This window comes from Citrobacter sp. RHBSTW-00859 (genome assembly GCF_013729795.1).
GTDB lineage: Bacteria > Pseudomonadota > Gammaproteobacteria > Enterobacterales > Enterobacteriaceae > Citrobacter > Citrobacter braakii.
In genome coordinates this window covers 288,232-345,902 of record NZ_CP056284.1, presented here as the reverse complement: position 1 = coordinate 345,902, position 57,671 = coordinate 288,232, and the positions used below count along the sequence as shown (strand labels likewise).

50 protein-coding genes and 2 pseudogenes (2 of these 52 only partly in view) are annotated in these 57,671 nt (G+C 53.1%); 20 read left to right on the top strand and 32 right to left on the bottom strand.

What is annotated here, in order from left to right; translation table 11 throughout:
* The 3 genes from feoB to HV302_RS01640 form a co-directional block, all read left to right on the top strand.
* Positions 1 to 877, top strand: partial view of a Fe(2+) transporter permease subunit FeoB gene (feoB, locus tag HV302_RS01650; protein WP_016157644.1) — the 3' portion only. 1,442 nt of this gene lie to the left of the window's left edge; the window shows 877 of its 2,319 coding nt (coding positions 1,443-2,319); the start codon falls outside the window, past its left edge; its stop codon occupies positions 875 to 877.
* A gap of 11 nt (positions 878 to 888) precedes the next feature.
* The gene (feoC, locus tag HV302_RS01645) at positions 889 to 1,125 is read left to right on the top strand and encodes a [Fe-S]-dependent transcriptional repressor FeoC (protein WP_003023516.1); all 237 of its coding nucleotides are present in this window, start codon (positions 889 to 891) and stop codon (positions 1,123 to 1,125) included.
* A gap of 236 nt (positions 1,126 to 1,361) precedes the next feature.
* Positions 1,362 to 2,312 carry an Rpn family recombination-promoting nuclease/putative transposase gene (locus tag HV302_RS01640; protein ID WP_103283370.1) on the top strand — a complete coding sequence of 317 codons (951 nt, stop codon included), beginning with the start codon at positions 1,362 to 1,364 and terminating at the stop codon, positions 2,310 to 2,312.
* A gap of 44 nt (positions 2,313 to 2,356) precedes the next feature.
* On the opposite strand, the gene bioH is transcribed toward HV302_RS01640, so the two are convergent.
* Complete coding sequence (gene bioH / locus HV302_RS01635) at positions 2,357 to 3,127, bottom strand: pimeloyl-ACP methyl ester esterase BioH (protein ID WP_016154806.1); 771 nt, start codon at positions 3,125 to 3,127, stop codon at positions 2,357 to 2,359.
* 37 nt (positions 3,128 to 3,164) lie between these two features.
* On the opposite strand from bioH, the gene gntX reads away from it, so the two are divergent.
* The 3 genes from gntX to gntT all read left to right on the top strand — a co-directional run bounded on the left by gntX (position 3,165) and on the right by gntT (position 6,178).
* Positions 3,165 to 3,848 (top strand): DNA utilization protein GntX, encoded by a 684-nt coding sequence (gene gntX / locus HV302_RS01630; protein ID WP_016154807.1) that lies wholly within the window; start codon positions 3,165 to 3,167, stop codon positions 3,846 to 3,848.
* A gap of 58 nt (positions 3,849 to 3,906) precedes the next feature.
* The gene (gene nfuA, locus HV302_RS01625) at positions 3,907 to 4,482 is read left to right on the top strand and encodes a Fe-S biogenesis protein NfuA (RefSeq protein WP_003023509.1); all 576 of its coding nucleotides are present in this window, start codon (positions 3,907 to 3,909) and stop codon (positions 4,480 to 4,482) included.
* Between the two features lie 379 nt (positions 4,483 to 4,861).
* On the top strand, positions 4,862 to 6,178 hold the full coding sequence (gntT, locus tag HV302_RS01620; protein WP_003023507.1) for a gluconate transporter: 1,317 nt from the start codon (positions 4,862 to 4,864) through the stop codon (positions 6,176 to 6,178).
* Between the two features lie 80 nt (positions 6,179 to 6,258).
* Here gntT and malQ read toward each other — a convergent pair whose 3' ends face one another.
* A complete protein-coding gene (gene malQ / locus HV302_RS01615; protein ID WP_181626840.1) occupies positions 6,259 to 8,346 on the bottom strand; it encodes a 4-alpha-glucanotransferase in 2,088 nt (695 codons plus the stop codon).
* A 9-nt stretch (positions 8,347 to 8,355) separates the two neighbouring features.
* Entirely contained in the window at positions 8,356 to 10,749 is a 2,394-nt protein-coding gene (gene malP, locus HV302_RS01610) for a maltodextrin phosphorylase (protein ID WP_181626839.1), read from the bottom strand.
* A 629-nt stretch (positions 10,750 to 11,378) separates the two neighbouring features.
* Between malP and malT the strand changes: the two genes are divergently transcribed.
* A complete protein-coding gene (malT, locus tag HV302_RS01605; RefSeq protein ID WP_181626838.1) occupies positions 11,379 to 14,084 on the top strand; it encodes an HTH-type transcriptional regulator MalT in 2,706 nt (901 codons plus the stop codon).
* A gap of 41 nt (positions 14,085 to 14,125) precedes the next feature.
* On the opposite strand, the gene HV302_RS01600 is transcribed toward malT, so the two are convergent.
* The 3 genes from HV302_RS01600 to glpE form a co-directional block, all read right to left on the bottom strand.
* Positions 14,126 to 14,884 (bottom strand): DeoR/GlpR family transcriptional regulator, encoded by a 759-nt coding sequence (locus tag HV302_RS01600; RefSeq protein WP_003023499.1) that lies wholly within the window; start codon positions 14,882 to 14,884, stop codon positions 14,126 to 14,128.
* Positions 14,885 to 14,899: 15 nt separating this feature from the next.
* Positions 14,900 to 15,730 (bottom strand): rhomboid family intramembrane serine protease GlpG, encoded by an 831-nt coding sequence (gene glpG, locus HV302_RS01595; protein WP_049040645.1) that lies wholly within the window; start codon positions 15,728 to 15,730, stop codon positions 14,900 to 14,902.
* A 170-nt stretch (positions 15,731 to 15,900) separates the two neighbouring features.
* Complete coding sequence (gene glpE / locus HV302_RS01590) at positions 15,901 to 16,227, bottom strand: thiosulfate sulfurtransferase GlpE (protein ID WP_016157651.1); 327 nt, start codon at positions 16,225 to 16,227, stop codon at positions 15,901 to 15,903.
* A 198-nt stretch (positions 16,228 to 16,425) separates the two neighbouring features.
* Here glpE and glpD point away from each other — a divergent pair, with 198 nt between their 5' ends.
* Entirely contained in the window at positions 16,426 to 17,934 is a 1,509-nt protein-coding gene (gene glpD / locus HV302_RS01585) for a glycerol-3-phosphate dehydrogenase (protein ID WP_047415950.1), read from the top strand.
* A 108-nt stretch (positions 17,935 to 18,042) separates the two neighbouring features.
* Here the strand turns inward: glpD and glgP are convergent, their stop codons facing one another.
* The 6 genes from glgP to asd form a co-directional block, all read right to left on the bottom strand.
* On the bottom strand, positions 18,043 to 20,490 hold the full coding sequence (gene glgP / locus HV302_RS01580) for a glycogen phosphorylase (protein WP_016154813.1): 2,448 nt from the start codon (positions 20,488 to 20,490) through the stop codon (positions 18,043 to 18,045).
* 19 nt (positions 20,491 to 20,509) lie between these two features.
* Positions 20,510 to 21,943 carry a glycogen synthase GlgA gene (gene glgA / locus HV302_RS01575; RefSeq protein ID WP_016154814.1) on the bottom strand — a complete coding sequence of 478 codons (1,434 nt, stop codon included), beginning with the start codon at positions 21,941 to 21,943 and terminating at the stop codon, positions 20,510 to 20,512.
* Complete coding sequence (glgC, locus tag HV302_RS01570) at positions 21,943 to 23,238, bottom strand: glucose-1-phosphate adenylyltransferase (protein WP_016154815.1); 1,296 nt, start codon at positions 23,236 to 23,238, stop codon at positions 21,943 to 21,945. The genes glgA and glgC overlap by 1 nt, the downstream gene beginning before the upstream one ends.
* A 13-nt stretch (positions 23,239 to 23,251) precedes the next feature.
* On the bottom strand, positions 23,252 to 25,228 hold the full coding sequence (gene glgX / locus HV302_RS01565; RefSeq protein WP_019078135.1) for a glycogen debranching protein GlgX: 1,977 nt from the start codon (positions 25,226 to 25,228) through the stop codon (positions 23,252 to 23,254).
* Positions 25,228 to 27,411, bottom strand: a complete 2,184-nt coding sequence (gene glgB, locus HV302_RS01560) for a 1,4-alpha-glucan branching enzyme (protein ID WP_016154817.1) — start codon at positions 27,409 to 27,411, stop codon at positions 25,228 to 25,230. Before glgB ends, glgX begins: the two co-directional genes overlap by 1 nt.
* A 364-nt stretch (positions 27,412 to 27,775) precedes the next feature.
* Positions 27,776 to 28,882, bottom strand: a complete 1,107-nt coding sequence (gene asd, locus HV302_RS01555) for an aspartate-semialdehyde dehydrogenase (RefSeq protein WP_016154818.1) — start codon at positions 28,880 to 28,882, stop codon at positions 27,776 to 27,778.
* A 190-nt stretch (positions 28,883 to 29,072) separates the two neighbouring features.
* Between asd and yhgN the strand changes: the two genes are divergently transcribed.
* Entirely contained in the window at positions 29,073 to 29,666 is a 594-nt protein-coding gene (yhgN, locus tag HV302_RS01550) for an NAAT family transporter YhgN (protein WP_003023480.1), read from the top strand.
* Positions 29,667 to 29,984: 318 nt separating this feature from the next.
* Here the strand turns inward: yhgN and gntU are convergent, their stop codons facing one another.
* From gntU to HV302_RS01525, 5 genes are all read right to left on the bottom strand, one after another.
* Positions 29,985 to 31,325 carry a gluconate transporter gene (gene gntU, locus HV302_RS01545; RefSeq protein ID WP_016154820.1) on the bottom strand — a complete coding sequence of 447 codons (1,341 nt, stop codon included), beginning with the start codon at positions 31,323 to 31,325 and terminating at the stop codon, positions 29,985 to 29,987.
* On the bottom strand, positions 31,325 to 31,855 hold the full coding sequence (gene gntK, locus HV302_RS01540) for a gluconokinase (protein WP_003023475.1): 531 nt from the start codon (positions 31,853 to 31,855) through the stop codon (positions 31,325 to 31,327). The genes gntU and gntK overlap by 1 nt, the downstream gene beginning before the upstream one ends.
* Before the next feature lie 141 nt (positions 31,856 to 31,996).
* Positions 31,997 to 32,992, bottom strand: coding sequence for a gluconate operon transcriptional repressor GntR (gene gntR, locus HV302_RS01535; protein WP_016157654.1), 996 nt, complete (start codon positions 32,990 to 32,992; stop codon positions 31,997 to 31,999).
* Between the two features lie 223 nt (positions 32,993 to 33,215).
* The gene (gene yhhW, locus HV302_RS01530; protein ID WP_181626837.1) at positions 33,216 to 33,911 is read right to left on the bottom strand and encodes a quercetin 2,3-dioxygenase; all 696 of its coding nucleotides are present in this window, start codon (positions 33,909 to 33,911) and stop codon (positions 33,216 to 33,218) included.
* A 123-nt stretch (positions 33,912 to 34,034) separates the two neighbouring features.
* Entirely contained in the window at positions 34,035 to 35,072 is a 1,038-nt protein-coding gene (locus tag HV302_RS01525) for an oxidoreductase (RefSeq protein ID WP_181626836.1), read from the bottom strand.
* A 456-nt stretch (positions 35,073 to 35,528) separates the two neighbouring features.
* Between HV302_RS01525 and yhhY the strand changes: the two genes are divergently transcribed.
* The 3 genes and pseudogenes from yhhY to HV302_RS28115 form a co-directional block, all read left to right on the top strand.
* Entirely contained in the window at positions 35,529 to 36,017 is a 489-nt protein-coding gene (yhhY, locus tag HV302_RS01520) for an N-acetyltransferase (protein ID WP_016154824.1), read from the top strand.
* Between the two features lie 46 nt (positions 36,018 to 36,063).
* Positions 36,064 to 36,945 (top strand): annotated as a pseudogene (locus tag HV302_RS01515) (hypothetical protein); the annotation flags it as partial.
* Positions 36,940 to 37,051, top strand: a pseudogene (locus HV302_RS28115) (hypothetical protein); the annotation flags it as partial. The pseudogenes HV302_RS01515 and HV302_RS28115, both read left to right, overlap by 6 nt.
* Positions 37,052 to 37,133: 82 nt before the next feature.
* Here the strand turns inward: HV302_RS28115 and ggt are convergent.
* Entirely contained in the window at positions 37,134 to 38,879 is a 1,746-nt protein-coding gene (gene ggt / locus HV302_RS01510; RefSeq protein ID WP_046274514.1) for a gamma-glutamyltransferase, read from the bottom strand.
* A gap of 118 nt (positions 38,880 to 38,997) precedes the next feature.
* Between ggt and HV302_RS01505 the strand changes: the two genes are divergently transcribed.
* A complete protein-coding gene (locus HV302_RS01505) occupies positions 38,998 to 39,438 on the top strand; it encodes a DUF2756 family protein (RefSeq protein ID WP_016157658.1) in 441 nt (146 codons plus the stop codon).
* Here the strand turns inward: HV302_RS01505 and ugpQ are convergent.
* The 11 genes from ugpQ to livK all read right to left on the bottom strand — a co-directional run bounded on the left by ugpQ (position 39,435) and on the right by livK (position 49,904).
* A complete protein-coding gene (gene ugpQ / locus HV302_RS01500) occupies positions 39,435 to 40,178 on the bottom strand; it encodes a glycerophosphodiester phosphodiesterase (protein WP_019078127.1) in 744 nt (247 codons plus the stop codon). The genes HV302_RS01505 and ugpQ overlap by 4 nt on opposite strands.
* Entirely contained in the window at positions 40,175 to 41,245 is a 1,071-nt protein-coding gene (locus tag HV302_RS01495; RefSeq protein WP_016154829.1) for a sn-glycerol-3-phosphate import ATP-binding protein UgpC, read from the bottom strand. The genes ugpQ and HV302_RS01495 overlap by 4 nt, the downstream gene beginning before the upstream one ends.
* 2 nt (positions 41,246 to 41,247) lie before the next feature.
* Positions 41,248 to 42,093, bottom strand: a complete 846-nt coding sequence (gene ugpE, locus HV302_RS01490) for a sn-glycerol-3-phosphate ABC transporter permease UgpE (protein ID WP_047358180.1) — start codon at positions 42,091 to 42,093, stop codon at positions 41,248 to 41,250.
* Positions 42,090 to 42,977, bottom strand: coding sequence for a sn-glycerol-3-phosphate ABC transporter permease UgpA (gene ugpA / locus HV302_RS01485; protein ID WP_181626835.1), 888 nt, complete (start codon positions 42,975 to 42,977; stop codon positions 42,090 to 42,092). Before ugpA ends, ugpE begins: the two co-directional genes overlap by 4 nt.
* Positions 42,978 to 43,089: 112 nt before the next feature.
* Positions 43,090 to 44,406, bottom strand: coding sequence for a sn-glycerol-3-phosphate ABC transporter substrate-binding protein UgpB (ugpB, locus tag HV302_RS01480; RefSeq protein ID WP_181626834.1), 1,317 nt, complete (start codon positions 44,404 to 44,406; stop codon positions 43,090 to 43,092).
* A gap of 248 nt (positions 44,407 to 44,654) precedes the next feature.
* Complete coding sequence (locus HV302_RS01475) at positions 44,655 to 44,936, bottom strand: hypothetical protein (RefSeq protein WP_095715580.1); 282 nt, start codon at positions 44,934 to 44,936, stop codon at positions 44,655 to 44,657.
* Between the two features lie 101 nt (positions 44,937 to 45,037).
* Positions 45,038 to 45,751 carry a high-affinity branched-chain amino acid ABC transporter ATP-binding protein LivF gene (gene livF / locus HV302_RS01470; RefSeq protein ID WP_085951092.1) on the bottom strand — a complete coding sequence of 238 codons (714 nt, stop codon included), beginning with the start codon at positions 45,749 to 45,751 and terminating at the stop codon, positions 45,038 to 45,040.
* Positions 45,752 to 45,768: 17 nt separating this feature from the next.
* Positions 45,769 to 46,536 (bottom strand): high-affinity branched-chain amino acid ABC transporter ATP-binding protein LivG, encoded by a 768-nt coding sequence (gene livG / locus HV302_RS01465; RefSeq protein WP_181626833.1) that lies wholly within the window; start codon positions 46,534 to 46,536, stop codon positions 45,769 to 45,771.
* Complete coding sequence (livM, locus tag HV302_RS01460; protein WP_016154835.1) at positions 46,533 to 47,810, bottom strand: branched chain amino acid ABC transporter permease LivM; 1,278 nt, start codon at positions 47,808 to 47,810, stop codon at positions 46,533 to 46,535. The genes livG and livM overlap by 4 nt, the downstream gene beginning before the upstream one ends.
* Positions 47,807 to 48,733, bottom strand: a complete 927-nt coding sequence (gene livH, locus HV302_RS01455) for a high-affinity branched-chain amino acid ABC transporter permease LivH (RefSeq protein ID WP_003023435.1) — start codon at positions 48,731 to 48,733, stop codon at positions 47,807 to 47,809. The genes livM and livH overlap by 4 nt, the downstream gene beginning before the upstream one ends.
* Before the next feature lie 61 nt (positions 48,734 to 48,794).
* On the bottom strand, positions 48,795 to 49,904 hold the full coding sequence (livK, locus tag HV302_RS01450; RefSeq protein WP_053389196.1) for a high-affinity branched-chain amino acid ABC transporter substrate-binding protein LivK: 1,110 nt from the start codon (positions 49,902 to 49,904) through the stop codon (positions 48,795 to 48,797).
* A gap of 424 nt (positions 49,905 to 50,328) precedes the next feature.
* Between livK and panM the strand changes: the two genes are divergently transcribed.
* Positions 50,329 to 50,712 carry an aspartate 1-decarboxylase autocleavage activator PanM gene (gene panM / locus HV302_RS01445; RefSeq protein ID WP_016154837.1) on the top strand — a complete coding sequence of 128 codons (384 nt, stop codon included), beginning with the start codon at positions 50,329 to 50,331 and terminating at the stop codon, positions 50,710 to 50,712.
* A gap of 157 nt (positions 50,713 to 50,869) precedes the next feature.
* On the opposite strand, the gene livJ is transcribed toward panM, so the two are convergent.
* The gene (livJ, locus tag HV302_RS01440; protein ID WP_101700395.1) at positions 50,870 to 51,973 is read right to left on the bottom strand and encodes a branched chain amino acid ABC transporter substrate-binding protein LivJ; all 1,104 of its coding nucleotides are present in this window, start codon (positions 51,971 to 51,973) and stop codon (positions 50,870 to 50,872) included.
* A 529-nt stretch (positions 51,974 to 52,502) separates the two neighbouring features.
* Between livJ and HV302_RS01435 the strand changes: the two genes are divergently transcribed.
* The 6 genes from HV302_RS01435 to HV302_RS01410 all read left to right on the top strand — a co-directional run bounded on the left by HV302_RS01435 (position 52,503) and on the right by HV302_RS01410 (position 56,203).
* On the top strand, positions 52,503 to 52,808 hold the full coding sequence (locus HV302_RS01435) for a PTS sugar transporter subunit IIA (RefSeq protein ID WP_181626832.1): 306 nt from the start codon (positions 52,503 to 52,505) through the stop codon (positions 52,806 to 52,808).
* Positions 52,809 to 52,841: 33 nt separating this feature from the next.
* Positions 52,842 to 53,539, top strand: a protein-coding gene (locus tag HV302_RS01430; protein ID WP_223429336.1) for an IS1 family transposase whose coding sequence is annotated in 2 segments (ribosomal slippage) — positions 52,842 to 53,091 and positions 53,091 to 53,539 — 699 coding nt in all. Because the reading frame shifts where the segments join, the coding sequence is not laid out codon by codon here.
* 76 nt (positions 53,540 to 53,615) lie between these two features.
* Positions 53,616 to 54,536 carry a phosphoglycerate dehydrogenase gene (locus tag HV302_RS01425; protein ID WP_181626831.1) on the top strand — a complete coding sequence of 307 codons (921 nt, stop codon included), beginning with the start codon at positions 53,616 to 53,618 and terminating at the stop codon, positions 54,534 to 54,536.
* Positions 54,536 to 55,123 carry a dihydrodipicolinate synthase family protein gene (locus HV302_RS01420; RefSeq protein WP_326928746.1) on the top strand — a complete coding sequence of 196 codons (588 nt, stop codon included), beginning with the start codon at positions 54,536 to 54,538 and terminating at the stop codon, positions 55,121 to 55,123. The genes HV302_RS01425 and HV302_RS01420 overlap by 1 nt, the downstream gene beginning before the upstream one ends.
* A gap of 50 nt (positions 55,124 to 55,173) precedes the next feature.
* Positions 55,174 to 55,871 (top strand): IS1 family transposase gene (locus tag HV302_RS01415; RefSeq protein ID WP_223429336.1). Its coding sequence is split into 2 segments (ribosomal slippage): positions 55,174 to 55,423 and positions 55,423 to 55,871, totalling 699 coding nucleotides; the frame shifts between segments, so codons are not numbered across the junction.
* Between the two features lie 20 nt (positions 55,872 to 55,891).
* The gene (locus HV302_RS01410) at positions 55,892 to 56,203 is read left to right on the top strand and encodes a dihydrodipicolinate synthase family protein (RefSeq protein WP_326928745.1); all 312 of its coding nucleotides are present in this window, start codon (positions 55,892 to 55,894) and stop codon (positions 56,201 to 56,203) included.
* A gap of 230 nt (positions 56,204 to 56,433) precedes the next feature.
* Here the strand turns inward: HV302_RS01410 and rpoH are convergent, their stop codons facing one another.
* Both rpoH and ftsX read right to left on the bottom strand, forming a co-directional pair.
* Positions 56,434 to 57,288: an RNA polymerase sigma factor RpoH gene (gene rpoH / locus HV302_RS01405; protein WP_003023425.1), complete on the bottom strand. Its 855-nt coding sequence runs from the start codon at positions 57,286 to 57,288 to the stop codon at positions 56,434 to 56,436.
* 255 nt (positions 57,289 to 57,543) lie between these two features.
* Positions 57,544 to 57,671, bottom strand: the final stretch of a protein-coding gene (ftsX, locus tag HV302_RS01400) for a permease-like cell division protein FtsX (protein ID WP_016154839.1). It continues 931 nt past the right edge of the window; 128 of the gene's 1,059 nt are visible here — the last part of the coding sequence; the start codon falls outside the window, past its right edge — the gene reads right to left on this strand; its stop codon occupies positions 57,544 to 57,546.

The window sequence follows — 57,671 nt, the reverse complement described above, 5'->3', positions numbered from 1 at the left end:
AGCAACGCCGTTCGTGATGGAGCTACCGGTGTACCACGTGCCGCACATTAAGAGTCTGATTATTCAGACCTGGCAACGCCTGAAAGGCTTCGTTCTGCGTGCGGGTAAAGTCATCATCATCGTCAGCATTTTCCTCAGCGCGTTTAACAGTTTCTCGCTGAGCGGAAAAATCGTCGACAACATCAACGACTCTGCTCTGGCTTCCGTCAGCCGCGTAATCACGCCGGTCTTCAAGCCGATTGGCGTTCACGAAGATAACTGGCAGGCAACCGTAGGTCTGTTCACCGGCGCGATGGCGAAAGAAGTGGTTGTCGGTACGCTGAACACGCTCTATACCGCAGAAAACATTCAGGAAGAAGAGTTCAACCCGGCAGATTTCCACCTCGGTGACGAGCTGCTCGGCGCGGTAGATGAGACCTGGCAAAGCCTGAAAGACACCTTCAGCCTGAGCGTACTGGCTAACCCTATTGAAGCCAGCAAGGGCGACGGTGAAATGGCTACGGGTGCAATGGGCGTGATGGGCGAAAAATTTGGCAGCGCTGCCGCCGCTTACAGCTACCTGATTTTCGTGCTGCTGTATGTGCCGTGTATTTCGGTAATGGGCGCTATTGCACGTGAATCCAGCCGTGGCTGGATGAGCTTCTCGATTCTGTGGGGCCTGAACATCGCCTACTCTCTGTCGACGCTGTTTTATCAGGCGGTCAGCTACAAAGAGCACCCGACCTACAGCCTGGTGTGCATTTTAGCTGTCATCCTGTTTAACATTGTGTTGCTGGGCCTGCTGCGTCGAGCTCGCAGTCGCGTGGATCTCGCACTGCTGGCGACCAACAGGACGGCAAGCTCCTGCTGTTCCAGCACCACTGGCGACTGCCACTAAGGTTATCGACAATGGCATCGCTTATTCAGGTTCGTGATTTATTGGCTTTGCGGGGACGCATGGAGGCAACTCAGATTAGCCACACGCTGCACACCCCGCAGCCCATGATTGACGCCATGCTGAATCAGTTAGAAAAGATGGGCAAAGCGGTGCGGATTCAGGAAGATGCCGACGGGTGTCTTTCCGGAAGCTGCAAGAGTTGTCCGGAAGGTAAAGCCTGCCTGCGCGAGTGGTGGGCTTTGCGCTAGTTCGATGCCGGATGGCGCTACGCTTCCGGTCTAAAAATGACTGCAAACGTCCTGGCCGGATAAAGCGTTTATGCTGATATCCGGCTTTTTGCGTAATGGATTCCACAAAGATGTCTTTGTTTCAGCAAAGCAGATCTATCCTCCAGCCTGTCGCGCATCGTTATCAACTCGTGGATGATTACTGGCGACCAGGGAAGTAGAGTCTCGTCATCTTGTTTCTCAGGTGACGGATCGCCATGAATACTGACACGACTGCTACGCCGCATGACGCGATTTTTAAAACGTTCTTAAACCACCCTGCTACCGCACGCGACTTTCTTCGGCTCCATCTTCCAGCCTCTTTGCAAAAACTGTGCGATCTGAAAACGCTACAACTGGAATCGGGCAGCTTTATTGAGGACGATTTGCGCGCGTACTATTCCGATGTGCTGTGGTCATTAAAAACCCGCGAAGGCGATGGCTATATTTACACCATCATTGAGCATCAGAGTACCGCCGATGCCCATATGGCATTTCGGCTGATGCGTTATGCCATTGCGGTCATGCATCGTCATTTGGCTGCAGGTCACAAAAAACTCCCGCTAGTGATACCCATGCTTTTTTATCATGGCGCGGCAAGCCCATACCCCTACTCACTCTGCTGGCTGGACGAATTTGACGACCCAAAGGCCGCCAGACAACTTTATACCGCAGCGTTTCCACTGATCGATATCACCGTTGTTCCCGATGACGAGATCATGCAGCATCGCCGGATGGCACTGTTGGAACTCATCCAAAAACATATTCGTAAACGCGATTTGATGGGACTGGTAGAAAAACTGGCCATCCTGATTATTAAAGGACACGCTAATGACAGCCAGTTGAAAGCCTTGTTTAATTATCTAATGCAGGTCGGGGACACCGCACATTTTACCGAGTTTCTTCATGAGGTCGCCGAACGTTTACCCCAACATAAGGAAAAGTTGATGACTATCGCCGAAAGATTACGACAAGAAGGGCATCTTAATGGTCTTCAGGAAGGTCATATGAAAGGGTTACAAGAGGGGTTACAAACGGGCTTGCAACAAGGTAAACGAGAGGAAGCTTTACGTATTGCATCAACCCTGCAGGCTGATGGTATCGACCCGCTGACCATCTTCAGAATTACCGGACTGACCGCTGAGGATCTGGCTACGCGCAGCCATTAATCTCAAGCCCGGTAAGCGTGGCTCTACCGGGCAACACAACAGATTTATAGGCGTTTTTTTAACGCCACCAGCGCTGCGCAGAACTCTGCAGGATGCGAGATAAACGGTGCATGCGCCGCTTTAGCAAATATCAACGACTCGCTATGCGGCCACAGGGCATCGAGCATTGGGACCACTTTGCGCGGAACCAGTCCATCGAGATAGCCGTACAACCGCAGAAAAGGCATGTCCACAGCGCACAGAGGCTCACGCAGATCGACCGTTTTCAGGATCTCCAGTCCGCCATTGAGCACCTCGACATTCGGCATGGGTAACGCCAGAACTGTTTTCTTCAGTGCCCGTGCATCCTGACGCGCGGTGTCCGTGCCCATCGTCTGCAACGCCAGAAAACGTTCCACCGTACGCTGGAAATCTTCGCTCAACTGCTGCTGGAAACCTGCCAGCACTTCTGGCTTGATTCCCGGCCACTCGTCGCGCGCGCTAAAGCAAGGGGAAGACGCCACGGTCACCAGCGCCTGAACACGTTCAGGATGGGTTAACGCCACCTGGCTTGCGACCAGCCCGCCCAGACTCCAGCCGAGCCAGATGGCTTTCTCCGGTGCCTGTTTTACTACCCGCTCAGCCATCTCTTCCAGCGACATTGCGCCGAACCCCTGGCTGCGACCAAATCCCGGTAAGTCGACAAGATGCAGCGTGAAATGCGAACTCAATTCCTCGCTTATGCAATGCCACACTTGCGCATTCAGTCCCCATCCGTGCAGCAGCACAAGATGGCAATTTCCCGAACCCTGGGTCTGCCACCAGATGTCATTCATCAGTTATTGTTCTCTTTTAGCCTGAAAGGATGCTTCTATGCTAACAGTACCGGGATTGTGCTGGCTATGCCGAATGCCCCTGACGTTAGGGCATTGGGGGATCTGTTCAGTCTGCACACGGGCAACGCATCAGCACGTCAGCCGGTGCCCTCAATGTGGACTCCCTGCCGCGCATACCGTCGTTCCCTGCGGGCGCTGTCTGCAAAAACCACCGCCGTGGCAGCGACTGGTTACCGTCAGCGACTATGCTCCGCCATTGAGCGGGCTTATCCACCAGCTCAAGTTTTCCCGACGTGGCGAAATGGCCCCCGCTCTTTCACGCTTGTTGTTGCTGGAGGTATTACAGGCCCGGCGCGTCAGCGGTCTTCCTCTGCCGGACAGGCTCGTCAGCGTCCCGCTCTGGCAACGCCGGCACTGGCGCAGAGGGTTTAATCAGAGCGACTTACTGTGTCGTCCCCTGGCACGCTGGCTAGGCTGCGACTGGGACAGCCGGGCCATCACGCGGGTTCGGGCAACCGCCACACAGCACCATCTCAGCGCCCGATTACGTAAACGTAACCTGAAAAACGCCTTTCGCCTTGAATTGCCAGTGCAGGGACTCCATATGGTCATTGTGGATGATGTCGTCACTACCGGAAGTACCGTCGCGGAAATCGCGCAGCTGCTTTTACGCAACGGCGCGGCGACTGTCCAGGTATGGTGCCTGTGTCGAACCTTGTAGAGCCTCGATGATGGGCGTATTATAACCAAGTAAAATAGTCAACTATTAGGCCATTACTATGATCCATATTTCCGATGCTGCACAAGCGCACTTTGCCAAACTGCTGGCAAATCAGGAAGAAGGGACACAAATCCGCGTATTTGTGATTAATCCCGGCACGCCTAACGCTGAATGCGGCGTTTCTTATTGTCCGCCGGACGCCGTGGAAGCAACCGACACCGCCATTAAATTTGACCTGCTAACCGCATATGTTGATGAACTGAGCGCACCGTATCTGGAAGATGCAGAAATCGATTTCGTTACCGACCAGTTAGGCTCCCAACTGACCCTGAAAGCACCAAACGCCAAAATGCGTAAAGTTGCCGATGATGCGCCGCTGATGGAACGCGTGGAGTACATGCTGCAATCGCAGATCAACCCACAGCTGGCAGGTCACGGTGGTCGCGTCTCTCTGATGGAAATCACCGATGAAGGCTACGCTATTCTGCAGTTTGGCGGCGGATGTAACGGCTGTTCAATGGTGGATGTAACGCTGAAAGAAGGTATCGAGAAGCAGCTGCTGGCTGAATTCCCTGAACTGAAAGGCGTTCGCGATTTAACCGAACACCAGCGCGGCGAGCACTCTTACTACTAACGCCTCAACCTGTAGAGTTTCCGTAGGCCCGTTAAGACGCATCCGCGCCGCCATCGGGCATTGATGCCGGATGGCAGCGTAATCGCGTTATCCGGCCTACAACCTTGCATTTCTCCGCATATTTCCTGCAACAATCCCCCTCATAATTTGACCAGCCTCTCATAATTTAAATTTTGCCTGCCCAGGTGATTTTCAAGCGCCGCATGTTACCCGTATCATTCGCATCAGCACCTAACACACACATAACAGCCAGCTAAACTGATTAGTTTTGAAGGCAACCAGCATTGGTGCTGAGAATGCTCTGTTCCCGGTCGGGACAATCGGAATTTGTCATCTAAACACTGACGTTACCCATAACAAAGTAAAGGCCAGGTAAATCATGCCATTAGTCATCGTTGCTATCGGTGTAATCTTGTTACTCCTCCTGATGATCCGTTTCAAAATGAACGGTTTCATCGCTCTCGTCCTGGTGGCGCTTGCTGTCGGATTGATGCAAGGGATGCCACTGGATAAAGTCATCGGTTCGATTAAAGCCGGCGTCGGCGGAACCCTTGGCAGCCTCGCCCTGATTATGGGTTTTGGCGCCATGCTGGGCAAAATGCTGGCGGACTGCGGCGGCGCACAGCGCATCGCAACCACCCTGATTGCTAAATTCGGCAAAAAACATATTCAGTGGGCGGTGGTATTAACCGGCTTCACCGTCGGTTTTGCCCTGTTCTACGAAGTCGGCTTCGTGCTGATGCTGCCGCTGGTGTTCACCATCGCCGCTGCTGCCAACATCCCGCTGCTGTATGTTGGCGTGCCGATGGCTGCTGCGCTGTCCGTAACTCACGGCTTCCTGCCGCCGCACCCAGGTCCGACCGCTATTGCCACCATTTTCCACGCAGATATGGGTAAAACCCTGCTGTTTGGTACGATTCTGGCAATCCCGACCGTTATTCTCGCCGGTCCGGTGTACGCTCGCTTCCTGAAAGGTATCGATAAGCCAATCCCGGAAGGTCTGTACAGCGCGAAAACGTTTACCGAAGAAGAGATGCCTGGCTTTGGCGTCAGCGTCTGGACCTCCCTGGTACCGGTTATCCTGATGGCGATGCGCGCCGTGGCGGAGATGATTCTGCCAAAAGGCCACGCTTTCCTGACGGTGGCAGAATTCCTGGGTGACCCGGTCATGGCAACGCTTATCGCGGTGCTGATTGCGATGTTCACTTTTGGTCTGAACCGTGGACGTTCGATGGATCAGATCAACGACACGCTGGTGTCCTCCATCAAAATCATCGCGATGATGCTGTTGATCATTGGTGGTGGCGGTGCCTTCAAACAGGTCCTGGTGGATAGCGGCGTGGATAAGTACATCGCGTCAATGATGCACGGTTCAAACGTTTCTCCGCTGCTGATGGCATGGTCTATCGCTGCGGTACTGCGTATCGCACTGGGCTCCGCAACCGTTGCAGCGATCACCGCTGGTGGGATTGTGGCACCGCTGATTGCAACGACCGGCGTAAGCCCTGAACTAATGGTTATTGCGGTTGGTTCCGGTTCCGTCATTTTCTCCCACGTGAACGATCCAGGCTTCTGGTTGTTCAAGGAGTACTTCAACTTGACCATCGGTGAAACCATCAAGTCATGGTCAATGCTGGAAACCATTATCTCCGTCTGCGGTCTGGTAGGGTGTCTGCTGCTGGGTATGGTGGTCTGATAAAACTGTGCCGGGTGGCGCTTCGCTTACCCGGCCTACCTGCTATCACCCTAAAAAAGCCGGGGAAATCCCCGGCTTTTTTACTTCTTCTTCGCGGCCGCTTTTCGGCGCTTATCCAAATCCTTAATCAGCTTGTTCACACCGTCATCGGCAAACATCTGCTCCAGCGTGGCGGTGAGCTTACGCCGCCAGTTTTTGTACTGGTCGCTGGTCCCGGGAATATTGACGGGCTCAGCCATATCCAGCCAGTCTTCCGGTTGCAGGCCCAACAGCGCACTGTTGCTGTCAGCGATGTAGCGTTGCATGCCGCGATTAAGAATCGGCGTCATCGACATCAGTGACGCCTTGTGACCAGCACGTTTTGGCAGGCACCCGTATTTGTGCAGTGCGTCCAGCAGCCCCTGTTTCGCCAGTTCTCTGTCCTGATACAGCCCACGCAGCACGACTTCATCCGGGTACAGACCCAGCGCCTTACCCAGCGTCAGATCGCCGCTATCCCAATAACCTTTAAGCGTAGGAAGGTCATGCGTCGCCGCGACTGCCATTGATTGTTCCGGGTACGCTTTCGGCGCGCGGAAGTTTTTCTCATGGTCATTCTCAAAATAAAGCACTTTGTAGGAGTACACGCCGCTGTCACGCAGCTTGCTGACAATCTCTACCGGCACAGTCCCCAGATCTTCACCAATTACCATGCAGTTATGACGTTTACTTTCCAGCGCCAGAATTGAAAGCAGATCGTCGACCGGATAATGCACGTAGGCGCCGTGATCGGCAGTTTCGCCGTAAGGGATCCACCACAGACGCAGCATCGACATAACATGGTCGATACGCAACGCACCGCAGTTCTGCATATTGGCACGCAGCAGTTCGATAAACGGTTCGTAAGCGCGTGCTGTGATGATATGCGGATCCATCGGCGGCAATCCCCAGTTTTGCCCGAGCGGACCGAGAATATCCGGCGGTGCGCCAACCGAGGCTTTCAGGCAATACAACTCGCGGTCGCACCAGGTTTCCGCCCCGCCTTCGGCCACGCCGACAGCCAGATCGCGATATAATCCAATCGGCATCGCAAAGCCCTGGCTGGTTTTCCAGCAGTCAGCAAACTGGGTATACGCCAGCCACTGCAACCACAGGTAGAAATCCACTTCATCACGATGCTCTTCGCAAAAGCGTTTTACCTCTGGCGAATCCACCGACTGGAAAGCTTGCGGCCACACCGGCCAGCCCCAGCGCAGTGCGTCCTCTTTCACCTGATGTGCATGCAGCGCGTCAAAGGCCGCCTGCCAGTACAGGCTATCCCCTTCCTGAATCACAAACTGACGAAATGCCGCCATCTGCTCATCGTCACGTGCAGAGAAGCTTTTCCACGCCATACGCAGCGCTGTCATCTTCAATGCGGTAACGGCAGAATAATCAACCCACTCGGTATCACGCGCGCGTTGCAGAGCTTGCTGAGTCGCGGGTTTCTGCCACCAGGCCTGCGCCTCTTTACTCAGGCGGAAATCGTCTACTGCGTTCACATCTATATAAATAACGTTCAACCAGCGGCGTGACGACGGGCTGTACGGACTGGCACTCTCCGGGTTCGCCGGATACAGCGCGTGAATCGGATTCAGGCCGATAAACGCGCCACCGCGTTGCGCCACCTCCACCAGCATGGCACGGAGATCGCCAAAGTCGCCAATCCCCCAGTTTTTTTCTGAACGCAGGGTATAGAGCTGAACGCATGCGCCCCACAGCTTCTGTCCGGCTAACAGAGCCTGCGGCTCATAGCAGCGTTTCGGCGCGACGATGATGCGGCAATGGGTACGCAACTCCCCCTGGGTGAGGGTAAGCGTATGATACCCTTCCGGCAGCTTCGCCGGAAGGTTGAACGATTTACCGCCGACGGCATGCCCTTTGTGCTGCACGCCCTCTTCGGTGGTCAGCAGCCAGGTAAACTCTCCGCGTCCCTCAACTGCCAGCGGCATTTTCTTACCAGCGGTATAAACCATGACATTCGGCACCGGGGTCACCGCCACCTGAGCGGTGGCGGTGGAGCGATGCATAGCGTCAAGCAAACGCCGCTTGGTTTCGACGCCAATAGACTGCGGTTTACCGTGGGCATTAATGTAATTGGGGCTGATCCCCGCCGCCAACGCGGCATTATCCAGACGTTTGCTTTCCATCGCGATTCCTTAACGTTTCGCCTGCCAGATACGAGTCTGATAATCGCGGATGGAGCGATCCGAACTGAACATGCCGCAACGCGCGGTATTCAGAATCGCCGCCCGGGTCCAGGCTTCCTGGTCACGGTACAACACGTCAACCTGCTTCTGGGCTTCAACGTAGGCCGCGAAGTCCGCCATTACCAGATACGGGTCACCGCCCTGCTTGCCGATACTGTGCAGCATCTGGTCGAAGGCATGTTTATCGCCGTCGCTGTACTTCCCGCTTTCCAGCTCTTTCAGAACAGCATCCAGCACTTTATCTTTCTTACGCCATTTCACCGGGTCGTAACCTTTGGCCTTGAGCGCCTTCACCTCTTCCACGGTATGACCAAAGATAAAGATATTCTCGTCACCTACCTTCTCGGCGATTTCGACGTTTGCGCCATCCAGCGTACCGACGGTTAACGCACCGTTCAGCGCCAGCTTCATGTTACCGGTGCCGGAAGCCTCTTTCCCTGCGGTGGAGATTTGCTCAGAGATATCCGCCGCTGGGATCAACATTTCCGCCGCCGAGACACAATAATCCGGCAGGAATACGACCTTCAGCTTGTCGCCCACTTGCGGGTCGTTATTGATGGTTTCTGCAACCTTGTTAATGGCGAAGATGATATTTTTCGCCAGGTAGTAACCCGGAGCGGCTTTCGCGCCAAACAGGAATACGCGCGGCACGCGATCGGCCTGCGGGTTCTCACGGATTTCTTTGTATAACGCCAGAATATGCAGCAGGTTGAGGTGCTGACGCTTGTACTCATGCAGGCGTTTAATCTGAATATCAAAGAGAGCGTTAGTCGTTATCTCAATACCGGTACGCGCTTTAATAAACTTCACCAGACGCGCTTTGTTCGCCAGCTTGATGTCACGATACTGCTGACGAAACTTCGCGTCGTCGGCGTATTTTTCCAGGTTAATCAACTGATCGAGGTCGTTGGCCCACTCTTTTTTCAGCGATTTATCCAGCAGCGCGGCAAGTGCCGGGTTGCACTGCTTAATCCAGCGACGCGGAGTAATCCCGTTAGTGACGTTATGGAATTTGTTCGGCCAGAGCTGATGATATTCCGGGAACAGATCCTTCACCACCAAATCGGAGTGCAGCGCCGCCACGCCGTTAACCGCAAAGCCGCTGACCACGCACATGTTGGCCATACGCACCTGTTTGTTGTGCACCACCGCCAGCTTCGCCCAAACTTCAGCATCACCCGGCCAGGTTTTATCGACCAGCTTCTTAAAGCGGTCGTTAATCTCTTTGATGATTTGCATATGGCGCGGCAGTAGTGCTTTCACCAGCTTCTCGTCCCAGCACTCCAGCGCCTCTGGCATCAAAGTGTGGTTGGTATAAGCAAAGGTCTTACTGGTAATAGCCCACGCATCGTCCCAGCTCATCTGGTGCTCATCAATCAGTACACGCAGTAGCTCAGGGATGGCGATGGTCGGGTGAGTATCGTTGAGCTGAATCACCTCAAAATCAGCCAGCTCATGCAGTTTACGCCCTGCCAGATGATGGCGGCGCAGAATGTCAGCTACGGAGCAAGCGCACTGGAAGTATTGCTGCATCAGGCGCAGCTTTTTACCCGCGGTGTGGTTGTCGTTCGGGTACAGCACTTTGGTCAGTTTTTCAGCGTCGATGCCCTGCTGCTCTGCGCGCAGGAAATCGCCGTCATTAAATTTGGTCAGGTTAAACGGATGCGCGTGGCTGGCCTGCCACAGACGCAGCGGTTGCGCCACGCCGTTACGGTAGCCGAGAACCGGTAGATCCCAGGCCTGGCCGGTGATAACAACCCCCGGCTCCCAGTGCCCTTCTTTGGTGACCTTGCCGCCAATCCCTACTTGCACATCCAGTGCCTCGTTGTGACGGAACCACGGATAGCTGCCGCGATGCCAGTCATCCGGGGCTTCCATCTGCTGCCCATCGGCAAACGACTGACGGAACAGGCCGTACTGGTAGTTGAGACCATAGCCCGTCGCCGATTGACCGACTGTCGCCATCGAATCAAGGAAGCAGGCCGCCAGGCGCCCCAATCCACCATTACCCAGCGCCGGGTCGATCTCTTCTTCCAGCAGGTCGGTCAGGTTAACGTCATGCGCTTTCAGCTCATCGCTCACCGCCTGATACCAGCCGAGATTGAGTAAGTTGTTGCCGGTCAGACGGCCAATCAAAAACTCCATCGAGATGTAGTTAACATGGCGCTGATTTTTTGCCGGCTTCGCCGCAGGCTGGGCGCTGAGTAACTCAGCCAACGCCCCACTCACTGCCTGCCACCACTGGCGCGACGTCATTTCTTGAGCCGACAGTAAACCGAAGCGCTGCCACTGACGCGTCAGGGCAGCCTGAAATTGATCTTTGTTGAAAGTAGGCTGTGACATAGGGGTTCCAGATCCTTAGGTAATAAAACAACGTTATCGCTAGTTTGCCAGGCTCGTTGTTGACCTTCCTCATCCTGGCACGGATTAGGCAGGGAGGAGGAGCGGGGATGAGCATAAAAGTGTGATCGCTGCCACTTAAAGAGGGTGTTATCGCCCGTAAATTCGCGTAAGTCCGGCATAACGCCCCTGTAATGCCCAACGGACGACGCATTAATAACAAGAGATAAATCGACAATATCAAATAGAGGGGTGACGATGGGAAACAATCTGTAAACAGAGAAATAGTTTCTAACCTGAAATATCCAAGGTGGATAAGATAATTCACATAAAACTTTTAAGTCGGCCACAAAATTCGACTCTTTACATTAAGCAACTGAGTAACCTTATAAAAAGAGAGGTATTTTTCGGCTCAGCCAAAATACCGACGGATCCAGTCGCCACGCCTGTTGTGACTCTTTAAAGCAATTAATGTAATAGATGTATAGATTTGTGACATAGTGCAAAATCAGACACACAAAAAGTCCGCTTAGCTTGCATAAAACACTAATCTGGCCGACCTTATATCTATTAATTACGAAGCGCAAAAAAAATCATTTTCCCCCATTTTCACACAGTGAAGTGACTAACTTATGTTGATTCCGTCTAAATTAAGTCGTCCGGTTCGACTCGACCATACGGTGGTTCGTGAGCGCCTGTTGGCTAAACTTTCCGGCGCGAACAATTTCAGGCTTGCCCTGATAACAAGTCCTGCTGGTTATGGAAAAACAACGTTGGTTTCACAATGGGCAGCGGAGAAGAACGACTTAGGCTGGTACTCTCTGGATGAAGGCGATAATCAACAAGAGCGCTTTGCCAGCTATCTGATCGCCGCTATCCAACAGGCAACCGGTGGACACTGCACCACCAGCGAAGCGATGGTGCAAAAGCGCCAATACGCCAGCCTGACGTCACTGTTTGCGCAGCTATTTATTGAACTGGCCGAGTGGCACCGCCCGCTCTACCTGGTAGTGGATGATTATCATCTCATCTCCAATCCGGCAATTCACGAAGCGATGCGTTTCTTCCTGCGTCATCAGCCTGAGAACCTCACGCTGGTCGTGCTGTCGCGCAACCTGCCGCAGTTGGGTATTGCCAACCTGCGAGTACGCGATCAGTTGCTGGAGATAGGCAGCCAACAGCTGGCGTTTAACCACCAGGAAGCCAAACAATTTTTCGATAGACGTTTGTCCTCGCCTATCGAAGCGGCAGAAAGCAGCCGGATGTGCGATGACGTTGCTGGCTGGGCCACGGCGTTACAGCTGATTGCCCTCTCCGCCCGCCAGAACAACCATTCTGCGCATCAGTCCGCACGCCGCCTCGCCGGGATCAACGCCAGCCATCTGTCCGATTATCTGGTTGATGAAGTGCTGGACAGCGTCGACCTCGGCACCCGTCATTTCCTGCTGAAAAGCGCCATTCTGCGCTCAATGAACGACGCACTGATCGTCCGGGTCACCGGGGAAGAAAACGGCCAGATGCGGCTGGAGGAGATTGAACGCCAGGGATTATTCTTGCAGCGGATGGATGACGTCGGTGAGTGGTTCAGCTATCACCCGCTGTTTGGCAGCTTTTTACGCCAGCGCTGTCAGTGGGAACTGGCAAGCGAACTGCCCGAAATACACCGCGCCGCCGCTGAAAGCTGGATGGCGCAAGGTTTCCCCAGCGAAGCTATCCACCACGCGCTGGCGGCAGGCGACGCCCATATGCTACGCGATATCCTGCTTAACCATGCGTGGGGACTGTTTAACCACAGCAAACTGACATTACTGGAAGAGTCGCTGAAAGCTCTGCCGTGGGAAAGTCTGCTGGAAAATCCGCGTCTGGTTCTGCTGCAAGCCTGGCTGATGCAAAGCCAGCACCGCTACGGCGAGGTTAATACCCTGCTGGCACGCGCTGAGCAGGAAATGAAAGGCGACATGGAACCGACGCTGCACGCCGAATTTAACGCCCTGCGTGCGCAGGTCGCGATTAACGACGGCAATCCTGACGAAGCCGAGCGCCTGGCAAAGCTGGCGCTGGATGAGTTACCCATCGCCTGGTTCTATAGCCGTATCGTCGCCACCTCGGTACACGGTGAAGTCCTGCACTGTAAGGGCGATCTCACGCGTTCTCTGGCGTTGATGCAGCAAACCGAGCAAATGGCGCGCCACCATGACGTCTGGCATTACGCGCTGTGGAGTTTAATTCAGCAAAGTGAAATTTTGTTTGCCCAGGGCTTTTTACAGGCCGCCTGGGAGACTCAGGAAAAAGCGTTTCAGTTGATCAAAGAGCAGCATCTGGAACAGTTGCCGATGCACGAGTTCCTGGTGCGTATTCGCGCGCAGCTGCTGTGGGCATGGGCGCGCCTGGACGAATCGGAAGCGTCTGCCCGCGCGGGTATTGAACTGCTTTCCACATTCCAGCCGCAGCAACAGCTACAGTGCCTGGCGCTGCTGATTCAATGTTCGCTGGCCCGGGGGGATCTGGATAATGCGCGTAGCCTGCTTAACCGCCTGGAAAACCTGCTGGGTAACGGTCACTATCACAGTGACTGGATCTCGAACGCCGATAAGGTACGGGTGATTTACTGGCAAATGGTGGGCGACAAAAATTCGGCCGCCAACTGGCTGCGCCACACGCCGAAACCGGAATTCGCCAATAACCACTTCCTGCAAAGCCAGTGGCGCAACATCGCCCGCGCGCAGATCCTGCTGGGCGAGTTTGAACCGGCTGAGATTGTGCTGGAAGAGTTGAATGAAAATGCGCGCAATCTGCGCCTGATGAGCGATCTGAACCGTAACCTGCTGCTGCTTAATCAGCTCTACTGGCAGGCAGGACGCAAAAATGACGCACAGCGCGTGTTACTCGACGCGCTGCAGCTGGCGAACCGCACCGGATTTATCAGTCACTTTGTCATTGAAGGTGAGGCCATGGCGCAGCAACTGCGTCAGCTGATTCAGCTCAATACCTTACCGGAACTCGATCAGCACCGCGCCCAGCGTATTTTGCGTGAGATTAACCAGCATCACCGCCATAAATTCGCCCACTTCGATGAAGGATTCGTTGAGCGTCTGCTTACTCACCCGGAAGTACCGGAGCTTATCCGCACCAGCCCGCTGACCCAGCGCGAATGGCAGGTTCTGGGACTGATTTATTCGGGCTACAGCAACGAGCAGATCGCCGGAGAATTGGCCGTCGCGGCAACGACCATCAAGACGCACATCCGCAATTTGTATCAAAAGCTCGGCGTCGCACACCGCCAGGATGCGGTGCAACATGCGCAGAAACTGCTGAAAATGATGGGGTATGGGGTTTAGTTAATGCCTGATACGCTACGCTTATCAGGCCTGGAATTAACTTAGCACAGCTCTAACTGAATATGATGGTCCGCAATAACCTGCATCACGCCAGCTGGCGGCAGCGTGTCGGTATACACCGCATCCACCATGCTGATACTGCCCATATTCACCATCGCGTTACGCCCAAACTTCGAGTGATCCACCACCAGCATCACATGCCGTGAATTCTCAATAATCGCGCGCTTGGTGCGAACTTCGTGATAATCAAACTCCAGCAGGGAGCCATCGCTATCGATACCGCTAATCCCTAAGATGCCGAAGTCCAGGCGGAACTGAGAAATAAAGTCGAGGGTCGCTTCGCCCATAATACCGCCGTCGCGGCTACGTAGTTCGCCACCGGCGAGTATGATGCGGAAATCCTCTTTCGCCATCAGCGTATTCGCCACATTGAGGTTGTTGGTCACAATGCGTAAATTGCTGTGATTGAGCAGCGCGTGAGCCACCGCTTCCGGCGTGGTGCCGATATCAATGAACAACGTAGAACCGTTCGGGATCTGCGTGGCAACTTTGCGGGCAATGCGCTCTTTTTCCGCCGTCTGTGTCGCTTTACGGTCATGCCACGGGGTGTTGACCGAGCTGGAGGGCAGCGCCGCGCCACCGTGATGGCGCAAAATCATGTTCTGATCGGCCAGATCGTTAAGATCGCGGCGAATCGTCTGCGGGCTGACGGAGAAATGCTCCACCAGCTCCTCAGTACTGACGTATCCCTGTTTCTTTACCAGCTCGATGATCGCGTCATGTCGTTGTGTTTGCTTCATTATTGTTCCCTGAAATTACGTTCGTTTTCGTACATTCATAGTATCGGCAAACGCCATTGCCAGACCCACGGCCAGCCCGGCGATATGTGCGCCGTTCGCCATCGACATGCCGAACACATCAAACCAGCCGGCAACAATCCAGATCAAAGCAAAGATAATCAAACCACGCTGCAGGAAAATACCACTTTGTGGATCGCGCTCGCCACGCAACCACACATAACCCATCAGCGCATATACCACGCCAGACAGCCCACCAAACCACGGGCCGCTAAATTTCTGCTGAACGTAGCCGCTTAGCAGGGCGCTGATCACGGTAATTACAATCAGTTTTCCGCTGCCCAGACGCTTTTCTACCGCACCACCGAGATACCACCACCACAGCAGGTTGAACAGAATATGCATCAGCGAGAAGTGCATAAAAGCGTGGGTGAAATAACGCCAGAATTCAAATTTCAGCGAAGGGTCAAACGGCCATGCCAGCCAGAGCATCACGGTCTGGTCGCCCAGCATGTTCATCGCGATAAACACCAGCACACACGCGGCCATCACCACCCAGGTTACCGGGCCTGCGCGTTCGCGCAATGTGGCCAGGAACGGATAACGCTGGTAGCGCAGACCGCTGTCGGTATGACCCGACTGCCAGCTTGCCGCGAGGTAACGCGGATCGCCTGGATTCTCCAGAAATCGCGCCAGCTCAGCATGCACGCGCTCAGCCTGGGACTCATCCGCCAGCCAGACATCCGTTTGCTGATGTTGTTGAATCGTCAGGATAACGCCCTGTGTCGCCATATAATCAACAAATGCCTGCGCCACGCGGGGGTTAGCAAAAGAGGTAATCATCAACATGGTTGCTGTCGCTTATTCCACACAAAAGAGGACAGTATATATACCCTTCTTACTTCGAGCTGCATCTTTGTTGGCTTTCCTCACTCACTCCGGTCACATACTGTTCGTACGCGCCCGGAGATTTGCTGCGTCGCCGTCGCGATGCAACTCGAATTAATTTGGGTATAGTCTTACGAACCGTATGCCACTTCTGCCGGAAAATGTCGATGCCAGGCGTCGAAGCCGCCGTCAACACTGTAAACCGCGTCATAGCCCTGCTGAAGAAGATATTGCGCCGCGCCTTTACTGCTGTTGCCGTGATAACACATTACTAACACGGCGGTGTCGAAATCATGCTCGCGCATAAATGACCCCAGCGTGTCGTTCGTCAGATGAAACGCCTGTGGGGCGTGACCCATCGCATAGCTTTGCGGGTCGCGGATATCCACTAACACCGCGGTCCCCTGGTGCAGCTTCTGATGCGCTTCTTCGACATTAATACATTCAAACTGATCCATTGCTCTCTCTTCTTTATATTGCAGGTGACGCTTTTCAGACATGTTACTTCTTAGTGTACGTCCCGACGGCAGTTAAACGCCATAATGTTATATGTATCACTGTAAATTGTTTATCCGATGTTACCAATGGCGCGATTCTTTGCTATTATGCTCGATAACGAACATTAATGAGCTATAACGAAAGTGCGAGAGGCCAGCATGGAAACCAAAGATCTGATTGTGATAGGTGGAGGCATCAACGGTGCCGGTATCGCGGCAGATGCCGCTGGACGCGGTTTATCCGTGCTGATGCTGGAAGCGCAGGATTTAGCCTGCGCCACCTCTTCCGCTAGCTCCAAACTCATCCACGGTGGCCTGCGCTACCTGGAACACTACGAATTTCGCCTGGTGAGCGAAGCGCTGGCCGAACGTGAGGTGTTGTTGAAAATGGCACCGCATATCGCCTTCCCGATGCGCTTTCGTCTGCCCCATCGCCCGCACCTGCGTCCAGCGTGGATGATCCGCATTGGTCTGTTTATGTACGATCATCTGGGCAAACGCACCAGTTTGCCGAGTTCGACCGGTTTGCGTTTTGGCGCAGATTCCGTAATGAAACCTGAGATTGTGCGCGGTTTCGAATATTCTGACTGCTGGGTAGACGATGCGAGACTGGTTTTGGCAAACGCCCAAATGGTCGTACGCAAAGGCGGAGAGGTGTTAACCCGCACTCGCGCTACCTCCGCTCGCCGTGAAAACGGTTTGTGGATTGTTGAAGCTGAAGATATCGATACCGGTAAAAAGCACACCTGGCAGGCGCGTGGTCTGGTCAATGCCACCGGCCCATGGGTGAAAGAGTTCTTCGACGACGGCATGCATCTGCCATCGCCGTACGGTATTCGTCTGATTAAAGGCAGCCACATCGTAGTGCCGCGCGTCCATACCCAGAAGCAAGCTTATATTCTGCAAAACGAAGATAAACGTATTGTGTTTGTCATCCCATGGATGGACGAATTCTCGATCATCGGGACGACTGACGTCGAATACAAAGGCGATCCGAAAGCGGTAAAAATTGATGAGAGTGAAATCAATTACCTGCTGAAGGTCTACAACGCGCACTTTAAGAAACAGCTGGGCCGTGACGATATCGTCTGGACCTACTCGGGCGTACGTCCGCTGTGCGATGACGAGTCCGACTCGCCGCAGGCTATCACCCGTGATTACACGCTGGATATCCACGATGAAAACGGCAAAGCGCCGCTGCTGTCGGTCTTTGGCGGTAAGCTGACGACCTACCGTAAGCTGGCCGAACACGCGATGGAAAAACTAGCGTCGTACTATCAGGGAATCGGTCCGGCGTGGACAAAAGAGTGCATTCTGCCAGGCGGTGACATCGGCGGCGATCGTGAAGATTACGCGGCCAAACTGCGCCGTCGCTACCCGTTCCTGACCGAGTCGCTGGCGCGCCATTATTCGCGCACCTACGGCAGTAACACCGAATGGATTATCGGGGAAGCCACCTCGCTTGCCGAGTTAGGTGAAGACTTCGGCCATGAGTTCTATGAGGCCGAGCTGAAATATCTGGTCGATCACGAATGGGTGCGCCGTGCGGAAGATGCGCTGTGGCGTCGCACGAAAGAAGGTATGTGGCTGAACGCTGAACAGCAGTCGCGCATGACCCAGTGGCTGGTGGAGTACATTGAGAAACAGCAGCTGTCGCTGGCGTCTTAAGACACTCGATATAAAACTGTAGGCCCGGTAAGCGTCAGCGCTACCGGGCCTTTTGCCGGATGGCGGCTAACGCCTTATCCATCCGGCCTACAGATCGTCCTGCCCTTGTTACAACCGCACCGAGTCGATATGCCAGATGTTTTCGGCGTACTCTTTGATCGTCCTGTCCGACGAGAAGTAGCCCATGTTGGCGATATTAATCATCGACTTGGTGGTCCACTCTTCCGGGTGGCGATACAGTTCGTCAACCTTATCCTGGCAGTCAACGTAGCTGCGATAATCCGCCAGAACCTGATAGTGGTCGCCAAAGTTGATCAGCGAGTCAACCAGGTCACGATAGCGCCCCGGCTCTTCAGGACTGAATACGCCGCTGCCGATCTGCGTCAGCACCTGGTGCAGCTCTTCGTCTTTCTCGTAATACTCACGCGGCTTGTAGCCCTGGCTGCGTAAGGCTTCGACCTCTTCCGCCGTATTACCAAAGATAAAGATATTTTCTGCGCCCACATGCTCCAGCATCTCGACGTTGGCACCGTCCAGCGTCCCAATGGTCAGCGCGCCGTTGAGGGCAAACTTCATATTACTGGTACCAGAGGCTTCGGTCCCGGCCAGCGAAATCTGCTCAGACAGGTCGGCAGCAGGAATAATCACTTGCGCCAGGCTGACGCTGTAGTTAGGAATAAACACCACTTTCAGCTTGTCACCAATTTGCGGATCGTTGTTGATCACTTTCGCGACGTCGTTGATCAGGTGAATGATGTGCTTCGCCATGTAATAGGCCGAAGCCGCTTTACCGGCGAAGATATTCACGCGCGGCACCCACTCGGCATCAGGATCGGCCTTAATGCGGTTGTAGCGGGTGATCACATGCAGCACGTTCATCAACTGGCGTTTGTACTCGTGAATACGCTTGATCTGCACATCAAACAGCGATTTCGGGTTCACCACCACGTTAAGCTGCTGGGCAATGAGCGTTGCCAGACGCTTTTTATTCTCCAGCTTCGCACGGCGCACCGCCTGATTTACCAGCGGGTAATCGCAGTGCTGTTCAAGCTCGCTTAGCTGGCTGAGATCGGTTCGCCAGGTGCGGCCAATGTTCTCATCCAGCACCTCAGAGAGCGATGGGTTAGCCAGTGCCAGCCAGCGGCGTGGCGTCACGCCATTGGTGACGTTACAGAAGCGAGTCGGGAAAATCTTCGCAAAGTCAGCAAACAGCGACTGCACCATCAGGTTGGAGTGCAGCTCAGAAACGCCGTTAACCTTGTGGCTCACCACCACTGCGAGCCATGCCATACGCACCCGGCGGCCATTGGATTCATCGATAATCGACGTCCGTCCCAGCAGACTGGTATCGTTCGGATACTGTTCCTGCAACGTCTTCAGGAAGTAGTCGTTAATCTCAAAGATGATTTGCAGATGGCGCGGCAGAATTTTGCCCAGCATATCGACAGGCCAGGTCTCCAGCGCTTCGCTCATCAAGGTGTGGTTGGTATACGAGAAGACCTGGCAGCAGACCTCAAACGCATTATCCCAACTGAATTTGTGCTCATCGATCAGCAGACGCATCAGCTCAGGAATCGACAGTACCGGATGGGTGTCGTTGAGGTGAATGGCGATCTTATCCGCCAGGTTGTCGTAGGTTTTGTGCAGCTGATAATGACGGTTCAGAATGTCCTGCACCGTGGAGGAGACCAGGAAATACTCCTGGCGCAAACGCAGCTCGCGTCCGGAATAGGTGGAGTCATCCGGATACAGCACGCGGGAGACGTTCTCGGAGTGGTTTTTATCTTCCACCGCCGCAAAGTAGTCGCCCTGGTTAAATTTACCGAGGTTGATTTCGCTACTGGCCTGGGCATTCCACAAGCGCAGCGTATTGGTGGCGTCTGTGTCATAACCGGGAATAATTTGGTCGTAGGCTACCGCGAGGATCTCTTCAGTTTCTATCCAGCGCGTTTTCTTGCCTTCCTGCTGAATACGCCCGCCAAAGCGCACTTTGTAGCGCGTATTGTGGCGTTTGAATTCCCACGGGTTACCGTATTCCAGCCAGTAGTCCGGTGACTCTTTCTGTCGGCCATCAACAATGTTCTGTTTGAACATGCCGTAGTCATAACGAATACCGTAGCCGCGTCCCGGCAGACCCAACGTTGCCAGTGAGTCCAGGAAGCAGGCCGCCAGGCGCCCGAGGCCACCGTTGCCAAGACCAGGGTCGTTTTCTTCATCGATCAGATCTTCAAGATCCAACCCCATACCTTCCAGCGCATTTTTGACATCGTCATAAATACCCAACGATAACAGTGCATTGGAAAGTGTGCGGCCAATCAGAAACTCCATTGACAGATAATAAACCTGTCGAGTTTCCTGGGATAATTGCGCACGGTTAGAACGCAGCCAGCGCTCCACGAGACGATCGCGCACCGCGAACAACGTGGCGTTCAGCCACTCATGTTTATTGGCAATAACCGGGTCTTTACCAATCGTGAACATCAGCTTGTAGGCGATAGAATGCTTAAGTGCCTCTACGCTGAGTGTGGGCGATGCATAAGTAAATGGAGCATTCATATAGGTGATTCCTGGATATCTATTTCAAACGATAGTAAAGCTCACGGTATGACTTCGCCGCGACTTGCCAGCTAAAATCCATGGTCATGGCCTGACGTTGTACAAACCGCCACAGCGAAGGCCGGGACCACAATACGAAAGCACGCCGAATCGCGCGTAGCAGCGACCAGGCATTACTATCTTCAAATACAAACCCACTGGCGATACCATCCGCCAGGTTTTCCAGCGAACTGTCAGAGACCGTATCAGCCAGCCCACCGGTGCGCCGCACCAGCGGCAGCGTGCCGTACTTCAGTCCATACAACTGCGTTAAGCCACACGGCTCAAAACGGCTGGGAACCAATATAACGTCGGCCCCACCCATGATGCGGTGCGAGAAGGCTTCGTGATAGCCAATCTGTACGCCCACCTGTCCAGGATGTTCCGCCGCCGCGGCGAGGAAACCTTCCTGTAAAACCGGATCGCCCGCACCAAGCAATGCCAGCTGTCCACCCTGCTCTAACAACCCCGGTAGCGCTTCCAGCACCAGATCCAGCCCTTTCTGACTGGTCAGGCGGCTGACTACGGCAAATAGCGGCACTTTGTCGTTAACCTTAAGTCCCATCGCGATCTGTAGCTGACGCTTGTTCTCCGCCTTCTCTTCCAGCGTTTCACGCGTATACCGCGACGCCAGCAGTAGATCGGTTTCCGGGCTCCAGATTTTTTCATCAACGCCGTTCAGCACACCGGAAAGACGTCCTTCACGATGACGCTGCTGCAACAGACCTTCCATGCCGTAGGCAAACTGCGGCTCGGTAATTTCCCGCGCGTAGGTCGGACTGACCGCCGTAATGTGGTCGGCGTAGTACAACCCGGCCTTCAGGAAAGAAATCTGCCCGTTAAACTCCAGTCCGTGCACGTTAAAGAACGACCATGGCAATTGGATGTCATCCATATGCTTTGCATAAAACATGCCTTGATACGCCAGGTTGTGCACAGTGAACACCGATTTCGCCGGATGGCCGCGCGCCGCCAGATACGCCGGGGCCAGACCGGCATGCCAGTCGTGCGCATGCACCACATCCGGGCGCCAGAATGGGTCAAAGCCACAGGCCATTTCACTGCCGACCCAACCCAGCAGCGCAAAACGCAGCACGTTATCGGTATATGCAAACAGGTTAGTGTCGTGATACGGGCTACCGGGACGGTCATAGAGATGCGGCGCGTCAATCAGGTAAATGCCCACACCGTTGAAATGCCCGAACAACAGCGTAATACGTCCGGCGAAGGTATCGCGACGCGTCACTACCTGCGCATCGGGAATGCCGCGACGGATATCAGGAAACGCCGGGAGCAGCACGCGGGCATCCACACCGTCCGCGATTTGCGCTGCGGGTAACGCCCCAATAACATCCGCCAGTCCCCCGGTTTTTAACAAAGGGAACATCTCTGAACAAACGTGTAAAACCTGCATTATCGCTCCTGTTTGATCTGCAGTTTGCGCAGCATTTCACGCGTGACCAGTACAATACCTTCCTCTGAACGGTAGAAACGACGTGCATCTTCTTCCGCGTTTTCACCAATCACCATGCCTTCAGGAATAACGCAGGCGCGGTCGATAATGCAACGACGTAAGCGGCACGAACGTCCCACCCACACTTCAGGTAACAACACTGCCGAATCAATGTTACAGAATGAATTCACCCGCACTCGCGGGAACAGAACGGACTGCACTACCACCGAACCAGAAATAATACAGCCGCCGGAAACCAGCGAGTTCAGCGTCATTCCGTGGCTACCGGAACGGTCCTGAACAAATTTCGCCGGCGGCAGTGATTCCATATGCGTACGGATTGGCCAGTCCTGGTCGTACATATCCAGTTCAGGCGTCACCGAAGCCAGATCGAGGTTTGCTTTCCAGTAGGCTTCCAGCGTTCCCACATCGCGCCAGTACGGCTCGGATTCCGGGTCAGACTGTACGCAGGACAATGGGAATGGATGAGCATATGCCATGCCAGCTTCGGTGATTTTCGGGATGATGTCTTTGCCAAAATCGTGACTGGATTTTTCATCGAGGTCATCTTCCGCCAGCAGTTCATACAGATAATCGGCGTCGAAGATGTAGATCCCCATACTGGCAAGCGATTTGGTCGGATCATTAGGCATCGCTGGCGGGTTGGCGGGTTTTTCAACGAACTCGATAATTTTATCGGTGTCGTCCACGTCCATTACGCCAAACGCGCTGGCCTCTTCAATAGGCACTGGCATACAGGCCACTGTGCAACGCGCGCCTTTCTCAACGTGGTCGATCAGCATGCGTGAGTAGTCCTGCTTATAAATATGATCGCCCGCGAGGATCACCACATATTCCGCTTTATAGCGTCGAATGATGTCCAGGTTTTGGGTCACCGCATCCGCCGTGCCGCGATACCAGTTTTCACCCTGCATCCTCTGCTGGGCAGGCAGCAGATCGACGAACTCGTTCATCTCTTCACTAAAGAACGACCAGCCGCGCTGAATATGCTGCACCAGCGTGTGTGACTGGTACTGAGTGATCACGCCGATACGGCGGATCCCGGAATTAAGACAGTTGGATAAGGCAAAATCGATAATGCGGAACTTACCGCCAAAGTGCACGGCAGGCTTGGCACGCTTATTGGTTAAATCTTTCAGGCGAGTACCGCGGCCACCGGCCAGGATCAGGGCAACAGATTTTAATGGCAGCTGGCGCGCCAACATTACACGATCGTTCTTCTCTAAACTTACCATGACTAACTCCTTTTTATCTTCTCTGGAACACACACAGTCCGTGCGCAGGTCCCTGCCAGACCGCCGTAAGCACCGGATTATCCTCTCCGGCAAATGGGGGAATGGCGTGCCATTCCCCTTCAGGTAAAACGATATCTGTCACCTCAAGCGTGGCGTTTATTGCAATCAGGAAACGATCTGAAAGCAGGATTTGCATCTGCCTCGGGCCGTTATGCCACTCATCCGCACTTAAGGGTTGTGCGTACTTATTCAGCCAACGAACATTGCCATCGCCCTCTTCCCACCAGCAATCGCCTGTTAATGCAGGTATTTGCCGACGCAGATGAATCAACGCGGCGGTAAATGTGGTTAGCCCACTGTTTGCCTGCTGCCAGTCCAGCCAGGTTAAGGCGTTATCCTGGCAGTAAGCGTTATTATTACCGTGCTGGCTATGCCCATGCTCATCACCCGCCAGCAGCATCGGCGTTCCCTGGGAGAGCAACAGCGTGGTTAACAGCGCATGAATGCTGTCGCGCCGCCGCTCAATCAGGTCCAGCGAGCCGCCTAATCCTTCTTTACCATGATTGTCACTGTAGTTATTGCTAGTGCCGTCGCGATTTTCCTCACCATTCGCTTCATTGTGCTTATTTGTGAAGCAAACGCAGTCGCGTAGCGTAAAACCGTCATGCGCGGTCACCAGATTGACCGTGGCGCTGGGATTGCGGCCCGGGCGTTTAAACACGTCGCTGGATGCAGCAAAACGTCCGGCAAACTCGCCCAACGAAAGATTACGCTGGAGCCAAAAACGTCGCGTTGCATCGCGGAAATGGTCATTCCACTCGGCAAACGGCGGGGGGAAATTCCCCACCTGATACCCGCCTTCACCAATATCCCACGGTTCCGCAATCAGCTTGGCGCGTGAGAGCAGCGGACAGTTTTGGATCGCGGTAAACAGCGGAGCATCCTGACGAAACTCAGGCGTACGCCCCATGACGGAAGCCAAATCAAAACGAAAACCATCCACATGGCAGGTTTCAACCCAGTAGCGCAGGCACTCGCATGCGTATTCCACAACGCCAGGATGGCTCAGATTGATGGTGTTCCCACAACCGGTCCAGTTGTAGTAATCGCCATCATCTCTGATCCAATAATAGCTACGGTTATCAATTCCGCGCAGCGAGAAGACAGGTCCTTCGAGATCCAGCTCGGCGCTGTGGTTTAAAACGATGTCGAGAATGACCTCAATACCCGCTTTGTGCAGCGCTTTTACCGCGTCGCGAAACTCATCAAGCGCACTCTCCGGCGAGCTGGCATAGGCCGGATGCAGCGCGTACATCGCCACCGGGTTGTAGCCCCAGTAGTTTGACAGGCCCAGCCGCTGAAGCCGCGGTTCGCTGGCGAAATGCGCCACCGGTAACAGCTCCAGCGCGGTAATGCCGAGGCGCTTGAAATAGTCGATCATCACCGGATGACCCAGCGCTTTGTAGGTCCCGCGAATTTCTTCCGGCAGGTCAGGATGCAAATACGTCAGCCCTTTGACATGCGCTTCGTAAATTACGGTATTGCCCCACGGCGTGCGCGGCGGGGCATCATCCTCCCAGTCATAATGGTCGGACACCACCACGCCCTTCAGCGCGATGGCGGCATTATCATGATGATCCGGTTCATTCAGCCCACCGTGCAGCAGTGGGTTATCTTTTAACTCGCCATCCACCCGACGCGCGCAAGGGTCAAGCAGCAGTTTCGCCGGATTAAACCGGTGGCCCTGCTGCGGTTGCCACGGACCATGTACGCGATAGCCATAGCGTAGACCGGGACGGGCGTTGGCCAGATAGCCGTGCCAGACATCGCCGCTACGCCCCGGCAGGTCGTAGCGGAGTTCGCAGCCTTGCTCATCGAATACGCATAATTCAACGCGTTCAGCGTGGGCCGAAAAGAGGGTGAAATTGACGCCATGGCCGTCATACGTTGCACCATGGGGGGTGGCGTTGCCGGTTGCCAGTTGCGTCATTATCCCTCCCGCACCAGCCAGATCGTTGCCAGCGGTGGCAACGTCAGACTCAGTGAGTGCTGACGACCATGACTGGCGATTTCATCGCTGTGTACCGCGCCGCCGTTACCGGTATTGCTACCGTGATAATGCATCGAGTCGGTATTGAGGATCTCGCGCCATTTGCCCGGCTGATTGATACCGAAGCGATAGCCGTGGCGAGGCACTGGCGTAAAGTTGCTGATAACGATGATTTCATTACCGACTTTGTCACGACGAACGAAAGCCAGCACCGAACGTTCTTTGTCATCTACCACCAGCCACTCGAAGCCATAGGCATCAAAATCAAGCTCGTGCAGCGCTTTGTGATGACGATAGGTAAGGTTCAGATCGCGCACCAAACGTTGTACGCCGTGGTGCCAGTTATCGCCGCCTTCCAGCAGATGCCAGTCGAGGCTGGCGTCATGGTTCCACTCACGCCCCTGAGCAAACTCGTTGCCCATAAACAGCAGTTTCTTGCCCGGGAAGGCCCACATCCAGCCGTAGTAGGCGCGCAGGTTGGCAAACTTCTGCCATGCGTCCCCCGGCATGCGATCGAGAATTGATTTTTTACCGTGTACCACTTCATCGTGCGACAGCGGCAGGACAAAGTTTTCGGTGTAGTTGTACAGCATGCCGAAGGTCAGCTTATCGTGATGGAACTGACGATGAACCGGATCCAACTTCATGTAGTCCAGCGTGTCGTGCATCCAGCCGAGGTTCCACTTATACCAGAACCCTAAACCGCCCATATCCTGTGGCCTTGAAACGCCGGCAAAGTCGGTGGACTCTTCCGCCATGCTCACGGCCCCCGGCACCTGCTCGCCAAGAATACGGTTGGTATTGCGTAAAAACTCAATGGCTTCGAGGTTTTCACGACCGCCAAATTCGTTCGGGACCCACTCCCCTTCTTTACGGCTGTAGTCGCGATAAATCATCGACGCCACGGCATCTACGCGCAGCGCATCGATACCAAAACGTTCAATCCAGTACAGGGCATTGCCCACCAGATAGTTACTGACTTCACGGCGACCGTAGTTGTAGATCAGCGTGTTCCAGTCCTGGTGATACCCTTCGCGCGGGTCGCTATGCTCATACAGATTGGTGCCATCAAACTCTGCCAGACCAAAGTCGTCCGACGGGAAATGGCCCGGCACCCAGTCGAGAATGACGTTCAGTCCGGCCTGATGCGCGGCATTCACAAAATAGCGGAAATCATCACGCGTCCCGAAACGACGGGTCGGCGCATACATACCGGTAGGTTGGTAGCCCCAGCTACCGTCGAACGGATGCTCATTAATCGGCAACAGTTCGAGATGGGTAAAGCCCATCCACTTGACGTAAGGCACCAGTTGATCCGCCAGTTCGCGGTAGCTCAGCCAGAAGTTGTTATCGGTATGACGACGCCATGAGCCCAAGTGCACTTCATAGATAGAGATCGGCGCATCAAACTGGTTGGCTTTTTTTCGCTCCTCGCTTTGCACCACTTTTTCCGGCAGACCGCAGATAAGCGACGCGGTTTCCGGGCGCATTTGCGCTTCGAAGGCGTAAGGGTCCGCTTTGATTCGCAGCTTACCGTTCGCATCGATCATCTCGTATTTATACAGTTGACCATGCTGCGCGCCGGGGATAAACAGCTCCCAGATACCGCTTTCTTTACGCAGGCGCATCGGGTGGCGACGGCCATCCCAATAGTTGAACTGCCCAACCACTGACACGCGTTGAGCGTTAGGCGCCCAGACGGAGAAGCGCGTACCGGTTACGCCATCCATGGTATCCGCATGCGCGCCCAGCGTTTCGTAAGGTCGCAGGTGCGTACCTTCAGATAACAGCCAGGCATCCATATCCTGGATCAGCGGGCCAAAACGATAAGGGTCATCAATCAGATTCTCCTGTCCATGCCAGACAACAGCTAACTGATAGCGAAAGAAATTTTTACGGCGGGGAAGTACAGCACAGAAAAAACCGCGAGAGTCGAGGCAGTCCAGCTTGCCGACTTTGCGTCCGGTTTTGGGTTCGATCACCCACACTTCGGTGGCGTCAGGTAATAGGGCGCGGACTTCAAGTCCAGCGTCAGTTTGGTGCATACCGAGTACGGAAAAAGGATCCGCAAAATGGCCTGCAATTAGCGCATTAATCACGTCTCTATCGATACGAACGGACATGGTTGTCATCCTGTTTTATGGTGTCACGCCTTCCAACTGATCTTCGACATCAGGTAGTGACACTTTTTTTGACCTGAACGGCGCAGCACAATTGTGCATCCTCTCTGCGTCGTCCCACCTTCAGGCAACAACTTAATACCTCCGGTACTAAGTCACCCTTAAAGAATAGCCAATGCTTTATCTTACTCCTGGTAAAAAATGAAACATCTGCGCTTACTCCTGTATTACGCAAAAAAATGGGTGACTCAGCACCCATTGTTAAAACACGCAATCACTCTGCCGAAGAGCCGTATTGACTGATCCGGCCAGGTGGTTCGCGTCGTTTGTAGGCCTGATAAACGTGGCGTCATCAGGCCGTCCCACATTACGCCAACTGACGCAGCATACGGCGCAATGGCTCTGCAGCACCCCACAGCAACTGGTCGCCCACGGTAAAGGCTGACAGGAACTCCGGTCCCATATTCAGCTTACGCAGACGGCCTACTGGCGTGGTCAGCGTGCCGGTAACGGCCGCCGGGGTTAACTCACGCATGGTGATATCCCGATCGTTTGGCACGACTTTGGCCCACGGATTGTGCGCTGCCAGCAGTTCTTCCACGGTCGGAATAGACACATCTTTTTTCAGTTTAATGGTGAACGCCTGGCTGTGGCAGCGCAGCGCACCGACGCGCACGCACAGACCATCAACCGGGATCACGGAAGAGGTGTTAAGAATTTTGTTGGTTTCAGCCTGTCCCTTCCACTCTTCGCGGCTCTGACCGTTATCAAGTTGTTTGTCGATCCACGGAATCAGGCTACCGGCCAACGGTACGCCAAAGTTATCAACCGGCAGTTCACCGCTGCGGGACAGGGTCGTCACTTTACGTTCGATATCGAGAATAGCAGAGGAAGGGGTTGCCAGTTCATCGGCCACATGGCCATACAGATGACCCATCTGGGACAGCAGTTCGCGCATATGGCGCGCGCCGCCGCCGGAGGCCGCCTGATAGGTCGCCACGGAAACCCAGTCAACCAGGTCATTGGCAAACAGGCCACCGAGGGACATCAGCATCAGGCTAACGGTACAGTTACCGCCGACAAAGGTCTTAATACCTTTGTTCAGGCCGTCAGTGATGACATCCTGGTTAACCGGATCGAGAATGATGATGGCATCGTCTTTCATACGCAGCGAAGAGGCCGCGTCAATCCAGTAACCCTGCCAACCGCTTTCACGAAGCTTTGGATAGATTTCGTTGGTATAATCGCCGCCCTGACAGGTCACGATGATATCGAGCGCCTTCAGCGCATCCAGATCAAAAGCGTCCTGAAGCGTGCCGGTCGTGGTTCCACCGAATGTCGGTGCCGCCTGCCCGAGCTGGGAAGTAGAAAAGAAAACAGGGCGAATGGCGTCGAAGTCACGCTCCTCAACCATGCGTTGCATGAGAACAGAGCCGACCATACCGCGCCAGCCGATAAAACCAACATTTTTCATAGCGTTTTTTCCTGCAGAGATGTGTGCTGTGTATGCTAACCAGTATCCTACTGGCCTATCCTTCACCATACAAAAAGCAGCCAAAGTCGCAAGTGAAATTAATCAATGATAGCGAAGCCATCAGTAATGCGACTTATCCCGCTGCGCAAGCAAGCAGAAAGTCCGCGGTAATAGTAAGGGAATTTGAGTTATGAATGAAATTATTTCAGCGGCAGTTTTATTGATCCTTATTATGGACCCGCTCGGAAATCTGCCCATTTTCATGTCCGTATTGAAACATACCGAACCCAAACGCCGCCGCGCGATTATGATTCGCGAGCTGTTTATTGCGCTGTTGGTGATGCTGATATTCCTGTTTGCTGGCGAGAAAATACTGGCATTTTTGAACCTGCGCGCGGAAACCGTTTCGATCTCCGGGGGCATCATTTTGTTCCTGATCGCCATTAAGATGATTTTCCCCAGCGCCACCGGGAATAGCACCGGGCTTCCGGCAGGCGAAGAGCCGTTTATCGTGCCGCTGGCGATCCCGCTGGTAGCGGGTCCAACAATCCTGGCTTCATTAATGCTGTTATCACATCAGTATCCGAACCAGATGGGGCATCTGGTAATTGCTCTGCTGATCGCCTGGGGTGGTACTTTTGTGATTTTGCTGCAGTCGTCGCTGTTTTTACGCCTGCTGGGTGAGAAAGGGGTTAACGCACTGGAGCGCCTGATGGGGCTGATTCTGGTGATGATGGCTACCCAGATGTTCCTCGACGGCGTACGGATGTGGATGAAGGGGTAATCTCCCCTTTTTGGCTCAGATAGCATGTTACCCGGAGAACAGTTCCGTTCACGTCATGCTCATTGCTTCTCTGAGATCTCGTCACCAGTGAACGTGTTAAGGGGGCTACGCAGCCCTCTTAACAATCCAGGCTCTCCGGCATGAAAATCGCCGCGTCGCGGTTCCCTCGCCTTATTCCTTCCCGCTTCCGGGGACGGGCGCAGGTAGCGTCCATGCAAACGGCGCCCTCGCCGCGCATCCTTGCGCTTACCCGGCCTACGGTGTGGATGTGTGCTCGTTTCCAGGCCCGGTAAGCGCAAGCGCCACCGGGCAATGCCATCAGCTCAACAGCTGAAAGGCAATCATACCGACAATCGCACCGACCGTGCCGAGAATAGTTTCCATCATCGTCCAGGTCTTCAGCGTTTGCGCTTCGGTCGCACCGGTAAATTTACCGAACAACCAGAAACCGGCGTCGTTAACGTGGCTGACCACGATAGAGCCGCCCGCGATACAGATAGACAGTGCCGCCATCTGGGCACCGGAGTAGTTCAGTTGCTCAATCACCGGCATCACCAGACCAACCGCCGTTAAGCAGGCCACAGTCGCGGAACCCTGAATGATACGCACCGCCGCCGCCAGCACGAAGCAGGTGATGGCAATCGGCAGGCCCATACCGGTTAACGCTTCGCCCAGCGCCGGACCGACGCCAGAATCAACCAGAACCTGTTTGAACACACCGCCCGCACCAATCACCAGCAGAATAATCCCCGCCGGCTGCAGCGCATGGCCACAGATCTCCATCACGCGGTCTTTTGGCATGCCCTGGCGTACCGCCAGACCGTAAATCGCCACCAGACAGGCAACCAGAATCGCGGTAAACGGGTGACCGATAAACTCGAACCATTCATAGGTTGTAGAACCGACCGGAACAAAGCGTGCGGCGATAGTTTTCAGCCCCACCAGAACCAGCGGCAGCAGGATAAGCGATAAGCTGAAGCCAAAGGATGGCATTTTGCCTTCGCCCAGATGCGGCTCGGAAATATCTTCCGGTACGTGCAGCTCGACGTAACGGCTGATGAAATTCCCCCACAGCGGCCCGGCGATAATCATGCCCGGAATCGCGGCACACAGGCCAATCAGGATCATCCAGCCAAAGTCGGCGTGCATCTGAGAGGCCAGCAGCATCGGCGCAGGCCCAGGCAGCAGAAATGCCGCAGCAGCCGCTACGCCCGCAAACAGCGGGATCACAAGCTTAACCAGGTTTGTCCCCGTATGGCGCGCCATTGAGAATGCCACGCTAATCAGCAGCACAATTGCCACCTCAAAGAATAGTGGCAGCGCACAAATCAGACCGGCCAGGCCAATCGCATAATGTGCGCGGCTGTGACCGAAGGATTTCAGCATTTTGACGGCAATCTGATCGACAGCGCCGGTCTCATGCAAAATCTTGCCGAACATCGCCCCCAGCGCCACAACAATCGCCAGGAAACCGAGCGTGCCTCCCATCCCTTTTTCCATGGTCGCCGCGATTTTATCGAGCGGCATACCGGAAAAGAGACCTGCACCAATGGATACCACCATCAAAGCAACGAAGGCGTGCATACGCGCCTTCATCACTAAAAACAGCAGTAATAAAACGGACCCTACTGCTGTTAAAACAAGCGTTAATGTACTCACTACTTACTGCCCTGGTTAATAACCTCAATGGTGCTGGCGACCACACCGTCCAGTGGTTGATCGATATCGACCACCAGTACATCGTTTTCATTCGCACCCGGTTCTTCCAGCGCTTCAAACTGGGTCACCAGCATCTGCGTTTTGAAGAAGTGGCCTTTACGCGCTTTCAGGCGGCTTTCGATAACGTCAAAATCCCCTTTCAAATAGATGAAAGAGAGGTTCGGGTTACCGTCGCGTAGCTGGTCGCGGTAGACTTTTTTCAGGGCGGAACAGACGATCAGCGAAACCTTGTTGGTACGCTGCATCGCAAAGGCGGCGTCATTCAACGCCTGTAACCACGGTTTGCGGTCGTCATCGTTGAGTGGCTCACCAGAAGCCATTTTCATGATGTTGCTGCGCGGATGGAGAAAATCGCCATCAAGAAACGCGGCCTGCAGTTGATGCGCCACTTCGCTGGCGACAGCAGATTTACCGCTGCCCGATACGCCCATCAGAACGTAAACGTGGTGATCATGATTAGTCGTGCTCAAAGCGTTGCCCCCACTGGTACAAGAATCAGGAAATTGTTACGGGTAACTGTTATCGGTAACATTGTCCAGCCGGATAAATAGAGAAGCAATATCCATTCGTGCTCGAAGTGTATAAGTGTGAGCTACTTCAAACTTGTTGGCTTAAATAGATCCGCCCGGTGACAAGGTGAAACCTAAATCTAACATTTTAGGTGTGACGGCTTCACCGCGGATGCGCGCCAGCAGACGTTCTGCGCCAATGCTGCCCATGCGTTCACGCGGCGTGAGCACGCTCGCCAGACGCGGCTCCATCACCTGCCCGATGTCGTGACCGTGGAATCCGGCAATCGCCATGTCATCAGGGATTTTCAGCCCTAAACGCTGGCATTCGAAGGCCGCCCCTACCGCCAGGTCATCGTTGGTACAAAAGACACCATCGAGCTGCGGGTATTCACGCCGCGCCTGACGGATAAGTTCAATACCGGAGGAGTAGGAAGAAGACTGCTCCACCATCACGCTGTACGGCACCAGGTCGGCATCGCGCATTGCCTGCTCGTAGCCTCTCTGTTTGATGATAGTACGTTCATCAAGGCGTGCGCCAAGATAGGCAACATGACGGTGCCCGCGGGCGATGATAGCGGCTGTCATCTGACGCGCGGCTTCGAAGTTGTCGAAGCCCACGGCAATATCAAGACACGGGGACTGGCTGTCCATCAGCTCAACCACCGGGATACCGGCAACCTCGATCATTTTCAGCGTACGGGGCGTATGGCTACGTTCGGTGAGGATCAGGCCATCAATATTCCACGACAGCATCGATTCCAGACGCTCTTGTTCCATCTCAGGCTTATAGCCGTAGTGCGCCAGCATGGTTTGATAACCATGAGCGTCAGTGACAGCCTCAATGCCGCGAAGCACTTCAGCAAAAACCTGGTTGGTGAGAGACGGTAACAGCACGCCGATAGCGCGGCTGGTGGCGTTAGAAAGGATATCAGGAGCGCGATTGGGAATATAACCCAGCTCATCAAGTGCAGCGGCAATTTTGCCCCGCAGCGCCACGGAGACCTGCTCCGGGTTACGCAAAAAGCGGCTGACCGTCATTTTGGTCACGCCCACGCGGTCGGCTACATCCTGAAGTACGGGTCTTTTCTTTTTCATCGTCCTGAAGCGTTAAAAAGGGATAGATTCCCCCAGTTTACCACGGACGTGCGTGAACCTTCGCAGAGAAAAAAAGGAGTTTTTTATTGTGAGAAATACACAAAATCATTCGAGTTGCATCAAGGCGGCGACGCAGTAAATCCCCGGGAGCGTACATTAAGTACGCGACCGGGGTGAGCGAGGAAAGCCAACACAGATGCAGCTTGAAGGATGCCGTGTATTTTTATACTGGCGGCAGATCAAACAACAACACTTCGCTGTCGCTGTTGGCATGAATAGAAAGGGCCTGCTCATCCCAGATTGCCAGACCATCGCTGGTGGTCGCTTTGGTCCCGTTAATTGTCACGTTACCTTTTACTACCTGGATCCAGACGCGGCGTTCAGCGGCAATCTGATGCACCGACTGCTCATCTTTGATCAGTGCCCAACGGTACAGTTCCATATCCTGGTACACTTTCAGCGAGCCATCACGGGCATCCGGCGACAGCACCAGTTGTTTACCCTGAGCGGCATCAAAACGGCGCTGCTCATAGCGTGGGGTAATACCGTTTTCCTGCGGCATGATCCAAATCTGATACAGATGCAGCTTCTCAGTATTGCTCGGGTTGTACTCCGAGTGACGGATCCCCGTCCCGGCGCTCATTATCTGGAACTCACCGGCCGGAACCTGCTCTTTGTTCCCCATGCTGTCCTGATGTTCCACCGCGCCTTCCAGCACGTAAGTCAGGATTTCCATGTCTTTATGGGGATGAGTACCAAAGCCCTGACCTGCGTCGATCACGTCATCGTTAATCACGCGCAGTGCCGAGAACCCCATAAAATTTGGATCATAGTAGTTGGCAAAAGAGAAGGTATGCCAGGAATCGAGCCAGCCATGATTAGCGTGGCCACGGTCATTAGCTTTGCGTAAGTAGATCATTGTGTTCACCCCCAGATGTTTTCGATGGAGTAAGTGTGGACTCAATCCACCGGGGATCATAGAGGGTGAAAATTGACTCCTCTGTTCAAAAAAAATGAACAAGCCCAGAGGAGTCTGCGCAGGCTATTTGGCGAGAGTTATCGTCACCGGAGAAGCCTGTTCAAAAGCGCGTTCGAGGAGTTCCAGGTTGGTAAGAACTTCAGATTCCTTGACGTAATTAGGCGTACCGGCTGTCAGCGTCTGGTAAAGCGCATCATAGACGCGACCATAGTCCCCCACTTCCGGCTGCACCTCTTCTTTTACCGTCAGGCCGTCATCATTGACGTACTCCAGCATCCCAATGGAATCGTCAGCAGCGAAACCTGGCTCACCTGGCATGATATTGGCCTTCAGACTGGTTTCCTGCTGGTCGATGCCGTACTTCACAAACGAGCCTTTGGTACCGTGAACGATAAACTTCGGATAGTCGATTTTCACCAAGTGACTGGTTTTAACAATGGCTTTCAGAGAGCCGTAGAACAGCTGCGCTTCAAAGGTATCGTCCGGGTTCGCTTTGTTGCGCAGACTGCGGATGTCATAGGCCACGCAATCGGGACGACCGAACAGCGAGATAATCTGATCCATGGTATGTACGCCCAGACCATAGAATGCGCCGTCCTGCGGCAGTCCCGGCTTGGTTTCCGCCTCGGGGCGGTAGTAATCGAAATGGCTTTCAACCTCAACAATTTCGCCGAGCTTGCCGCTCTCAATCGCTTTTTTAGCGGTGAGGAAGCAGGAATCAAAACGACGGTTCTGATATGGCGTAACGGTCAGCCCTTTGCTTTGTGCCAGTTCGAACAGTGCTTTTGCTTGCGCAAGCGTCGGCGTGAAGGGTTTCTCAACCAGCACGTTTTTACCCGCTTCCAGCGCGCGTTTGGCGTATTCAAAATGGCTGTCAGCATGGGTACAGACGATCACCAGCTTCACCTGCGGATCGTTTAAGATCTCGTCAAGGTCACTGGTGAAGTGAATATGTGAATATTGTGGCGCCTGCTCTTCCGGCTTGGCGTGGCGGCGAAAAATGTGCGCGACATGCCAGCTATTTTTGCGGTTGAGGACGTACGGCAAATGGTAGCGAGTGGTGCTTTTACCAAAACCAATAAATGCGCAGTGTAAGGTCATGAGACGATCCTTTCGAAGGTGATTGTCTACACCATAGCGCAAAGCGGCTGGAGACTGAATGTTGGATTCTTTGCCGGATGGCGCTTGAACTGCACCACAGGGCGACAGGATCGGCCGTCGGCGTCGCAGGCAGTTTGTTCACGGCAAGCGCGCAGGGCCCGGAGCGTACTAAATGTACGTGAGGAGCACGAGCACTTCCCGGGGACGAAATGGCAAGTAAGCCAGGCAGACACAAAACCTCAAAAAAAAAGCCAGCAAAAGCTGGCTAAAGTAATACTGGAAGCAATGTGAGCAATGTCGTGCTTTCAGGTTCTCCGTAGGGGTTCCCCTGAACGCAGAGCAATAATAATCATTCTCATTCGCACTTGTCTACTTCTTTTTGCAAAAAAATGCAGTTGACGGAATTTTCTTTCTCAGCGAGTGTAAATACACAATTAACCCTGCTGGAGATAAGGAATGAGTGAGATAGTGATACGCCACGCTGAACCGAAAGATTACGACGCAATTCGTCAGATCCACGCCCAGCCGGAGGTGTACCACAACACGCTACAGGTTCCTCATCCTTCCCTCGAGATGTGGCAAGCGAGGCTAACCGAGCAAGCCGGGGTCAAACAACTGGTTGCCTGTATTGACGATATCGTCGTGGGGCATCTCTGTATTGAGGTCGCGCAACGCCCGCGTCGCAGCCACGTGGCTGATTTTGGTATCTGCGTGGATGCACGGTGGCACAATCGCGGCGTTGCCAGCGCGTTGATTCGCACGATGATCGACATGTGCGACAACTGGCTGCGCGTCGAGCGTATTGAGCTAACGGTATTTGTTGATAATGAGCCGGCCGTGGCGGTGTATAAGAAATACGGCTTTGAAATCGAAGGCACAGGTAAGAAATACGGCCTGCGCAATGGTGAATACGTTGATGCCTACTTTATGGCGCGTATGAAATAAATGTAAGGGCGAGTCTTATCGCCCTTCTTATTGAAAGGACGCAAGAGTGAAAAAGTACCTTCTCCTGGTGTTGCTGGCAGCACTCTCCCCTGCTTTCGCCACTACCGTACAAAATCTCGATTCCGTGCCCAGCGCCATTCAACACCCGGAAGGTAAACAGATTTTTGCTGAGCAAATGGCGGGAGCAACCCCAGCCAAAGGATTTGGCGAGCTTCCACAGGGATTATCTGAGAACGCGTGGATTGCCTGGGTTGCGCCGAATGAAGATCCTGACAACCTGATCCTCACGGGTGCCAAAGCCTGGGGCAAAGACGGCAAATATATCGGTGTCGCCTGTTTCGCCGACAATCCGGCCGACGCCGGGCAGGCAAAGAAATACGCGGATAACAACTGTCCGGAAAACTACAGCAACGGGCGCGCCAATAAATTATATCTCGGCGTTTTTTCCTGGCAGAACCAACAGCTAACGCCGCTTGCACGCTCGGAAAAACCATTAAACCAACTCTCTGAGTGGAATAAAACCGCCGAAAAAGAGAGCGATGATGAGTCCGTCAGACCACTGGCCTATTATACAAAACTGGATCTGGCACCGTACCGGATCGCACCCGATACGCTAGCGTTTGGGGTGCGCGGTGGATACTCTGAGGCGTATTCCGGCGGCGGCGCATTTTATGAAGTGCTGGAGCTCTATGCGATCAAAGATAACAGGATAATCAACGTGTATTCCGACCTTGTTTATCAATATACGGACATCGCCGGAGAGTGGAATAAAGACGGTACAAGACAGCACGACATCAGCGAAAGTAAATATATCCTCAAAATGCGTTCGGCAAAAACGCACGGGTTTTATGATTTAGAGCGAGTAAACCTGCAGGATAAAAGCAGCCAAATATTCCGCTGGTCTGAATCGCTGCAGCGATATGCGCCATTCATCATCGATAAAAGATAGCGGTGAAATCGTTGGTTTAGGCACTGCCTGGCCGCTGGAGAAATATTTACAAGACTATGAAGAGAGCAAAACAACACGAAGCTAAGGTTACCTGGAGACAATGAATTATAATAACTGCCATTGGGCCTTCCAAACCGGCCCTCTTCCAGCGAAGAGGGCCATTATCCTCAGTAACCCGCCGTTAAATCATCCACGGAACGCGGGTCGGATGCGCCATACAGTGCGCCATCCGGTCCAACCATAATGCTCTGCGTGCTGCCCATCGCTTCTTTCAGCGCCACTTTCTGTCCTTTTTGCTCCAGCAGCTTAATTGTATCCGGGCTGAAGCCCTTCTCGATGCGAAGCTCGTCCGGCAACCACTGATGATGGAAGCGTGGTGCATTGGTCGCTTCGGCGACGTTCATCCCGAAATCAATGCTGTTGACCACCATTTGCAACACAGTAGTGATAATTCGGCTCCCGCCTGGGCTGCCGGTAACCAGCCAGGTTTTCCCATCTTTTACCACGATAGTCGGCGACATAGATGACAACGGACGCTTCTTCGGTCCGACCGCGTTGGCATCGCCGCCTACCAGACCGTATACATTCGGTACGCCCGGCTTGGCAGAGAAGTCGTCCATTTCATTATTGAGCAGAATGCCAGTGTTACCCGCCACAATACCGGTCCCGAAGGTGGTATTCAGGGTATAGGTCACCGCCACGGCATTGCCGTCTTTATCCACCACCGAGAAGTGAGTGGTCTGATTGCTTTCATACGGGGCGAGCTTGCCAGGTTTAATCTGGCTGGAAGGCTTAGCCTTGTTGATATCAATCTGATCGGCAAGCGTTTTAGCATAGGCTTTGTTGGTCAGTGCCTGCCATGGCACTTTCACAAAATCGGGATCGCCCAGATACTCCGAGCGGTCAGCGTAGGCATATTTCTCCGCTTCAGCCATGACCTGCATGGCGTCGGCGCTGCCAAATCCGTACTTCTTCATATCAAAGTTTTCAAGAATATTGAGGATCTGCACGATGTGAATACCGCCAGAGGACGGCGGCGGCATGGAGAAGACCTGATACCCGCGATAGTCACCGCTAATCGGCGTACGCTCCACGGCTTTATAGCTGGCTAAGTCCTCTTTGGTCATCAGCCCACCGTTCTTCTGCATTTCCCCGGCGATCTGATCGGCAATAGCCCCTTTATAAAACGCATCCGGGCCGCTTTCGGCAATCATTTCCAGGCTTTTCGCCAGGTTCTTTTGCACCAGCTTATCGCCTTTTTTCAGTGGCTCGCCGTCTTTCCAGAAAATGGCTTTGCTGTTCTCGTGATTAGGGAGCACTTCACTGCCATAGGTTTTCAGATCGTCGGCCAGTGCGTCATTAACCACAAAGCCCTCTTCCGCTAGCTTCATCGCCGGACGTACCACTTTGTTCAGCGGCATCGTGCCGTATTTCTCCAGCGCCAGCGAGAAACCCGCGACGGTACCTGGCGTACCGGATGCCAGATGCGAGGTCAGCGACTTTTTCGCATCGGCGTTGCCCTGCTCATCAAGGAACATGTCGCGGGTCGCGCCAGCAGGGGCCATTTCGCGAAAATCAATCGCTGTGGTGTTACCATCTTTGGTACGCAGCAGCATAAAACCGCCACCGCCCAGATTGCCCGCCTGGGGATGCGTCACCGCCAGCGCGTAGCCAACGGCCACGGCGGCATCGACGGCATTCCCACCCTGTTTAAGAATATCCACCCCCACCTGAGTGGCAAGCGCATCCACGGAGGCCACCATCCCCTGCTGCGCACGCACGGGATGGAACACATCCTCCTCAACACCGTATGATACCGGCGGCGGCGCAGCCGGAGCGGCCGCAACGCTAAAACAACTTCCTGAGAGCAGAGCAGCAATGGCTACCCGGCGTAAAAACGTCGGTTTTATCATCGTTATTCTCCAGATGTATGGGGGTCAGCCCCCACTAAGCCTGGTGCATAACTCTGAAATAATCATCGTAACGGCGAGAAAGGAGTAAACTTAAGAGATCCCCGAGAGGAGAAAAGCGATGAAACGACTCTTACTTTTAGCCATGCTGTTGCCGTTTGCAGGCTTTGCACAGCCCATCAACACCATGAATAACCCGAATCAACCCGGTTATCAGATCCCGAGCCAGCAGCGTATGCAAACCCAAATGCAATCGCAGCAGATTCAGCAGAAAGGGATGCTCAATCAGCAGTTGCAAACACAGACGCGTATGCAACAACAGCATATGGAAAACCAAATCAATTCCAACTCCCAGCGCGTCCTTCAGTCTCAGCCTGGCGAGTTTAATTCCAGCCAGCAGCAAATGCTGCCCAACAGCAACGGTGGGATGTTAAGTGGAACCCGTAACCCGGACAGCTCGCTGAATAAGCAACATATGCTGTCGGAGAAAAAGAACGGCGACATGCTGAAGCCCTCCAGCACGCCGCAGCCTAACGTTCCGTTAAAAACAATTGGGCCTTAACAGGGCTGGAAATCCGGACCAATCGTATCAATGGCATCGGTACAGATGCAGTCCACTCCCCAGCGCAGCAGTTCCGCCGCGCGCTGGGGTCGGTTGACGGTATACACCAGAATACGCAGCCCTGCGTCGCGCAGCGCATCCACGCGCGCTTCATCCAGCAGCTTGTGATTAAGGTGAATAGAGACGCAGCCAAGCCGCGTTGTCAGCTCACGCCAGTCCTCGCGCCACTCATCAAGCAGTAAGCCTCTCGGCAGTTCAGGCGCCGCCTGCTGCGCCGCTGCAAGCGCGTCAATTTCAAAGGATGACAACAGCGGTGGTGTCATTCCCGCCCACAGTTCCCGAGCGGCCAGCGCTACGGCTTTGCCGGTTAACGTTCCGGTGCCGGTGGTAGGTTTAATTTCAATATTCGCCATCATACCGTGCTGACGGCAGCGCTCGGCCACTTGCGAGAGCAGCGGTAGCGGTTCGCCTTTAAACTCACCGCTAAACCAGCCACCGGCGTCCACGCGCAATAAATCCTGCCAGTTCAGCTCGCCTGCCACACCCCAACCATTGCTGGTGCGTTCCAGGTTGTCGTCATGCAGCAAGAAGATCTCACCGTCTTTCGACAATTTAGCGTCAAACTCAATCATGGTATGCCCGTATCGCGCCCCCATGTCGATCGCCGCCAGGGTGTTTTCCGGTGCCAGCTTACCGCCGCCGCGATGGGCGACGATATGGGGGTAAGGCCAGTTACTCATACGCGTTGTCCTGTTTCGCCATCAAAAAGATGCAGATGATTTTCTGGCAGATGCAGCCACAGCGTGCTGCCTGCCGTCGGGCGATGCTGATGCGCCAGTCGCACCACCAGCTTTTGCTCACCCCAACGTCCGTGTGCCAGGTTATCCGCTCCCAGCATTTCCAGCGTGTCGACGACCAACGGCACGCCGCCTTCGGCCTGCGAGCTTAGCGCAATATGCTCCGGGCGGATACCCAACGTCATGTTGCGCCCACCAGACTCCCTCGCGCTTCTGCCGAGGGGCAACGTCATGCCGTCATCCAGCTCAAAATGGGTGCCCGAGGCGCTGATGCGCCCGTCCAGCAGATTCATCGCCGGGCTGCCGATAAAACTCGCCACAAAGCGGCTGGCAGGCTTTTCATATACCTCAACCGGCGTACCGATCTGCTCGGCAATGCCTTTGTTCATCACCATCACCCGCTGGGCGAGGGTCATCGCTTCAACCTGATCGTGCGTCACATACAGTGAGGTGGTTTTCAGTCGGCGATGCAGATGTTGTAACTCCAGACGCATCTGTACGCGCAGCTTGGCATCGAGGTTAGACAGAGGCTCATCAAACAGGAATACCGCTGGGTCACGGACAATCGCCCGCCCCATCGCCACACGCTGGCGCTGACCGCCGGAAAGCTCGCGCGGACGACGCTTGAGCAGTTCACCCAGCTCGAGAATACGCGCCGCCTCTTTCACCCGTTCGGCAATATGCTCCTTGCCCATCCCGCGGATTTTCAGCCCCCAGGCCATATTTTCTTCCACGCTCATATGTGGGTAGAGCGCGTAGTTCTGAAAGACCATCGCAATGCCGCGATCCTTAGGCTCCATTTCGGTGACGCGTTTATTATCAATCCAGATATCGCCGCCGCTCACCCGTTCAAGCCCGGCCACCATCCGTAGCAGCGTTGACTTACCGCAGCCGGATGGGCCAACCATCACGATAAATTCTCCGTCCGCGACATCCAGTGTCAGCGGTTTAATCACCTGGGTTTTGCCGTCCCAGCTTTTGGTTACTGCCTGTAGTTTTAAACCAGCCATTTTTATTTCTCACTATCGACCAGGCCACGTACGAAGGCACGCTGCATGGCTAACACGATGATTACCGGAGGGATGAGCGTCAGCAGCATGGCTGCCATTACCTGATTCCACTGCGTGGTGCCTTCACCAGTAGCAATCATGCCTTTGATACCTGCCACCGCAGTGCCCAAATTGACATCGGTAATAATTAACAACGGCCACAGATACTGGTTCCAGCCGTAGATAAAGGTGATCACAAACAGCGCCGCCAGATTGGTTTTTGACAGCGGTAGTACAATATCGCGGAAAAAACGCATCGGTGACGCGCCGTCAATACGCGCCGCCTCAACCAGCTCATCCGGCAGGGTCATAAAAAACTGCCGGAACAGGAACGTCGCAGTCGCCGATGCCATTAACGGCAGCGTCAGACCCGCATAGCTGTCGAGCATTTTCAGGTTGGCGATCACTTCCACCGTCGGGAAAATACGCACCTCGACCGGCAGCATCAGCGTGATAAAAATCATCCAGAAGAACAGGTTACGCAGTGGAAAGCGGAACCAGACGATGGCGAATGCGGAGAGCATAGAGACGGTGATTTTCCCTACTGTAATACTGAACGCCATGATGAAACTGTTGAGCATCATCAGCCAGAACGGCGCGCTGTTAACGCCCACGCCGTTGACCCAGATGTATTTCATGTTTTCCAGCAGCTGTGTGCCGGGAATCAGCGTCATCGGCGTTTCAAAGACTGCTTTGTTATCCAGCGTCGCCGCGACAAACGCGACGTACAGCGGAAACAGGATCACCATGATCCCCATAATCAACATTGCATGGCTGAATATTGTCAGCCCACGACGATTCTCAATCATTGGTAACGCACCTTACTTTCCACATAGCGGAACTGCACCACCGTCAAAATAATGACCAGGAACATCAGCACTACCGATTGGGCGGCCGAGGTGGAGAGATCCAGCCCGACAAAGCCTTCGCGATAGATCTTATAAATCAACGTAGTGGTCGCCTGTACCGGCCCACCCGCCGTGGCGGCATCGATCACCGGGAAGGTATCAAAGAAGGCATAAACCAGATTCACCACCAGCAGAAAGAAGCTGACCGGTGCAATCAGCGGCAGCGCCAGCTTAAAGAAGCGGCGAACCGGTCCCGCACCATCAATCGCGGCGGCTTCAATCAGCGACCGCGGAATAGACTGTAGTGCGGCAAAGAAGAACAGGAAGTTGTAACTAATCTGCTTCCAGACCGACGCAAACACCACCAGAAACATCGCCTGACCGCTGTTTTGCGCATGGTTCCAGTCATAGCCAAACTCACCGAGAAAATGGGTAATCAGCCCGCGCCCTGGGTTAAACAGGAAGATCCACAATACGGCGGCGACGGCGGGCGCGACGGCGTAAGGCAACAGCATCAGCGTCTGGTAAAAACGGCTACCGCGTACCACGTAATTCACCAGCGCCGCAAAAAATAACGACGCCAGCAAACCGCTTACCGTGACTAACGTACTGAACTTAATGGTGGTCCAGAATGAATCAAGGTAGTACGGGTCATGAAACAGCGCGATAAAGTTTTCCAGTCCGACAAACTGGCTAGAAAGACCAAACGGATCAACGGATTGTAGTGAATACCACAGCGCTTCACCGGCGGGCCAGATAAAGAAAATAACGGTGATAACCAACTGCGGGGCCACCAGCAAATAGGGAAGCCAGCGCGAGCGGAACACCGGACGGGATGAAGACATGTAGGTTCTTTTCCTGGAAGGTGCCAGATTGCGGTGCACACACCGTATCCGGCCTACAAACTACACGCATTTGTAGGCCGGGTAAGTCGCAGCCGCCACCCGGCATTTCACATTACGATTTAGTCGATTGCTCAAAGCGGCGCAGTAACTGATTGCCACGCTCAACGGCTGCATCCAGCGCCTGCTGCGGGGTTTTCTTCCCGGTCCAGACGCTTTCCAGTTCTTCATCTACGATGGTGCGGATCTGCGGCATGTTGCCCAGACGCAACCCTTTGGTGAACGGCAACGGTGGCTTGTTCAGCATCTGGCGGGTGGCGATATCAGCCCCAGGGTTCTTATCATAGAAGCCCTGCTCGCGGGTCAAGTCGTACGCGGCGGTGGTAATGGGCAGGTAGCCGGTCTTCTGATGCCATTCAGCAGAAATTTCAGGTTTCGCCAGGAAGTTGAGGAACTGCGCCACGCCTTCGTAGGTTGCTTTGTCTTTACCCTGCATCACCCACAGGCTGGCTCCCCCGATAATCGCGTTCTGCGGCGCGCCCTTCACATCGGCATCGTACGGCATCATGCCGACGCCATAGTTGAATTTGGCGTAGTGGCGGATGTCAGCCAGAGAACCGGAAGAGGCGGTGGTAATGGCACAATCCCCGTTATAGAACTTCTCGGTAGACTCGTCTTTACGCCCGAAGTAGCTGAAATCCCCTTTTTTGTTCAACTCTTCCAGCAGGGCGATATGTTTCACCTGTTCCGGTTTATTGAATTCCAGCACCGCGTCAGTACCGTCAAAGCCGTTGTTTTTGGTGGCCACCGGCAGACCATTCCAGGCGCTGAAGTTTTCAATCTGAATCCATCCCTGCCAGCCGCTGGCGTAACCGCACTTCATGCCTGCTGCTTTCAGCTTCGCGGTGTATTCCGCCAGATCCTGCCAGGTTTTTGGCGGCTGCTCAGGGTCTAAACCGGCTTTTTTGAAGGCATCTTTGTTGTAGTACAGCACCGGCGTGGAGCTGTTAAACGGCTGGGAGAGTAAGTGTCCGCTTTTAGAGTCGGTGTAATAACCGGAAACCGTCGGCACGAACTGAGACTCATCGAAGTTAATACCAGCCTCTTTGAATACTTCATAGACCGGTTTAATGGCTTTCGAGGCCATCATCGTTGCCGTGCCCACTTCATAAACCTGCAATAGCGCAGGTGCGTTTCCGGTACGGAAAGCCGCAATACCTGCGCTCAGGCTCTGCTCGTAGTTGCCTTTGTACTGCGGAACAATTTTGTAGTCGGGATTGGCGGCATTAAAACGTTGCGCCAGTGAATCAACTTCTTTACCCAGTTCACCTTCCATTGAGTGCCAGAACGGGATAGTGGTGACGGCCAGAGCCTGACCTGCAAACGCCAGGCTAAGTGCCAGTCCTAAAGCTGTATGTCGTAACGATATCATCGGTTATCTCTCTTGTTGTGCCGGATGCGCGATATCACGCGTTTTATGCTCGCGGGGGTAACATGACATGCTCGAATGACAGAAAAATAACTTTTTTATTACAAAAAAAAGATAGTAAGGCGACAAACAGATGGCAAGGCGGTGAAAGCGTAGTGACAGGAAAATGCGGGGTGGTGCACAACAAAGCCGGGTAGCGCTATGTCTTACCCGGCCAGGATGACGTTATCTGTTGCAGCCAGCAAAGAACATTAATCTTTACGCCAGCGTCGTTCATATTCATTCTGTAAACGCTGCTGTTCCCGCCGCTCACGTTCGCGCTGAATATCCGATTTCTCATCTTCCCAGCCCGGGCAGACAGAGGAGGTGAACACTTCACAGGGCGAGCTGGACTGCGCTAACGAGTTGTCCGGTTTCTCTTCCCAGATTGAAGGGTCGCGCGGGTCGAACGCTGGCGGTGTTAAGGCCAGGGTATTTGATGAAAGCGTCAAAAACAAACCGCCAATCATCATGCAGATACCGGAACGTATCATCCTTTCTCCATGTTCACTTTTATTATTGATAACTATTCTCAATAATAACATAGAGCAATAAAAAGGGGCCATATCAGGCCCCCTTGTCCATTCATAGAATGTTAACCGCCCAGATACGCGCTGCGCACTGCTTCGTTAGCCAGTAACGCATCACCGGTGTCTTCCAGCACCACATGACCATTTTCCAGCACGTAGCCGCGATCGGCGAGCTTCAGGGCCTGGTTAGCGTTCTGTTCGACGAGGAAGATTGTCATCCCCTGCTCGCGCAGTTGTTCGATGGTGTTGAAGATCTGCTGGATGATAATCGGCGCCAGACCCAGCGACGGCTCATCAAGCAGCAGCAGCCGCGGCTGACTCATCAGCGCACGGCCTATCGCCAGCATCTGCTGTTCACCGCCGGACATCGTGCCCGCACGCTGAATTCGACGTTCATGCAGGCGGGGAAACAGGTCATACACCCACTTGATGCGTTCCTGAAACTGGTCCTTTTCGGCAAAGAAGCCGCCCATCGCCAGGTTCTCTTCCACCGTCATGCGGGAAAACACGCGACGCCCTTCCGGAACAATCGCTACCGCTTCGCGCATGATTTTCGCCGTCTGCCAGTCGGTAATGTCTTTCCCATCAAAGACAATTCGCCCACTTGTCGCTCGCGGATCGCCGCACAGCGTACCAAGCAGCGTGGTTTTTCCCGCGCCGTTGGCGCCGATAAGCGTCACGATTTCACCCTGATTGATATACAAGCTGACGTCGTGCAGCGCCTGTATCTTGCCGTAGTGGGCGCTGACTTTGTCAAAGGACAACATGACTTTTTCCATATTATGCGTCACCACCATTATGCTTCACCTAAATAGGCGCGGATCACGTCCGGGTTGTTACGAATCTGTTCCGGCGTCCCGTTCGCCAGCGGCGTGCCCTGATTCACCACGTAAATACGGTCGGAAATACCCATCACCAGCTTCATGTCGTGCTCAATCAACAAAATGGTGGTGTTGTGATGGTTACGCAGTTCAGCAATCAGCTCGTCCAGCTCTTTGGTCTCTTTCGGGTTGAGGCCTGCGGCGGGTTCGTCGAGCATCAGGATTTCCGGCTGGGTCACCATGCAACGTGCAATCTCCAGACGGCGCTGGTCGCCGTAGGCCAGGTTACTGGCCTGACGGTTGGCGTGCTCCAGCAAACCAATACGCTCCAGCCAAGTGGCGGCGCACTCCAACGCTTCACTCTGCGCGCGACGGAACGACGGGGTTTTCAACAGGCCGGAGAAGACGCCGGTTTTCAGCTGCTGATGTTGCGCCACCAGCAGGTTTTCAATCACCGTCATCTCGCGAAACAGACGCACGTGCTGGAAAGTACGCACCACACCCATCCGCGCAATTTGCTGACCCGGCAGCCCTTCCAGATGCTGGTCGCGCAGCTTAATCGTCCCACCCGTCGGCTTATAAAAACCGGTCAGGCAGTTAAAGACCGTGGTTTTTCCCGCGCCGTTTGGCCCGATTAACGAGACGATCTCCTGTGGTCTCAGCTCCAGTTCAACGTTGTTTACCGCCAGCAGACCGCCGAAGCGCATCATCAGGCCGTTGACGGATAATAATGGCTGACTCATGCCTGCTCTCCTTTTGCTTCCCCGTTTTTCAGCTTCAACTGCGGACGGGTCATCGGCAACAAGCCCTGCGGACGCCAGATCATCATCAGTACCATTAAACCACCCAGCATTAACATGCTGTATTCATTGAAATCACGCATCAGCTCGCGTGACACCACCAGCAGGATGGCCGCGAGGATCACTGCGAACTGTGAGCCCATTCCGCCCAGTACCACAATCGCCAGCACAAAGGCCGACTCGGCAAAGGTGAAGGATTCCGGGCTGACAAAACCCTGACGCGCGGCAAACAACGTACCGGCAAAACCGGCAAACGCGGCGCTGATGGTAAAAGCGGTCAGCTTGATGCGCGTAGGGTTTAAGCCCAACGAGCGACAGGCTATTTCATCTTCGCGCAGCGCTTCCCACGCACGACCCAACGGCATACGCAGCAGACGGTTGATGACAAACAGCGAGAAGACCACCAGCAGCAGCGCCACCAGATAAAGGAAAATCACGCGGTCAGAGGGATCGTACTTCACGTTAAAGAAGTTGCTGAAGGTATCCCAGCCACCTTCACGGGCTGTACGGCTGAACTCCAGACCGAAAAAGGTCGGTTTCGGGATCTGGCTGATACCGTTCGGACCACCGGTCACTTCGGTGTTGTTGAGCAGCAGGATACGGACGATTTCGCCGAAGCCTAAAGTCACAATCGCCAGATAGTCACCGCGCAGGCGCAGTACCGGGAAGCCGAGCATAAAGCCCGCAGCAGCGGAAACCAGCCCCGCCAGCGGCAGACAGGTCCAGAAGCCGAGTCCGTAATAGTGGTTCAGCAGCGCGAAGGTGTAAGCACCGATGGCATAGAAGCCGCCGTAACCCAGCACCAGCAGACCGGAAAGCCCCACCACCACGTTTAAACCGAGGCCGAGGATGATATAAATCATCGTCAGCGTGGCAATATCAACCGTACCGCGCGACACCATAAACGGCCACGCCACGGCAATCACCAGCAGCGCGACCAGGAACAGCTTCTGTTTAACGGTGGAGCCATCAATCGCCGGCAGAATAAACTTCGGTCCGGAGACACTCTTCAGGCCCTTCTGGAAAGCTGGACGCAACAGTTGGAAGAGAAAGACCACGCCAGTGCCGATAAACACCCACTGCCAGCGGATATCCGCGGCGGTATCCACCACCAGTTTGGTGCCGTCAAGCTCCAACTGGACGCCCATAAAGACGCCCGCCAGGATGAAGAACATAGCGGCAGAGAGCAGCGCCATTGCAAAATGCATCGGTTTCATACTTTCTCTACCTCCGGGCGACCCAGAATACCGGTCGGCATCACCAGCAGCACCAGAATCAGCAGCGCGAATGAAACCACGTCTTTGTATTCGGTACTCAGATAAGCAGAGGAGAGCGCTTCCGCGACACCCAGAATCAGGCCGCCGATCATCGCCCCAGGAATACTGCCGATGCCGCCCAGTACCGCCGCGGTAAAGGCTTTCATCCCGGCCATAAAGCCGATATAGGGGTTAATTACGCCGTAGAACTGGCCGAGCAGTACGCCCGCTACCGCCGCCATTGCCGCGCCAATCACAAAGGTCAGTGCAATCACGCGATCGGTATTTATGCCGAGCAGGCTGGCCATTTTCAGGTCTTCCGCGCAGGCACGGCAGGCACGGCCCATACGGGAGTAACGGATAAACAGCGTCAGCGCCAGCATCGCCAGGAAGGTTACAATCCAGATAACCAACTGCATGGTGGTGATGGAAGCAGAGAAGTTTTCGCTACTGCCGACGGTCCACTGGCCGTTAAACAGGCTGGGCAGCGCCACATCGCGCGAACCTTCCGTCAGGCTGACGTAGTTTTGCAGGAAGATGGACATCCCGATAGCGGAAATCAGCGCGATCAGGCGCTTAGAGCTGCGCACGGGCCGATACGCTACGCGTTCAATGCTCCAGCCGTAGGCGCTGGCAATCACAATCGCGCCGACAAAGCCCGCCGCGACCAGTAGCCAGCTGGAATCAATACCCATCATCATTAGCGCTGCGATGATCATAAAGGAGACATAGCTGCCGATCATATACACCTCGCCGTGGGCGAAGTTGATCATGCCGATAATGCCGTACACCATCGTGTAACCGATAGCGATCAGCGCGTAGGTGCTTCCCAGCGTGACGCCGTTAAACATCTGCTGCAAGAAATAGAGGAACTGCTCGGACATAAGGTAACCTTTCTTAACCCGCCCGTTTTACACGGGCGGTGGGATAACTCGTCTTCAGCTATTACTTCGCGACGGTCGATGATCCGTCCGCGTGCCACTGGAAGACACCAAACTCAAATCCCTTCAAATCGCCTTTTTCGTCCCATTTCAGCGGCCCAATCACGGTGTCAGCCCCGTGTGCTTTCAGATCTTTCACCAGCTCCAACGGCTCTTTGCTACCGCTGCGATCCATTGCTGTCGCCAGTGACTGGACGGCTGCATAAGTGATCCACACGTACGGCCCGGTTGGATCTTTCTTGTCAGCTTTGAGCGCATCGACGATAGCTTTATTCGCCGGATCCTGGTCATAGCGTTTTGGCATGGTCACCAACATGCCTTCAGCGGCATCACCGGCAATGTTAGACAGCGACGTATTGCCCACGCCCTCAGGCCCCATAAACTGGGTATTCAGCCCGACGGAGCGAGCCTGGCGCAGCATTTGTCCCATTTCCGGGTAGTAGCCGCCGTAATAAACAAAATCGATATTTTCTTTTTTCAGGCGGGCGATCAGCGCAGAAAAATCTTTTTCCCCGGCAGTGATCCCGTCAAAGAAGACGATATTGGCTTTGCCCGCTTTCAGGCTCTCCTGCACTGAACGCGCCAGGCCTTCACCGTATTGCTGTTTATCGTGAATGATGGCGATGCGTTGCGGCTTCACCTTCTCCAGAATGTATTTCGCGGCGGTCGGCCCCTGAGAGGAGTCCAGGCCCGCTGTACGCATAATGTGAGCGTAACCGCGCTGGGTCAGTTCCGGGTTGGTCGCGCCCGGGGAAATCATCAGAATGCCTTCGTCTTCATAGATATCTGATGCGGGCTGCGTGGAAGATGAGCACAGATGACCAATGACGTACTGAATGCCGTCATTGACGATTTTGTTCGCTACCGCAACGGCCTGTTTCGGATCGCAGGCGTCGTCATATTCGACGGCAACCAGTTTGTCGCCTTTGACCCCGCCTTTGGCATTGATATCTTTAATGGCCTGACGTGCGCCATTAAATTCCATATCACCCCACTGCGCGACCGGACCTGACATCGCCCCGACAACAGCGACCTTGATATCCTCCGCCATGACCGCGTGTGACATTGCCAGTGCTATCACCCCTGCGATGATTGTTTTCGCATTCCGTTTCATTTTCCTGAATCCCCATTCGTGATGATGTATATATTTTGTATTTATGTGGTTAAAAAGCAGACTGTGCTTTTTTTGAACTGTACTATTTTTACCAGTCTCGTTAATGGTTTAGCGCAGTTTTTTAAGCAAATTACGGCTAAAATCTCTATTTTTCAGTCGATTAAGAAAAGATAATATTCTGCTTTTCACTATAGATAAACAAAAAAAAGTGCATTTGTCAGCATAAAATAACGGCATAATGAGCGGAATAAAATGCTGCATTCCAGGGTATTATCCTGCCTGTTTTTCAATCTCTACTGTTTCAATCTGTCATTGTCGTTGTTACAAAACTATTAACCTGGTTAATCGCATTAAAAAGAGAAAGCATCCGGGCGAATTATTTCGGTACACTGATTCCATCTTTTGTGATTTGGACATGCTGTTAATGAAGCTGACCATCGTTCGTTTAGATAACTTTAGCGACCAGGACCTGATTGATCTGGGCAAAATCTGGCCGGAATATTCCGCCTCATCATTAAGCGTAGATGAAACGCACCGGATCTACGCCGCACGCTTTAACGAGCGTCTGTTAGGTGCCGTGCGGGTAACCCTGAGCGGCACACAAGGCGCACTGGATTCATTGCGCGTGCGCGATATCACCCGCCGTCGCGGCGTCGGGCAGTATTTGATCGAAGAAGTGATCCGGGAAAACCCTGACGTGAGTTCGTGGTGGATGGCCGACGTTGGCGTTGAAGACCGCAGCGTGATGGCCGCATTTATGCAGGTGTTAGGGTTTACGGCCCAGGAGAATGGCTGGGAGAAACGGTAGAAAACCGCCCCCAACCAATTGTATTACGAGTATTTTCCCAAGAATTTTGTGTTGCAGGCAGGCGGCAAGTTATAAAATCCCCGGAGCTTACATAAGTAAGTGACCGGGGTTGAATAACGCAGCCAACACACCTGCGGCACGAAAGGCGCCGGGAAAATCACTTGGCGTCTGTCGCCGTCCCGTTTGCATGCCAGTCAAACACGCCGAATTCGAAGCCTTTCAGGTCGCCCTTCGCATCCCATGACAGCGGCCCCATCACGGTTTCCACCGAGTTTGCTTTCAGATACTTGGCAATTTCAGCGGGATCGTCAGACTGGTTCAGACCGGCCTGCAAAGATTGCAGCGCGGCGTAGGTGGTCCATACGAATGCGCCGCTCGGATCCTGTTTCTTGGCTTTGATAGCATCTACGATGGGTTTGTTCGCCGGAACCTGGTCGTAGTTCTTCGGTTTCGTTACCAGTAAGCCTTCTGCAGATTCACCGGCTATGTTAGACAGCGACACGTTCGCTACACCTTCTGGCCCCATAAACTGGGTTTTCAGACCCGCGGCGCGTGCCTGGCGCAGGATTTGCCCCATTTCCGGGTGGTAACCGCCGTAGTAAACGAAATCGATATTCTCTTTCTTCAAACGCGCTACCAGCGTAGAAAAATCTTTTTCCCCGGCGGTGATCCCGTCAAAGAACACCACGTTGGCGTTACCCTTTTTCAGGCCATCCTGCACCGCGCGGGCCAGGCCTTCACCGTACTGCTGCTTATCATGAATAATCGCGATGCGCTGCGGCTTCACTTTTTCAACGATATATTTGGCGGCCGTTGGGCCCTGATCGGAATCCAGACCCGTGGTACGCATTACCAGGCTATAGCCGCGCGCGGTCAGCTCCGGTGCCGTTGCCGCTGGAGTGATCATCAGAATGCCTTCGTCTTCATAGATGTCTGACGCAGGCTGAGTGGAAGAAGAGCACAGGTGACCGATTACGTATTTAATCCCGTCGTTGACCACTTTGTTCGCAACCGCTACCGCTTGTTTCGGGTCACAGGCATCGTCATATTTCACCATGACCAGTTTGTCACCTTTCACGCCGCCCTTGGCATTGATATCCGCAATTGCCTGCTCTGCGCCGGTAAATTCCTGATCGCCATATTGTGCTACCGGGCCAGACATCGCCCCCACAACAGCAATTTTTATATCTTCTGCTAATGCCATGTTGCTGAATGCGAGTGCAATACATCCTGCCAGTAACGCTTTACCCTTCATTTTCATCCTGAGGTTCCTCATTGTTATGGTTGTTGCATTTGTTGTGATGTTGTTATTTAGCACATTATTCTGATATTGGCGTCACACCAAGTATAAGACATTGATATTTAGGCATGCTGACCGTGCATTTTCAGCATACTCTGCTAAAACATACCCCATTTTTATGGATTTGAAACGTGAATTTTTGCGATGACATAACATATAGGTGACAAAACTATAAATATCAATTTCATCTCCATAATATGACCTTATATCATCGATATAAAATATAATCTTAATTAAGATGTATTGTTGAATATATATAAATGACAGTATTATTTATAAAAGCCAAATATTATATTATTTTGTTATGCGTTATATGCATCCGCTAGAAATAGCCATATTAGTCAATACATTCAATATGTGATCTTGGTAACGTTTAAAAATCCATAAAACAATATATATTCAAAGAACAGAAACCACTCTCAAGAATGGAGTCTGTTACATACAAAATATAAATCAAACATATGGATTATATATATAAGGAAGATAACCATTGAATCTCTATGATATCATCATATTAACACATGGTGACGCAGGTAAAGAGTTATTAAACAGTAGTGAAATGATTGTTGGCAAAACGAAAAATACAACGGCTATTTCTCTGATCATCGGGATGTCACCAGAAACGTTAATGGAGCAAATAAGGAAAATACTCAGACCCAATATTAAAACCGTTATTCTTACCGATATATATGGTGGAACACCATCAAATGTAGCGACGGTTCTCTCCAGAGAATACCCTATTCATTGTATTAGCGGCGTAAACCTTGCCATGCTGGTGATGCTGCCAACTTACTGATTTAGTGTATGATGGTGTTTTTGAGGTGCTCCAGTGGCTTCTGTTTCTATCAGCTGTCCCTCCTGTTCAGCTACTGACGGGGTGGTGCGTAACGGCAAAAGCACTGCCGGACATCAGCGCTATCTCTGCTCTCACTGCCGTAAAACATGGCAACTGCAGTTCACTTACACCGCTTCTCAACCCGGTACGCACCAGAAAATCATTGATATGGCCATGAATGGCGTTGGATGCCGGGCAACCGCCCGCATTATGGGCGTTGGCCTCAACACGATTTTACGTCACTTAAAAAACTCAGGCCGCAGTCGGTAACCTCGCGCATACAGCCGGGCAGTGACGTCATCGTCTGCGCGGAAATGGACGAACAGTGGGGCTACGTCGGTGCTAAATCACGTCAGCGCTGGCTGTTTTACGCGTATGACAGGATACGGAGGACGGTTGTGGCGCACGTCTTCGGTGAACGCACTCTGGCCACACTGGAGCGTCTTCTGAGCCTGCTGTCGGCCTTTGAGGTCGTGGTATGGATGACGGATGGCTGGCCGCTGTATGAATCCCGCCTGAAGGGAAAGCTGCACGTAATCAGCAAGCGTTACACTCAGCGCATTGAGCGACATAACCTGAATCTGAGACAACATCTGGCAAGGCTGGGACGGAAGTCACTGTCGTTCTCAAAATCGGTGGAGCTGCATGACAAGGTCATCGGGCATTATCTGAACATAAAACACTATCAGTAAGTTGGAGTCATTACCCGAATACTGGTAGCAATCCTCTCTTTAAGTCTTATTTTTTCATTCTTCGGTTTATTGTAATATGAAAAAAATACTTATAACGCCAAGGCCCTTTCTTAGTAAGGGGCAAAAATATCTGGATGAATTACAGGCAGCAGGTTATATCGTCGAATGTAATACGAGCGGCGGACGTTTTAGTAAAGAAGAGTTGATGGTAAAAATTAAAGATGCCGATGCTATTATTACAGGCAACGACCCTTTAGATCAAGACGTTATAGATTGTGCAAAAAAACTAAAAGTAATCTCAAAATATGGTGTTGGTTTAGATAATATAAACGTTGAGTATGCGAACAGCAGAAATATTGTGGTGCATAAAGCACTCAACGCCAATTCTGTATCGGTAGCAGAAATGGCTATTCTAATGATGCTATCCAGTGCCAGAAAGTATGTTGAAATCGAACAACAGGCTAAATGTAGTAATGATGTAAGATTGGTGGGTACTGAGTTACATAAAAAGACATTAGGGCTGATTGGCCTTGGTGCTATTGGCAAACATGTAGCCCACATCGCTAACGCTATGGGTATGGAGATCATTGCATACGACCCTTATATCAATCAGAGTCAGATTTTTCCGTATATAAACTTTAAAGAGTTAGATGAGGTGTATCAGCTCAGTGATGTTATCTCGCTTCATTTGCCTTTATTAGATAGTACCAGGCACATGATTGATCAGCACGCATTCGAAAAAATGAAACCTTCCGCAATTTTAATAAATACTGCACGAGGCGGTTTGATTGATGAAGATAGTTTATACAATGCTTTAATTACTCATAAAATTTCTTTTGCTAGTGAAGATATTGAACTTAAAGAACGAAAAGAAGCAACAAAACAACTCATGAATTACTTGATCACGCCACATGCGGCTTCGTTTACTCAGGAAGCAGATCTTAACACAATTCAAATCTCGATTAAAAATGTTACCAACGAACTGGAGAAAAGATAATGAAAGAACTTAAGGGAATTATTACTGCGATGGTGACACCTTTTGATGAAACGGAAAAAATGGATATCCCGGCAGCAAGAAAGATAGCTCGCTGGTTAGTCAATAATGGTGTTCATGGATTATTTATTTGTGGCACCAACGGTGAATTTCATCTGTTATCAGATGATGAAAAAGTAGAACTCACCAAAGCAGTTGTTGATGAAGTGGGTAATGACGTAACTATTTGCGCCGGTGCCGGTTGCTGTAGCACACAGCAAACTATTGCTCTGACTCAACGACTCGTTGATGCTGGCGCAGATTACATTTCAGTTGTAACCCCCTACTATCTGGTGCCTAATCAGGAAGATTTATATAAACATTACTATGATATTGCGGCCAGCACAGCAGCACCTATTATTCTATACAATCTCCCAGGGCAAACGGGCCTAAGTATTGAATACGAAACAGCGAATCGCCTGGCTGATATCGATAATATCGTGGCAATCAAAGATAGCAGTGGCAAATTTGAAGTACAAAAACAGTACCTTGAGATTTCAAAACACAAAAATTTTAAAGTATTGAACGGTTCAGATTCGCTGATGCGGTGATGCTGCCAACTTACTGATTTAGTGTATGATGGTGTTTTTGAGGTGCTCCAGTGGCTTCTGTTTCTATCAGCTGTCCCTCCTGTTCAGCTACTGACGGGGTGGTGCGTAACGGCAAAAGCACTGCCGGACATCAGCGCTATCTCTGCTCTCACTGCCGTAAAACATGGCAACTGCAGTTCACTTACACCGCTTCTCAACCCGGTACGCACCAGAAAATCATTGATATGGCCATGAATGGCGTTGGATGCCGGGCAACCGCCCGCATTATGGGCGTTGGCCTCAACACGATTTTACGTCACTTAAAAAACTCAGGCCGCAGTCGGTAACCTCGCGCATACAGCCGGGCAGTGACGTCATCGTCTGCGCGGAAATGGACGAACAGTGGGGCTACGTCGGTGCTAAATCACGTCAGCGCTGGCTGTTTTACGCGTATGACAGGATACGGAGGACGGTTGTGGCGCACGTCTTCGGTGAACGCACTCTGGCCACACTGGAGCGTCTTCTGAGCCTGCTGTCGGCCTTTGAGGTCGTGGTATGGATGACGGATGGCTGGCCGCTGTATGAATCCCGCCTGAAGGGAAAGCTGCACGTAATCAGCAAGCGTTACACTCAGCGCATTGAGCGACATAACCTGAATCTGAGACAACATCTGGCAAGGCTGGGACGGAAGTCACTGTCGTTCTCAAAATCGGTGGAGCTGCATGACAAGGTCATCGGGCATTATCTGAACATAAAACACTATCAGTAAGTTGGAGTCATTACCCGCTGATGCTTGATGCATTTAAAGAAGGTTCAGTTGCCAGCGTCGCAGCCACATCAAATGTTTTACCGAAGATTGAAGTAGATTTGTATAACTACTTTATCGCGGGGCAGTTGGATCAAGCACAGGAAGAGCGTAATAAGATCGATGCGCTGCGTATGAACATTAAGAAAATGACCGCACCTGCAGTAATGAAAGAGGCTCTTAACTTAATGGGGATCACCGCAGGCATTACCAGAAGACCAATACATATGCCGAATGAAATCATCACTCAGGATATCAAAGAGATGCTGGCAGCCTATAATCTCCTGCCACAATAAGTTATACCGACAGTATTCGGCTGCATTAAGGTGACATGTTTGCCCAGAAACCGGGCAAACATGTCACCTTGTCAGACGCAGGGGCATCAATCACTCGGCCCCCCACAACACCAGAGAGGCAAAAGCAAACCAGGCAGAGGAAAGCATGATAGCAGTTTGAAGTTTCAAGACATAAAAAACCCCCGAATGGGCATCCAGGGGTTATAGGGGCAATGCGTTAAACGGCGTGATTATGCTTCGATCGCCGCACGCAGTTTTTTCATGGCGTTCTTTTCAAGCTGACGAACACGTTCAGCAGAGACGCCGTAGCGATCGGCCAGTTCTTGCAACGTCGACTTGTTGTCTTCGTCCAGCCAACGGGCGCGAATGATGTCCTGGCTACGCTCGTCCAGACCCTCCATTGCGTGGGTCAGTTTATTCGCGGCCTGATCTTCCCAGTTATCTTCTTCAATGCCGTCGGCAAAGTTAGATGATTTATCCTGCAGGTACAGAACCGGCGCCATCGGCTGGCTGTCAGACTCGTCGTCTGAAGACATGTCAAACGTCATGTCCTGCGCCGCCATACGGGATTCCATTTCGCGCACGTCTTTGCTGGAAACACCCAGCTCACGAGCAACCATTTCAACTTCGTCCTGATTGAACCAGCCCAGACGCTGCTTGGTTTTACGCAGGTTAAAGAACAGCTTACGCTGCGCTTTGGTGGTCGCGACTTTTACGATACGCCAGTTACGCAGAACGTATTCGTGGATCTCAGCTTTGATCCAGTGCACGGCGAAAGAAACCAGGCGCACACCCACTTCCGGGTTGAAACGGCGCACGGCTTTCATCAGGCCGATATTACCTTCCTGAATCAGATCCGCCTGCGGCAGGCCATAGCCCGCATAATTACGAGCAACATGAACAACAAAGCGCAGGTGAGACAGGATCAGCGTTTTAGCTGCTTCCAGATCGCCCTGGTAATGCAGCTTTTCAGCCAGTGCCCGCTCCTCGTCAGCCGACAACATCGGCCACGCGTTCGCAGCCCGGATGTAAGATTCCAGGTTACCAACAGGGGCTAAAGCTAAATTTTGCATTTCTTTGGTCATTCAAATCCTCTCAATCTTTTCATCTGACGCGTTGGCTAAAACCAATAGCAACAACCATGCCAGAGCTTATGAGCAACGAGAATATCATTCAATCTTTTATCAGACAGTGATTTTATCCACAAGTTCCATGTCGTAATGTGTATAGATTACGCACAAAATGTGACATCACAATGAATACGCCGGGAAGAGATAACAGGGACTCTTTCCCTGCAGAGCGAACTACTCAGTGCAGGGAAAGATTATACCAGAGATTTTTTAATCGGGGGTAAAGTGGCGTAAATGTTGAACCGTGGCAAGCCAGGCTGCCACCCAGCCAATCATCGAGCACACCAGCAGTAATAACAGGCATTCGTCGAATGATAAGCCGTTGATATCAAACTTAG

What these genes read in the sequence shown, in the direction of transcription:
- feoC (WP_003023516.1), top strand. Translation starts at nt 889, where the DNA reads ATGGCATCGCTTATTCAGGTTCGTGATTTATTGGCTTTGCGGGGACGC.
- HV302_RS01640 (WP_103283370.1), top strand. Translation starts at nt 1,362, where the DNA reads ATGAATACTGACACGACTGCTACGCCGCATGACGCGATTTTTAAAACG.
- bioH (WP_016154806.1), bottom strand. Translation starts at nt 3,127, where the DNA reads ATGAATGACATCTGGTGGCAGACCCAGGGTTCGGGAAATTGCCATCTT.
- gntX (WP_016154807.1), top strand. Translation starts at nt 3,165, where the DNA reads ATGCTAACAGTACCGGGATTGTGCTGGCTATGCCGAATGCCCCTGACG.
- nfuA (WP_003023509.1), top strand. Translation starts at nt 3,907, where the DNA reads ATGATCCATATTTCCGATGCTGCACAAGCGCACTTTGCCAAACTGCTG.
- gntT (WP_003023507.1), top strand. Translation starts at nt 4,862, where the DNA reads ATGCCATTAGTCATCGTTGCTATCGGTGTAATCTTGTTACTCCTCCTG.
- malQ (WP_181626840.1), bottom strand. Translation starts at nt 8,346, where the DNA reads ATGGAAAGCAAACGTCTGGATAATGCCGCGTTGGCGGCGGGGATCAGC.
- malP (WP_181626839.1), bottom strand. Translation starts at nt 10,749, where the DNA reads ATGTCACAGCCTACTTTCAACAAAGATCAATTTCAGGCTGCCCTGACG.
- malT (WP_181626838.1), top strand. Translation starts at nt 11,379, where the DNA reads ATGTTGATTCCGTCTAAATTAAGTCGTCCGGTTCGACTCGACCATACG.
- HV302_RS01600 (WP_003023499.1), bottom strand. Translation starts at nt 14,884, where the DNA reads ATGAAGCAAACACAACGACATGACGCGATCATCGAGCTGGTAAAGAAA.
- glpG (WP_049040645.1), bottom strand. Translation starts at nt 15,730, where the DNA reads ATGTTGATGATTACCTCTTTTGCTAACCCCCGCGTGGCGCAGGCATTT.
- glpE (WP_016157651.1), bottom strand. Translation starts at nt 16,227, where the DNA reads ATGGATCAGTTTGAATGTATTAATGTCGAAGAAGCGCATCAGAAGCTG.
- glpD (WP_047415950.1), top strand. Translation starts at nt 16,426, where the DNA reads ATGGAAACCAAAGATCTGATTGTGATAGGTGGAGGCATCAACGGTGCC.
- glgP (WP_016154813.1), bottom strand. Translation starts at nt 20,490, where the DNA reads ATGAATGCTCCATTTACTTATGCATCGCCCACACTCAGCGTAGAGGCA.
- glgA (WP_016154814.1), bottom strand. Translation starts at nt 21,943, where the DNA reads ATGCAGGTTTTACACGTTTGTTCAGAGATGTTCCCTTTGTTAAAAACC.
- glgC (WP_016154815.1), bottom strand. Translation starts at nt 23,238, where the DNA reads ATGGTAAGTTTAGAGAAGAACGATCGTGTAATGTTGGCGCGCCAGCTG.
- glgX (WP_019078135.1), bottom strand. Translation starts at nt 25,228, where the DNA reads ATGACGCAACTGGCAACCGGCAACGCCACCCCCCATGGTGCAACGTAT.
- glgB (WP_016154817.1), bottom strand. Translation starts at nt 27,411, where the DNA reads ATGTCCGTTCGTATCGATAGAGACGTGATTAATGCGCTAATTGCAGGC.
- asd (WP_016154818.1), bottom strand. Translation starts at nt 28,882, where the DNA reads ATGAAAAATGTTGGTTTTATCGGCTGGCGCGGTATGGTCGGCTCTGTT.
- yhgN (WP_003023480.1), top strand. Translation starts at nt 29,073, where the DNA reads ATGAATGAAATTATTTCAGCGGCAGTTTTATTGATCCTTATTATGGAC.
- gntR (WP_016157654.1), bottom strand. Translation starts at nt 32,992, where the DNA reads ATGAAAAAGAAAAGACCCGTACTTCAGGATGTAGCCGACCGCGTGGGC.
- yhhW (WP_181626837.1), bottom strand. Translation starts at nt 33,911, where the DNA reads ATGATCTACTTACGCAAAGCTAATGACCGTGGCCACGCTAATCATGGC.
- HV302_RS01525 (WP_181626836.1), bottom strand. Translation starts at nt 35,072, where the DNA reads ATGACCTTACACTGCGCATTTATTGGTTTTGGTAAAAGCACCACTCGC.
- yhhY (WP_016154824.1), top strand. Translation starts at nt 35,529, where the DNA reads ATGAGTGAGATAGTGATACGCCACGCTGAACCGAAAGATTACGACGCA.
- ggt (WP_046274514.1), bottom strand. Translation starts at nt 38,879, where the DNA reads ATGATAAAACCGACGTTTTTACGCCGGGTAGCCATTGCTGCTCTGCTC.
- HV302_RS01505 (WP_016157658.1), top strand. Translation starts at nt 38,998, where the DNA reads ATGAAACGACTCTTACTTTTAGCCATGCTGTTGCCGTTTGCAGGCTTT.
- ugpQ (WP_019078127.1), bottom strand. Translation starts at nt 40,178, where the DNA reads ATGAGTAACTGGCCTTACCCCCATATCGTCGCCCATCGCGGCGGCGGT.
- HV302_RS01495 (WP_016154829.1), bottom strand. Translation starts at nt 41,245, where the DNA reads ATGGCTGGTTTAAAACTACAGGCAGTAACCAAAAGCTGGGACGGCAAA.
- ugpE (WP_047358180.1), bottom strand. Translation starts at nt 42,093, where the DNA reads ATGATTGAGAATCGTCGTGGGCTGACAATATTCAGCCATGCAATGTTG.
- ugpA (WP_181626835.1), bottom strand. Translation starts at nt 42,977, where the DNA reads ATGTCTTCATCCCGTCCGGTGTTCCGCTCGCGCTGGCTTCCCTATTTG.
- ugpB (WP_181626834.1), bottom strand. Translation starts at nt 44,406, where the DNA reads ATGATATCGTTACGACATACAGCTTTAGGACTGGCACTTAGCCTGGCG.
- HV302_RS01475 (WP_095715580.1), bottom strand. Translation starts at nt 44,936, where the DNA reads ATGATACGTTCCGGTATCTGCATGATGATTGGCGGTTTGTTTTTGACG.
- livF (WP_085951092.1), bottom strand. Translation starts at nt 45,751, where the DNA reads ATGGAAAAAGTCATGTTGTCCTTTGACAAAGTCAGCGCCCACTACGGC.
- livG (WP_181626833.1), bottom strand. Translation starts at nt 46,536, where the DNA reads ATGAGTCAGCCATTATTATCCGTCAACGGCCTGATGATGCGCTTCGGC.
- livM (WP_016154835.1), bottom strand. Translation starts at nt 47,810, where the DNA reads ATGAAACCGATGCATTTTGCAATGGCGCTGCTCTCTGCCGCTATGTTC.
- livH (WP_003023435.1), bottom strand. Translation starts at nt 48,733, where the DNA reads ATGTCCGAGCAGTTCCTCTATTTCTTGCAGCAGATGTTTAACGGCGTC.
- livK (WP_053389196.1), bottom strand. Translation starts at nt 49,904, where the DNA reads ATGAAACGGAATGCGAAAACAATCATCGCAGGGGTGATAGCACTGGCA.
- panM (WP_016154837.1), top strand. Translation starts at nt 50,329, where the DNA reads ATGAAGCTGACCATCGTTCGTTTAGATAACTTTAGCGACCAGGACCTG.
- livJ (WP_101700395.1), bottom strand. Translation starts at nt 51,973, where the DNA reads ATGAAAATGAAGGGTAAAGCGTTACTGGCAGGATGTATTGCACTCGCA.
- HV302_RS01425 (WP_181626831.1), top strand. Translation starts at nt 53,616, where the DNA reads ATGAAAAAAATACTTATAACGCCAAGGCCCTTTCTTAGTAAGGGGCAA.
- HV302_RS01420 (WP_326928746.1), top strand. Translation starts at nt 54,536, where the DNA reads ATGAAAGAACTTAAGGGAATTATTACTGCGATGGTGACACCTTTTGAT.
- HV302_RS01410 (WP_326928745.1), top strand. Translation starts at nt 55,892, where the DNA reads ATGCTTGATGCATTTAAAGAAGGTTCAGTTGCCAGCGTCGCAGCCACA.
- rpoH (WP_003023425.1), bottom strand. Translation starts at nt 57,288, where the DNA reads ATGACCAAAGAAATGCAAAATTTAGCTTTAGCCCCTGTTGGTAACCTG.